Source organism: Pseudoalteromonas sp. P1-9, from assembly GCF_001399975.1.
Taxonomy (GTDB): domain Bacteria; phylum Pseudomonadota; class Gammaproteobacteria; order Enterobacterales; family Alteromonadaceae; genus Pseudoalteromonas.
This window is the reverse complement of sequence record NZ_LKBD01000038.1, coordinates 1-41814: the sequence shown is the minus strand read 5'-3', so window position 1 is coordinate 41814 and position 41814 is coordinate 1. Positions and strand designations below refer to the sequence as shown.

Genomic DNA, 41814 nt, shown 5'->3' with positions numbered 1-41814 from the left:
AGTGGTGGAGGGGGACGGATTCGAACCATCGAAGGCAATGCCGTCAGATTTACAGTCTGATCCCTTTGGCCGCTCGGGAACCCCTCCACAAATTCTTTTAAAGCTAGACTTTCATATAGTGAAAGTAAAATGGTGCCGACTATCCGAGTCGAACGGATGACCTACTGATTACAAGTCAGTTGCTCTACCAGCTGAGCTAAGTCGGCACGTATACTGCTTAAGTACGGGGCGAGATTCTAAGGCAAGGTTTTACGATATGCAACCATTTATTTTAAAAAAAGTTAAAGATATTGCTCAAACGTTGAAGATTTAGTCAAATCGCTGCAGTTTTATGCGGTTATCCTGCTATTTCGCATATGCAACTAACCCGCGCAACACCAAATCTTCAATGAATTCGCCATTTTCAAGATGTTCTGACAGTAGCTTGCCATAACCACCAGTACACAATACGCGAATGTTATCACCAAATAAGCGCCTTGCTTGTGCAACCAAACCCAAACTGGCTGCTAAACAACCATAACTGAGTGCTTCTGGAGTATTAATACCGACGGTGTTTTCAAACGACACCTGTTCGCTGGCAAATACCTTTTCCGCGCGCGATGTGATTGACTCCATCATCAAATCTATCCCTGGAATAATCCAGCCGCCTTGATGTGTTTTACCGTCAATTAATATATCAACCGTCGTTGCTGTACCAGCATCTACGATAATTGCTGATTGGCCCGCATAGAGGTGGGCTGCCGCAAGCACCACAAGCCAGCGATCAATGCCGAGATTGTGAAACTGTTGATAAGCACAACTAATTCCGTTCTGCTGGGCTGACACTTTTGCGGTAATCACTTCAACCCCGCGCTCATTCGCGTTGCTAATTAGATTATCAAGTTGCTGATTACTGCGAACACTGGCGATAAGCACTTGGTTAATGTCCTGCCAATTAAACTCTTGCTGGCCGATAAACGTAATTTCATCATTTTTGTACAGCGCTAATTTTAGTGCGGTATTACCTACATCAACTAACAGCTTCATTGTTACATAACCTTACGCACAGAAATTTCACCGCCATAATACGTTTTTTCATTGCCGTCTTGACGTAAAATTAAGCCACCCTGCTTATCAATACCTACACATATTCCTTGCCAAGTTTTTTGACCCGTGTTTAACGTGACCAGCCGTTCTGCAAAAGCATTAACATTATTCCACTCTTGATACATATCACTTAACCCTGATACTTGATACTGGGCTAACCGTTGCTCTAAACAATAAGTAAGCTGAGCAATTAACACATTTTTATCCACTTGCAAGCCAAGTCGTTTCAGGTCAATCCAAGCTTGATCAATATGTTCACTGGCGTTTTCTGGCATCGCGATATTTAATCCAATACCAATAACTAAATGACATGGCCCTTCTGGTTGACCATCTAACTCAACCAATACCCCTGCTAACTTTTGGTTATTCACTAAAATATCATTTGGCCATTTTAAACTAACTTGCAAGCCATAGAGCTTATGTAAGCAATCAAATACAGCTAAACCAACCGCAACACTGACACCCATAGCAGCTTGTAAACCATCATCAAGTAACCAGTAGTAGCTGTAATAAAGGTTAGCGCCAAAGGGTGATTGCCAAACTCGGCCACGCCTTCCACGCCCCGCGTTTTGCATTTCAGCTACAACAACAGTTCCGGATGTAACCGCTTGCTTACTTGCAATACGTTGCATTAACTCAGTATTCGTAGAGTCGATACTTGCAAACGTTTCGAAGTTACCAATCTGCCCTGATAATTTTTGGTATTCGTTTTCAACTACTGATCTCGCAATCAAACCGATATCTTGTTTAAGACAATACCCTTTGTTATTTACTTTATAGATATCTAGGCCGAGCTCACATAGTGACTTAATATGCTTTGCTACCGCCGCACGACTTATGCCTAGTTGCTCACCAAGATGTTGACCAGAGATAAACTCGCCGCCTTGCAGCGCTTGCAATACGGCAAGTTTAGTGCCTTTTATTTGCGACATGCTTCAACCTCAACTTTGGTTTCACCAGTTTTAGCAACAAGGCGAACTTCATGTTCAAGTACAACACCGAATTGTGAGAACACCTTACTTTGAATATGCGCTACCATTGCCAACAGGTCATCACTTGTTGCAGTGCCAGTGTTAATCAACACTAAAGCCTGTTTATTACTCACCTGCACACCGCCCATCTTAAACCCTTTTAGCCCTGCTTTTTCGATTAACCAACCGGCGGCTAATTTTGTCGTATTTGCGCAAACGGGGTAAGTAGGCATATTTTCATACTGCTTATGTAAGCTGTCGATTAACGTATTTGGCACAATAGGATTTTTAAAAAAGCTACCACTGTTTGCCTCAACTGCAGGATCAGGTAGTTTGCTTGAACGAATTGCAATAACAGCTTGCATTACTTGTAGCGCACTTGGCGCATTCAGGTCTTGCAATGGTCCATAAGCTAATTGAGGTTGCCACGCTTTTGTCAGTGTAAACTCAACCGATGTAATCACAAACTTGCCTAGCAAGGCATGCTTGAAAATTGAATCTCGATATGCAAATTGGCACTGTGCGGCGGTTAATGTTTGATATTCACCCAGCTCAATATTGTAGCCAGATACACTTGTGATTAAATCTTTTACTTCTACACCATACGCACCAATATTTTGTACTGGCGCAGCACCAACTGTGCCCGGAATTAGCGCCAAATTTTCAAAACCATAGATCCCTTGCTCTGTGCACGATGTGACTAATTGATGCCAATTTTCACCAGCGGCAACGTTTAAGATATACGCGTCAGTGCTTTCTGAAATCTCTATTCCTTTATTTGCAATTTGAATTATCGCCCCTTGGTAATCATCGACAAATACCGTATTACTCCCCTCACCGAGCACAATAAATGGCGCTTGCCAGTCTATTGTTTGTAGCTCAGTGGCATCTTCAATGCGTATTAAGCGCTTTGCATATGCCGATAAAGCGAAAGTATGGAGTTGAGATAATGAAATCAAAAGTAATTCTCAAGGTAATAACAATGAAAGTACGCACATATTAACGCATTCTTTTACTCGACGTATAGAAATGCGTATTATTGACGCCAATTGTATACAACCCGTTTTAGGAAAAGCACATGAAGCTAACCACTATTGCTAGCTTAGTAGCAATGACATTATATGGCACCTCTCACGCCGCATATGACGAGCATACATTTGGTAATTTAAACGATGTTCTTTCTACACACATTCATTTAGACCTTGAAATCGACTTTGATAATAAACAACTACAAGGCTTTGCAGAACATACGTTAGATTGGCAACGAAAGAATGCGAACCAGTTAGTGTTAGATACACGCGATTTAGAAATTGATAAAGTGCTATACAAAGACAACGCTGGCAAATGGCGTCAAGCAAGTTGGCAGCTGGCGAAGGATGATGGCGTTAGAGGCTCAAAGCTGACTATTAACTTTGCTAATCAAGCCGAGAAAGTACGCGTTTACTACAACAGCTTGCCACAAGCGTCTGGCTTACAATGGTTAACTCCTGAGCAAACCGCAACTAAAACGCAACCATTTATGTATAGCCAATCGCAAGCGATTCACGCACGCAGCTGGATCCCGGTACAAGATACTCCAGCTATGCGTGTGACATATACTGCCCGTATTCAAACACCAAAAGATGTGCGTGCGGTAATGAGTGCTGATAACACCGACGCATTTATTAAAGACGGTGATTACCAGTTCACCATGCCACAAGCTATTCCTCCTTACTTAATTGCGATTGGCGCAGGTAATTTAGAATATAAGGAAATGTCGCACCAAACTGCGATTTTTGCAGAGCCAACAATTCTTGATGCATCGGTTGCTGAGTTTAATGATACGCAAACCATGATTGAAAAAACCAATGAGATTTACGGTGAGTATGCATGGGGTCGTTACGACTTATTAATGTTGCCGCCTAGCTTTCCATTTGGTGGTATGGAAAATCCGCGCCTTTCATTTATTACCCCAACTGTTGTTGCTGGTGATAAGAGCCTTGTAAATCTGATCGCGCATGAGCTTGCTCACTCATGGTCGGGCAACCTTGTTACAAACGCTACTTGGGAAGATCTATGGCTAAATGAAGGTTTCACTTCATACGTAGAAAACCGCATTATGGAAGAAGTGTTTGGTCGTGACCGCGCAGTAATGGAACAGGCACTTGATACCGCAGCGCTAAAAGGCCAAATGCCGAACTTAGACCAAGGTGATACGCGATTAAACCTAAAGTTAAATGGCCGCGATCCGGATGATGCGTTTAGCAAAGTACCTTACATTAAAGGTATGCTATTTTTGATTTACCTAGAAGAAAAATTTGGCCGCGATCGTTTTGATGAGTTTGTACGTTCATACTTTAACGAATATTCTTTTAAATCGCTTACCACAGCTGAGTTTGAGAAGTATCTCGCTGAAAATCTACTAAACAAATACCCTGGTATTGTATCGGTTGAAAAAGCAAAAGAATGGATCCACCAACCAGGTTTACCTGCTGATGCACCCAATCCAACATCAAATGCCTTTATCAATGTAGATGCTGCTGCAAAAGTATGGCTAGAGAATGGTGATGTACACGCATTGCCGACAAACAACTGGACCGTGCATGAATGGCTTCACTTTATCAATAATCTACCGCGCGATTTATCAATTGATAAAATGACCCAATTAGATAAAGCCTATGATTTAACACATTCAACTAACGACGAGTTAAGCTTTGCTTGGTATATGCTTGCCGTTGGCAATGGCTATCAACCAATCTATGGTCCACTGGAAGAACACCTTGTTGGTATTGGCCGTCGTAAGTTAATTGTCCCGCTATATAAAGCGCTTATTGCCAATGGCAAAAAAGAGTGGGCACTTGCGGTTTACCAAAAAGCAAAGCCTGGTTATCACCCGCTTGCTCAGGGTACTGTAGAAAACTTATTTAAATAAGTTTTTTGGTTTTAAAAGGCAGCGCTTAGCTGCCTTTTTTATTTGCTAAAAATGCTGCTTTTTCTTGCTCACTGGCTTGTGACCACCAAAACTCAAGCATACTTAGCGCACTAGGTTGTTGACTAACTGGTGCGTTAGGTGATTCTTCAGCAACAACTTGAATTTTAGATGACGACTTTGGCGCAGCGCTATTAGATGGCGCGCTTGCAGTTGCAACAGGCAAATGTGTCTTATTTTTCTGTTCCTTAGAGAGTACTACTTGCGCTTTTACAGGTTCTAAACGCAATGCTTGACTGTTCGTTCCCTGCTCTTTGAAGGTTACAAACGGGCTTTTTATATACTGCTTTGCACCATCAATATCATCAGCTCGTGGCATTGAAAGCTGATAAGTTGCTTCGCTGTTTTCAATATTGATCACAAGCCAAAACGGCTCTGACTCAATAACTTCATGCTCATCATAATCAATTTCGTAAAGGTCTTTGTACTTCACTTTGATTTTATGTTGGCCTTGTGACACTGTTACTTCATCAACACTTGAAAAGAGTGAATGCTCTACTTTATTCTCATTGACTTGAAGCGGGATTAACTCTTCTGAAAATTTTACCGTTGCGGCATACGCTAAACTTGGTAATAACAAACTGAGTGCTAATAGATTTTTCATACTCGTTTCAATAAACCCTTGCAGATATATTCCATCAATCTAAACTGGCATAATTCGAACAGAATTACTACTAGGATGTTGGTATGAGTCAAGAAACCCTTTTCACCAAAATTATTAATCGCGAAATTCCAGCCGATATTGTCTATGAAGATGAGCTAAGTCTTGCATTTAAGGACATAAACCCACAAGCACCTTTCCACGTACTTATTATTCCGAAAAAGCCTATCGCTACAATTAACGACATAGGATTAGACGATCGAGAGCTTGTAGGCCACCTGTATTATGTTGCTAAACAGCTAGCAACAGAGCATGGCTTTAGTGATGAAGGCTACCGTGTGGTTATGAACTGTAACGAAAATGCAGGGCAAACAGTTTTTCATATTCACCTGCACATGCTAGCAGGCAAAATGCTAGGCTGGCCACCGTATACAGACAACGCAAAGACCTAGATAAAAGTATTAATTAGTTTAAAAAAACAATACAAAAGTCTAAATATTATGTTAAGCTTCTGCTATTAATTTAAGTAGAAGCTTTATTTTTTGAGTTAAACAATGAATAACACAGCGTTTATCATTTTGAACACTAATCCTACTAATAATTCTGGATTGGAAGTTTTAAAACCATTACTAACCACCCAAGGTCTAAACGTTCTACACGGGTTTGATGGTAAAGATGTACCAAGCAACACGCGCTTATTATTTATCGAATCTAACGGTGATAATGTTTGGCAACGTTTACAAACACATATTTCTGAACTGAACACTGACTGTGACATTATTTTGTTTAACATCAGCGACAATACTGAACTCGCTAATCGCGCCCTATTATCAGGTATTCGTGGCGTATTCTATGAAACAGATAACGCTGATGTATTAATGAAAGGCATTCGCTTACTGCTTGATAATCAATTATGGTTCCGTCGTGATGTAATGTGTAGCGCATTGAACCGCTTATTACAGTTCAATAAAGAAGCAATTAATCAAATCACAGACGCTGAATTAGAGCCAGTGAAATTAACTAAGCGTGAGCGCGCAATCATTAGCTTAATGAGTAAAGGCGCTAAGAATAAAGAAATCGCCGACGAGCTAAATATCAGCCCGCACACAGTAAAAACACACTTATACAGTGCGTTTAGAAAAACCAACTGTCGTAACCGCATCGAGCTACTTTCATGGGCACAATATAATATGCCTAATGAGTTGCGATAATACTCTTTGAAGGTTACATAAAAACGCCAAGCAAATGCTTGGCGTTTTTTTATGCTTATCACTAAAACATATAGTGGTAGTAAACACCTATGTGCTTAGCATCTACTGTGTAATCTTGTATTACGTTAAAGCTACCTACTTTTTCAAGCGTGTACTCTTGCGATACAAAGCGAAGTTCGAATTCACTGTTTGTATTTGCTAACGCATACTTACCCGATAACACCACACCCGTTGCAGACTCGAAAGTCGCATCTTCAGTAAAGTCACTATCAAGCTCTACATTCGAATGCAGCGTAAGACCCAAACCAAGCGACACAGATTCATTTAAACGATAATAAGGGATTGCTTCGAATACAATACGCGAGAATGTCATATCGCCGTTAGAAGCGCTTGCTGAATCGGCATGATAACCAAGATTTACTTGCACATCGACTTGCTGCCAAACATTAGCCGATAATGAAGCACCAACAGTGTACAAACCACCTGCTTTAACACGTTCTGTCGAATCATCTTCGTAGTAAAGCTTACCTACTTCATCACCACCATAGGTAAGACCTGCGTACAAGCCAAACTTAATTGGACTTGGAGAAGGCTGCTCAGCTTCTTCGGCTGCATAAGTAAACTGAGATAATCCGGCCAAGGTAAGGAATAGAATAGTTTTTTTCATCATAATCCATTGAAACATTGAGAAGAGGCGCGGATTATACGGATGCGGAATTAATTTCTCAAGCTCTAAACAGCTAAATTAGAGTAGTAAGCTTTGCTTGCCTGATCGTGTGAAAGTGCTAAAACAGCATACATAGCGGTAACGTAATAGAAAGTTGAATTGTTAAATTTTAGACGTAAAAAAGCCGAGCAATTGCTCGGCTTTTTAATTCTTTAAATCTTACTCTGCAGACTGCGCGTCTTCTTGAACTTCTTCAGTCGCTGGGCGATCTAGTAGTTCAATGTAAGCCATTGGCGCGTTGTCACCTGCACGGAAGCCACACTTAAGAATACGAGTGTAACCACCTGGACGATCCGCGAAACGAGGACCAATCTCAGTGAACAATTTACCAACTACTTCTTTATCACGCGTGCGAGCAAACGCTAAACGACGGTTTGCAACGCTATCAGTCTTAGCCAGTGTGATTAAAGGTTCAATTACACGACGTAACTCTTTCGCTTTTGGCACAGTAGTTTTGATGATTTCGTGCTTCACCAAAGAACTTGCCATGTTGCTGAACATCGCTTTACGATGACTGCTGTTACGGTTTAATTGACGACCACTCTTACGATGGCGCATGACCCTATCCTTCTAACTAAACTTATCGTTGATTATTCAGCTAAGCTTGCTGGCGGCCAGTTTTCTAGGCGCATACCTAGAGATAGACCACGTGATGCAAGCACGTCTTTAATTTCTGTAAGTGACTTCTTACCAAGGTTTGGTGTTTTAAGAAGCTCAACTTCAGTACGCTGAACAAGATCACCGATATATTGAATTTGCTCGGCTTTCAGACAGTTCGCAGAACGTACAGTAAGCTCTAAATCATCAACTGGACGAAGTAGAATCGGATCAAACTCCGGCTTCTCTTCCTTCTCTTCTGGCTCAGCCACATCGCGTAAATCTACGAATGCGTCTAATTGCTCAGCTAGAATAGTAGATGCACGACGGATTGCCTCTTCAGGATCAATCGTACCATTTGTTTCCATATCGATAATAAGCTTATCTAAATCTGTACGTTGCTCAACACGTGCTGATTCAACCGAGTACGCAATACGCTCAACCGGGCTAAATGATGCATCTAGCAACAAACGACCGATTGGGCGCTCATCGTCTTCAGAGGAAATACGGCTCGACGCTGGAACGTAGCCACGGCCACGTTGAACGCGAATACGCATACTGATTTCACTGCTATCAGTTGTCAGGTGACAAATCACGTGATCTGGGTTAGCAATTTCAACACTATCATCGTGTTGAATATCAGCAGCGGTTACAGGGCCAACGCCTGATTTAGTCAGCGTTAGAAATACTTCATCTTTCTCGTGTAAAGAAACTGCTAAACCTTTAAGGTTTAGTAGAATTTCGATGATGTCTTCTTGAACACCTTCCTTCGCACTGTATTCGTGTAGTACGCCGTCGATTTCAACTTCAGTCACTGCACAACCTGGCATTGATGAAAGTAAAATACGACGAAGTGCATTACCTAAAGTGTGACCAAAGCCACGCTCTAGCGGCTCTAAAATAACTTTAGAACGCGATGTACTTACAGCGTCGATATCGACTAATTTTGGCTTTAGGAATTCGGTAACAGAACCCTGCATGTGTATCCTCTCTTATCTTTTAACTTTACTTCGAGTAAAGTTCGACGATTAGCTGTTCATTAATTTCTGCAGACAGATCAGAACGCTCAGGTAAACGCTTAAATGTACCTTCTAGCTTCTTAGTGTCTACTTCAACCCAAGTTGGCTTCTCGCGTTGCTCAGCTAGTTCTACAGCTGCAGTAATACGAGCTTGCTTCTTAGCCTTCTCACGGATTTCAACTACATCTTCAGCTGAAACTGTGAATGAAGGAATGTTTACAACTTGACCATTAACAACGATTGCTTTGTGGCTTACTAGCTGACGAGCTTCAGCACGTGTGCTAGCGAAACCCATGCGGTAAACTACATTGTCTAAACGTTGTTCTAGAAGCTGAAGTAGGTTTTCACCTGTGTTGCCTTTAAGACGAGCAGCTTCTTTATAGTAGTTACGGAATTGCTTTTCTAGTACACCGTAGATACGACGAACTTTTTGCTTTTCACGTAATTGTAAACCGTAGTCAGATAGGCGACCTTTACGAGCGCCGTGTTGACCTGGTGCTGTTTCAAGCTTACATTTAGAGTCGATTGCTCTAACGCCGCTCTTAAGGAACAGGTCAGTACCTTCACGACGACTTAGCTTGAGCTTAGGGCCCAAATATCTTGCCATGTTATTTCTCCTAACCTATTGTTATACGCGACGTTTCTTCGGTGGACGACAACCATTGTGTGGAATTGGCGTCACGTCAGTAATGTTTGTAATACGGTAACCTAGTGCATTTAATGCACGAACTGAAGATTCACGACCTGGACCTGGGCCCTTGATGAATACTTCTAGGTTCTTTAAACCATATTCCTGAGCAGCAGTACCTGCACGCTCAGCAGCAACCTGTGCAGCGAATGGCGTAGATTTACGTGAACCACGGAAACCTGAACCACCTGCAGTTGCCCAAGATAACGCATTACCTTGACGGTCTGTAATAGTAACAATAGTGTTGTTGAAAGAAGCATGAACATGAGCCATACCATCAGCAACTTGCTTTTTAACCTTCTTACGACGGATTGGTGCTTTAGCCATAACTTACCCCACCTTATTTCTTGATAGGCTTGCGAGGACCCTTACGAGTACGCGCGTTAGTCTTAGTACGCTGACCACGTAGTGGAAGCGAACGACGGTGACGTAGGCCACGGAAACAACCAAGGTCCATAAGACGCTTGATATTTAGAGTAACTTCACGACGAAGATCACCTTCAACAGTGTACTTACCAACTTCTTCACGTAATTGGTCAAGAACTTCATCATTTAGTTCACCGATTTTTGTGGTCTCGGCGATACCAGTCGCTGCTAAGATAGCCTTAGAGCGAGTCTTACCTACACCATAGATGCTTGTTAAAGCGATAACAGCATGCTTATGGTCAGGAACGTTAATGCCTGCGATACGGGCCACTAACATATCTCCTATAAATGAATCTGATTATCATCCTGTTGGAAAGCCCGTATAGGATACCCAACCGATATCAGATTTCTACCAATGAAACAGGCCGAGCTTACGCTCAGCCTGCATGACTTAATTAGCCTTGCCTTTGCTTATGCTTAGGGTCGCTGCAAATTACACGTACAACACCTGCACGTTTAATAACTTTACAGCTACGGCAAATTTTCTTAACGGAAGCACGTACTTTCATAACTTAACTCCGTAGTCAAAGCCTTATCGGCCATAGCCTTTAAGGTTTGCTTTTTTCAGCACAGACTCATACTGATGAGACATCAGATGCGTTTGTACTTGTGCCATAAAGTCCATGATAACAACAACGATAATCAAAATTGATGTACCGCCGAAATAGAATGGCGTTTGCCATGCCATTGTCATGAACTCGGGCACTAGACAAATAAAGGTAATGTACAAAGCGCCAGCTAAAGTTAGGCGTGTCATTACTTTATCAATGTATTTAGATGTCTGCTCACCTGGGCGAATGCCTGGGATAAATGCCCCTGATTTTTTCAGGTTGTCTGCTGTTTCACGCGGGTTAAATACCAACGCAGTGTAAAAGAAGCAGAAAAAGATGATTGCAGCTGCTAACACCATCGCATATAGCGGCTGTCCAGGAGACAATGCTAAAGAGATAGTTTGTAATGTATCAGCAACCGGGCCTTCACCTTGACCGAACCAGCTCGCAATTGTACCAGGGAACAGAATAATACTACTAGCAAAGATTGGTGGAATAACCCCTGCCATATTAACTTTCAATGGTAAGTGTGAACTTTGCGCTGCAAATACCTGACGGCCTTGCTGACGTTTAGCGTAGTTAACAACGATGCGACGTTGCCCACGCTCAAAGAACACTACCAAATAAGTTACAGCAAAAACAATTACCGCAATCAATAGTAGTACTAACGGTTGTAAATCACCTTGGCGCGCCATTTCGGCAGTCGAACCAATAGCAGACGGCAAGTTAGCTACAATACCCACAAAAATTAGAACTGAGATACCGTTACCGATACCGCGCTCTGTAATTTGCTCACCCAACCACATTAGGAACATTGTACCAGTTACCAAGCTCACTACAGCAGTGAAATAGAACGCAAGACCAGGGTTAACCACTAGGCCTGACATCATATTTGGTAAACTAGTTGCAATACCAATAGATTGGAATGTAGCTAGCACGAGCGTTGCATAACGAGTGTGTTGGCTGATCTTCTTACGACCTTGCTCACCTTCTTTCTTCAGTTCCATGTAAGTTGGATGCATATGTGTCATCAACTGCATGATAATTGAAGCGGTGATGTAAGGCATAATACCTAACGCCAACACCGATGCACGCTCAAGTGCACCACCACTGAACATGTTGAACATCTCAACAATGGTGCCCTTTTGTTGCTCGAAGAACTGGGCCAATACTGCGGCGTCAATACCAGGGATCGGCACGAACGAGCCTAAACGGTAAATAATGATAGCACCCAATACAAATAGTAATCGGCGCTTCAGCTCCGCTAAGCCGCTTTGTGCACTTTGCATATCTAGACCTGGTTTAGCCATAGTACTTCCTTATTATTCTTCTATCTTGCCTCCGGCAGCTTCAATCGCTTCACGAGCACCTTTAGTCACTTTAAGACCTTTAACGGTAACCGCGCGAGAAACTTCGCCAGATTTAACTACTTTAACGAACTGAATGTTCTTTTTAACAATACCAGCTGCTTGTAGTGTGCTTAGTTCTACCACATCGCCTTCAACTTTAGCGATTTCGAACAGGTTTACTTCTGCAGATACTAGTGATTTGCGTGAAGTGAAACCGAACTTAGGTAGACGACGTTGCATAGGCATTTGACCGCCTTCAAAACCAACGCGTACTTTACCGCCTGAGCGAGATTTTTGACCTTTGTGACCACGACCACCAGTCTTACCAAGACCAGAACCGATACCACGACCAACACGCTTACCAGGCTTCTTTGCACCTACTGCTGGAGAAAGTGTATTCAATTGCATCGAATTAACCCTCAACCTTAACCATGTAAGACACTTGGTTGATCATACCACGTACACAAGGAGTATCTTCTAACTCCACTGTGTGGTTGATACGACGTAAACCAAGACCACGTAAAGTTGCTTTATGCTTCGGTAAACGACCGATAGAGCTCTTTACTTGAGTTACTTTTACTGTATTTGCCATCGTGTCTTACCCCAGGATGTTATCAACGCTTAAACCACGTTTAGCAGCAACTGACTCAGGCGACTTCATGTTGTCTAGAGCTTTAATTGTTGCGCGTACAACGTTGATTGGGTTAGTAGAACCATATGCTTTAGAAAGTACGTTATGTACACCTACAACTTCTAGTACTGCACGCATCGCACCACCGGCGATGATACCTGTACCTTCAGCAGCTGGCTGCATATATACTTTAGAACCAGCGTGACGACCCTTGATTGGGTGCTGTAACGTGTTTCCGTTTAATTCTACGTTTACCATGTTACGACGTGCTTTTTCCATTGCTTTTTGAATAGCAGCAGGAACTTCACGTGCTTTACCGTAACCAAAACCTACTTTACCTGCGCCGTCACCAACAACTGTTAGTGCAGTGAAGCTAAAGATACGACCACCTTTAACTACTTTTGACACGCGGTTTACTGCAACTAGCTTTTCAGCTAATTCAGGTTGCTTTACTTCTACGTTAGCCATTCTCTGCTCCTAGAATTGTAAACCGGCTTCACGCGCTGCATCAGCAAGCGCCTTAACACGGCCGTGATATTTAAAACCACTGCGATCAAAAGATAATTTAGCGATACCTTTCTCAACTGCACGTTCAGCAACTGCTTTACCAACTGCTTGCGCAGCTGCAACATTGCTAGTGCCTTCGATTGAACCACTAATCGCTTTTTCTACAGTAGAAGCAGCAGCTACCACAACACCCTCAGGATTTACAACTTGCGCGTAAATATGACGTGGAGTGCGGTGGATAACTAGGCGGGTTGCGCCTTGTTCAATAAAGTTTCTACGAGTGCGTTTCGCACGACGTAGACGAGCTGTTTTCTTATCCATCGTTCTACCTTACTTCTTCTTGGCTTCTTTGCGACGCACGTGTTCATCAGCATAACGTACACCTTTACCTTTATACGGCTCTGGCTCACGGTATGCGCGAATGTTAGCAGCAACTTGGCCAACTAACTGCTTATCTGCGCCTTTAACCACAATTTCAGTTTGGCTAGGTGTTTCAACAGTGATACCTTCTGGAACTGGGAAGTTCACAGGGTGTGAGAAACCAAGAGTTAAGTCTAATACTTTACCCTTAGCTGCTGCACGGTAACCAACACCAACTAGCTGAAGTTTTTTCTCGTAACCTTCGCCTGCACCAACAACCATGTTGTTGATTAGTGCACGAGCAGTACCCGCTTGTGCCCAGCCGTCAGCAAAACCTTCACGAGGAAGAGTTTTGATTACGTTTTCTTCAAGCGTTACTTCAACAGCTTCGTTGATAGTGCGAGTTAACTCACCGCTTTTACCTTTAACTTTGATGTCCTGACCAGCTAGTGTAACTTCTACACCGGCAGGAACATTAATAGGTGCCTTTGCTACGCGAGACATAGTTCCCCTCCGATTAAGCTACAAAGCCGATGATTTCACCACCGATACCAGCACCACGTGCAGCACGATCAGTCATCAAGCCTTTAGAAGTTGAAACGATAGCAATGCCTAAACCGCCCATTACCTTTGGTAAGTCGCCACGTTTCTTGTAGATACGTAGACCAGGACGGCTAACGCGCTGTAGAGACTCGATTACAGCTTTGCCTTCGAAATATTTTAATTCTACAGAAAGCTCAGGTTTAACGTCGCCAGCTACTGCGTAGTCTGTGATGTAACCTTCTTCTTTAAGTAGTTTTGCAACGGCAATTTTTAGCTTTGAAGAAGGCATAGATACTGAAACCTTCTTAGCCTGTTGGCCGTTACGAACACGTGTAAACATATCCGCGATTGGATCTTGCAAGCTCATTGTCTTACTCCCGTGATTCTATTACCAAGAAGCCTTTTTAAGGCCAGGAACTTCACCGCGCATAGCAGCTTCGCGTAATTTGATACGGCTTAAGCCGAACTTACGAAGGTAACCATGTGGGCGGCCCGTGATGTTACAACGATTACGTTGACGTGCAGGGCTTGAATCACGCGGAAGGCTTTGAAGCTTTAATACCGCGTCCCAACGATCATCTTCAGACGCGTTTACGTCAGAGATGATTGCTTTTAGTGCTGCGCGCTTTTCAGCGTACTGAGCAACTAGTTTAGTGCGCTTTGCTTCGCGCGCTTTCATTGAATTCTTTGCCATAACCCTACCCTTATTTCTTGAATGGGAAGTTAAACGCTGTTAACAACGCACGGCCTTCCTCATCACTTTTCGCAGAAGTAGTGATTGTGATATCCATACCGCGAACGCGGTCTACTTTATCATAATCGATTTCTGGGAAGATGATTTGCTCACGTACGCCCATAGAATAGTTACCGCGACCGTCAAAAGACTTTGCGCTAACACCGCGGAAGTCACGAATACGTGGCATCGCAATAGAGACTAAACGCTCTAGGAAATCCCACATACGCTCACCGCGTAGGGTTACTTTACAACCGATCGGATAGCCTTCACGAATCTTAAAGCCAGCAACTGATTTGCGTGCTTTAGTGATAAGTGGCTTCTGACCAGAGATAGCTTCTAGGTCGCTTACTGCGTTCTCTAGAATCTTTTTGTCCGCTAGGGCTTCGCCCACACCCATGTTAAGGGTGATTTTCTCAATTCGAGGGACTTGCATGACAGAGCTGTAGTTGAACTCTTTTACTAGTTCAGCTACTACTTTGTCTTTATATACTTCATGCAGTTTCGCCATCGTATACTCCGACTATTAGATAGTTTTACCGGTAGATTTGAAGATACGTACTTTCTTACCATCTTCAATCTTGAAACCTACACGATCCGCTTTACCAGTTTCCTGGTTAAAGATCGCTACGTTTGATACGTCTACTGACGCTTCTTTCTCAACAATACCGCCTGGCTGGTTCAACTGAGGAACTGGCTTCTGGTGCTTCTTGATTAAGTTAACGCCTTCAACAAATACTCGACTAGATTCAGTTACAACTGAAAGCACTTTGCCGCGCTTACCTTTGTCTTTACCTGCAAGTACGATTACTTCGTCATCACGACGGATTTTTGCTGCCATGATCGACTCCTTATAGTACTTCTGGGGCTAGTGAAACGATCTTCATGAACTTATCGTTACGAAGTTCACGAGTCACAGGGCCAAAGATACGAGTACCAATTGGCTGTAAGCTATCGTTTAAGATTACTGCCGCATTGCTATCGAAACGGATTAAAGAGCCGTCTGGACGACGAACGCCTTTTTTAGTACGCACAACTACTGCGTTTTTAACATCACCTTTCTTCACTTTACCGCGAGGAATAGCTTCTTTAACAGAAACTTTGATGATATCGCCAATCGCTGCGTAGCGACGGTGCGAACCGCCAAGGACTTTAATACACTGCACTTTGCGAGCGCCGCTGTTATCAGCAACGTCCAGCTGAGTTTGCATTTGGATCATTTTATATGCTCCGGTGTAGTTAAAAATTGCCGCAAATTCATACAAATTCACGACCTAAACGTTTATTTGTTCACCATTAAGCGTGTCATCGACAGCTCAAGGGCGGGCAATTGTACCAGCAAACACTAATAAGTGGTAGGTTATTTTTTAATTAATTTAGTCGTTAAACTAATGATAAAAAAAGCCTTGCAATAACAAGGAGTTCAAAAAACGTACAGCACAATTTGTATTTACTGAGAACGATTAATGGGGGTATGTGAAGGCGATTTCAAGCGCTAGCGGGAATGCATAATAAACATTTTACAAACCCGCTAATCAAAGCATGCTAGAGATAATCGGCCTTTTTTAATATTTTCAGTGAACTGAATGATTAAACTAAAGAACGGCTACTCCTTGTTAAATAAATCTTTTAGCTTGTCTTTGATCTTATCCTTCGCTTTATCTTTTGCCGCTTCGCCAATATCAGGCTTTACTTGCACATCATGCAATGGACCTTTTAAACGAATTGGGATTTTAAAGCCAGTGCTTTTATCTTGCGTGCCTTGCCCTTCAATTGAATCAACTATGCCGGTTACCAGACGATAGTTAATTTTTGTCGCCGGTAGGTCAATATCACCATTGCCAGTAACGCGAATCAATGGGCTTTTTAAGGTCAATTCGTTTTGTTTGCTCACGCCTTCGCTAAACTGAAAGTTACCCGCAAGTTCTGAGAAATCCGTTTTTTCAGCGTTATCAAAGCCCTTTTCAAGCCCTTTTGCATCAAGACCACCGCCTTTAATAAGTTGCTCTGCGCTGCGCACCATAGCGGCAATATTAGCGCCTTTAACAGCACCGTCATTAAAACCAAAGCCAACGCTGCCATGCAGAGATTCAATAAACTGCTTCTGTGATTGCCCTTGGCTATTAAGCGCAATGGTTAACAACCCTTTGCCCATTAATTTATCGAAACCAACCGCATCGGTTAATAAAGGTTCAGCTTGAATGCCATCAAAAGAAAACGATGTGTTTAGTTTATAGGGTGCGCGTTTGGCAACTAATACTACTTGCCCCGTTCCGTCGCCTTCGTACGCTTTAAACTTATCTAAGCCTAGCTGTGCCGTGCCATTATTAAGTTTAAGCGATAACTTAGTTTCACCAAGTTTGATTTCTTTAAACTGAAAGCCCGTCGCAGCGATTTTGATATCCGCATTTACACTATTAAGCGCCGACAAATCAATTTCACTGTCATCCCATACAATTGGTTTCGGCTTGCTTGGTGTGTCGGTATTTTGCTCTGATGATTCTTGCGGTACATCCATTGATTCAGGTAAGTAAGGGTTCACATTTAACATACCTAAATCGACGTTAGCAGTAACCTTAGGCACATTTGTTAACGCCACCTTTGCCGAACCTTTAATTGCCAGGTCATCTAAGCTGGCATCGAGTTTAGATAGATTAAACTCTTGTCCGGCAAAACGCATTTCTGATGCAATTGAAAATTTATTAAATGCATTTTCTTTCGCTGTAAACGCTTGGTTTTGCCACTTAGCAAGCGCTTTAACCGAGTCGCCCGTCAAATTTAATTTACCACTAAAATCAGTCATCTGTTTTGCAACTAGCCCATCAAAGGTAAGTGCAGCCAAGCGAGAATCTAATGCGGTTTTTAACGTGAAATCTTGGCCTAACAATAGTTTTTCTGGAGTGTTAAGTGTGACATCTAATTCAAACTTCTCAGCCATGTAAATAACGGCACCTTCCACTTTCAGGTCCTTTTTAAGCGAAGGTAATTGAATTGCTAAATCTAAGTCTGTTACTTTTTGCGATGTATTATTTTGATGATCGATGAAAGTAAAGCTACCGCCATAAATCGCGACTTCGCCTAATTGAATATCAACGCCCTCAGGTAAGCTTTTTGCTTTACCTTGCTGTTCTGGTGCCTTGTTTTGTTCTGTCGCACCCGACGCATTAACTAGCTGCCAGTTAACTTCGCCATTGGGCATTTTCTCAAGTAGTATTTCTGGGTTTTTAATGACAAATTTTTCAAGTTTAATATCGCCAGATAAAACTGACAGGTAAGGAATGTGAATCGCAAGCTGCTCCATAGCTGCCATATTCGGCTTTGACCCCTGCTCAAAGTTAGCAAATGTCACATCATTAAGTTCCAGTTTTAGCGCAGGGAATACAGACAGGCTTTTATCGCCTTTAATCTCAAGCGTGCGCCCTGTTGTTTGCTCAACCGATTGCGTAACTTGCTTGAAAATAAAATCGACCGGAATAATAAATGGCAAAGCCACAATTAACGCGATTAAACCAAGTAGTAGAAATCCAATAATTTTTACGAGAGTTTTCATTGTGTGTCCCTTAAATCACATCTAACGCTACTATAGCTAACGCGCGTTAAAGTTAAAACCTAACTCTCTAAAAATCGCAAGGTTTCTTGAACCAATATATTAAGCCCTTGAACCATTCTTGGCTGCCATGGCAAGGCAAAGGTAACACGGAAATAATTATCAAATTCGGCATTTGTTAAAAACATTTTGCCGGGTGCAATCGCCACATTGTGTTTTATTAATCGTTTAAAGAGCGCTTCTGAACTTTTGCTATGAGGTAACTTTAACCATAAACAAGGTCCCCCAGAAATTGTTGGTATATCTACGTAACCCTCTAGTGGCTGCAAAATAAACAAGGTTTCAGTGTACTGCTGCCACATTGCTTTTCTTAATCGCGTAAGTAATTTTCGGTATTCTAATGAGCTAATCATCTCGTTTAGCATCATTTGGCTTGCCATATCAGGCTTTTCTACCGTGATATGTTTTGTAAAAAGACATAATTCAATACATTGATGGCAAACCATATAACCAAGCGAGAAACTAAAGCTTATCGTATCTGAGAAATCGCCAATGCTAATTGCGGGTGTTTTATCTTGTGGTGTTAAAAAATGCATAATCGATTTAGGCCGCACTCCTGAAAAATAAAGCTCCCCTCGATCATATTCAATTAACACAACATCACGTGCTTGCGCCCATGCGACCAGTGCCTTTTTGTCTTGGTCATGCAACAAGCGCCCTGTTGGGTCATTAAAATTTGGATTAAACACATATGCACTGAAAGGCTCGGCTTGATACACCTTATCGAGCAAAGCTATTTCATCGGCGTAATTGGCTTGCATTGGAATAGCGACAGTGTCGATTTGCAATTGCGCCATATTAGCGTTTATGAAAAATGAGCATGGCGCTTCAATAGCAACCCGCTTTTGTAATAACCCCAAAGAGGTTATAGCCAGGCTCAGCGCATCGCTGCGCCCATGCGTGATTAAGATATTTTCACTGTCATAAGAAAAGTCATTGCAACTTAAGTGTTGCGCAAGCGTACTTCGTAGCTTTGGTAAACCTGCTTCAAAATTATCCTGCTTTAAACGATAAGGTCGTTGCGTTAATACTTTACGGTGCAACTTGTTGAGAAGTGTTTCATTATCTAACACGGTCGAAGGGCCAGTGCAGGACAGCGGCAAAATAGATTCATCATTAAACGAATACTGTACCGACTGTGCCAGCGGTAAAGCATGCAAGTCACGCTTATAAATTACATCGCAGCCATAGCTATGCGCTTTAAATTTACTCTCGCCATTTACAAAATAGCCCGATTTAGGTTTTGCATGTATAAGTGCCACTTTTTCAAGCTCAGACAAAACCTTTGTAGCCGTGCTAATAGAAACGTCGTGACGCTTGCTCAACACCCTAACCGAAGGCAATTTATCGCCGGGTAGCAATTCGCCATTACTAATGAGCTGTTGATAGTAAGAAAATAACTGACGGTATTTGAACTCAGCCATCTGTACCCTAAAATTATTCTGCAACTGTATCTGTATTGCATTTTTGATCGGCATTAAAGTTTTTACCAGTACAGATACGGAGAAAATATGAATACACTTATTGAAACACCGCGTTTATTAATGCGCGAATTTACGCTTGAAGACGCTGAGAACGTATTCAAATTTAGCAGTAATGAAGATGTTACCCGTTATACCGGAGACGCAGGCTGGGTAAACACCATAAACGATGCCGAAAATATTATTCGCAATATTTGGTTAAAAGAATATAACGAGGTTGGCTATGCGCGCTTTGCCTTGGTCCTGAAAGAAAGCAACCAAGTTATTGGGTTTTGCGGCTTAAAATATGAACCCGAGTTAAATGCACCTGATATCGGCTATCGCATGCTGCCAGATTATTGGGGTAAAGGACTGGGCATGGAAGCAAGTCGTGCCGCACTCAAATATGCATTTAACCAACTTGGCCTTTCTTATATTGTTGGCGAAGTAGATGTTGCTAATACTGCATCACATAAAATACTTACAAACCTTGGTCTGGTAGAACAAAAACGCTATGAAAAGTGGGGTCATCATCTGATTCATCTAAGTATTGATAACTTTCCTGAAATCACAACCGACAAGTTCACGCTAGTTAAACAAACGCAAGAGCATGCCGAAGTTGTTTTCCAGCTTTTTTCAAACTTTAAGGTATGTGAATTTTACGATTTACCAGTAATGAGCGACTTAGCAGAAGCAAAAACACTTATCGAGCAGGATGAGTGTCTAAGAAGACAAGGTAAAGGGCATCGCTGGCTAATAAAGTGCAACACGCACAAACAAATTGTTGGAAGCTGCGGTTACAAATATGATTTTTGCACACGCACAGCAAAAATTAGCATCGAGATCCACCCCGATTACTGGCAACAAGGTTTCGCATCGCGTGCCATTACCAACATGACAAAATGGATGTTTTCCCATATCGCCTCATTAAATCGAATTGAAGCAGAAGTATTACCAGAAAACACAGCGTCAACTAAACTATTTACTAAGCTCGGTTTTAATTTAGATGGTGTGATACGAGAAAAAGGTGTTTGGAAAAATAAAACCCATGACCTTCAAGTTTTTAGTTTACTCAGGCGTGAAATTTAAGAAGTCAATATTGCATCAAAATTAGATCTCAGTATGATCCACAGCCCTCTCTGCGTAACGCTTTGCAGGATATTGTTAATATTATATTGGGGTCACTTACTAATTATGAAAAAATTGCTTACGTCGCCATCGAAAATGCCACTTTCTGAAGTGGAAGCAAACATCTACCAAAACATTTTAAAACTTATTCCTGATGTTAGCCTTAACTTAATGGCCGTAAAAGTAAGTAACCATCCTGAAGACTTTGCTGGTTGGTGTTATGAGTTAATTGATGTAGTAAGCAAACGCATTAATTTTGATCTACTTGAACCAAACCAACTACCGATTTTAAAAAAAATCCAGCAACAACTAGAAGCGGGTATTAGCATAAGCCAAATTAAAACGCTACGTATTGCACCTTGGCCTGTTGTATTTGATTCAATTCAACAAAACAAAGAGCGCATTGTGCTAGATGAGCAACTTGCACTGCTTAAGCATATTGAAAGCATTCGTGAAACCTCGCTGGTTGATATGATTGAAGAAGACAAGCTGGCATTTGCTGGTAAACACACCGCAAAACACGATCCAAGCATTTACCAGTTTGATGTTGAATGGCTAGCATCAACTAAAACCGCTAAAGCACTGCATAATGTAATTGCCACCAGCTGTACTGACTTAAATGAAGCGCTTAATCATATTCCACTTGAAGGCGATATCACGTTAGAAAACTACATGGACTTTGTGCGTGGTTATATTGCTGCGTTTGCAGCCGTTGATAATGAAAAAGCCACACTTGCACCAGCTACACGTTTACTTGCAATGCGTCGACCTGACTTTTTCACCCCAGTAACAGCAGCAAGCCTTGATGTTTTATGCCAAGCGTTTGGCCTTGTAAGATTAAACAACCAAGATTTTGACCGTTACTGGCACGACATTGTCATGGCAATTCATAAACAACCTTGGTTTATTGCTGCAACTCCAGAGGCCGAAGAAGAACAAGCACTTTGGCAGTACAAGGCATTAGTACCGTGTTGGTTTGCTTATTACAGTGACGATGCCAAAGAAAACTCGAATTACTACAAAGCACTTCATAAACCGAAACGCGCAAGCTCAGAGAAATCGGGCGGCCGTAAACGTGGTAAAGAATCAGCAGAAGCTTTGGTTGACCGTGCTCTTGCAGCTGAAGATATGCCACAACATATTAAAAATATGCGCGATTCAATTGTAAAAGAAGTTGCAGCAGGACGTGGCGTTGATGAAACTATCGCATTAATGCGAACCATATTCGGCTAATAGCAAATAGGTGCGCAGTTTTTGTGCACCTATTAATTTTCACGCACCGAGATAGTGCAGCATTTCAATTCTTACACCTTGTCAAATTCATAATTCATTACTAGCACTCTGATATCATTAATTTTTTTAGTTTAGGCACAAACTTTGTTAATAGATGGTTAACTCAGCGCTACAATTTTAGGAATAATTATGAAAAAACAACTACTCACTACTCTCACAGCTACGAGTATCGCCTTTTTCTCAGCAACAAGTTATGCCGAAGTAACTGCCAATGCAGCGGCATCTTCCAACTACTTATGGCGTGGCATCACACAAACCAGTGATAATGCTCAAGTATCAGGGGGTATTGACTACGGTCATGAATCTGGGTTTTATGCGGGTACGTGGGCATCAAATGTGGATTTTGGTGGTGATAAGCCAGGTTATGAACTCGATTTATATGCAGGCTTTGCTGGCGAAATGGGTGAATTTGGTTACGACGTGGGTTATGTGTATTACGCATACCCAGACGCGGTTGACTCAATTGACTTTGGTGAGCTTTATGGTGCTCTAAGCTGGAACTGGCTAGAAGGTAAAGTAAGTTACCTTAGCAATGCGCAATCTGGTGCAACTTCAGAAGAAGATATGATTTACCTAGAGCTAAACGCAACTTTTGAAGTATTAAATGAAACCGAACTGACATTCCGCATTGGTAATTCGATGGGTGATACCGTAGCAGAGTGGTATGGGGAAGACGACAGCTATATTGACTACGGTGTGAGCATTGCCAAGGGCGGTTTTACCTTTGGTATTGCACAAACAGATTTAGATGCAGATGACGATCTAAAAGTATACGTTGGCTTTGCCATGGACTTTGAACTCTAAGTTCTTTTGAACCTAACACTAAAATTACTCCAACTTGCTACAACTAAGGGTGCCTGACGGCACCTTTATTTCGCCTGTTAAATGTATGCTGACTACTAGGGTCTGTTGATCTTTGCTGTTCTATTTTTGTTCTCTTTGAGGGTGCTTTTATCGCGGCGCTCGATGTGTGGCCTAGCAATCTAAGCGAATATCGAGCAACAATGAGAAAAGTGTGCTCAAAAGAACCGTTCGGCAGCGCTTGATTGGGTTTTCTACTGTGTTATCGGCTGATTCACATAGAATGGCTATGCCACGCAGCCTCTGCCTTGTATAAACCCCAATCAAACTGCTGCAAAAACGAACTTGAAAGGTCAACAGAGCCTAATAATCAGCACACAATATCCAAGGCTAAGTGTTATGGCACACTGTGACCTGTTGATGCTTGCCAAACGCGATACCATTGCTCACGACTCAAACGCACTTTGCTCGCCGCAACTGCTGATTGAATACGGGCTAACTTTCCAGTACCTAAAATCACACTCGGTTGACATGGTAACGTTAACAACCACGCGTAAGCTGCTTGGTCGACACTATCTAACCCAGTTTCTTCGGCAACGCTTTGTAATGCAAATCTCACTCGTTGTGCTTGTTCTGTTTCAGCGAATAATCCGCCACCAGCAAGAGGCGACCATAGCATAGGTGATATTTGATGCTGCTGGCATAAGTTAAGCGTACCATCATCGAGTGCCCCCCTATGTAACGGCGACATTTCAATTTGATTGGTTACTAACTTGAAGTCTAAACGCGACTGCAATAACTCAAACTGTGAAACCGTGAAATTAGATACACCGAAGTTAAGCACTTTGCCTTGTGCTTTTAGCTCACAAAAGGCATCAGCAACTTCATCCGCATGCATTAAGTAATCAGGACGGTGGATCAATAACACATCAAGGCGATCAGTTTTGAAATTGCGCAATGATTGTTCTGCCGAGGCAATAATGTTTGCTTTGCTTGAGTCATAGTGTGCAGTTTTGCCAGCAAAGCCATTTTCAGGCCACGCAGGTTTAATGCCGCATTTAGTAATAATCTTAAGTTGGTCTCTTAAATGAGGTGTTAATGCCTCACCAAAGAGTTTCTCACACTGGTATTGACCATAGATATCAGCATGATCTACCGTGTCTATGCCAAGCGCTAGCAATTGCTCAATGAATTGCGCTAAAGAAGACCCGCGCTGTTGCCACTCATCTAAACGCCAAAAGCCGGCCACAAACGACGGTAATTTAAATTCTTGCATAAGATTTCCCCCCTGATTTAGATAAGCTTATTGTAAAGTGTGGCCAAACTTAGCGCATTGCTTCGCATACGTTTTCAGGAAAAAATAATGTTTTTGCATGAAATAAAAACCGCTTTCTAAGCGATTGTGAAATTTGCTAACGTTTCGCCGTTAAGAGTTACACTCAACTTGTCTTGAATATTAAGCTTACCTACACCTTCAGGTGTGCCTGTCAGAACAACGTCGCCTGGCTGTAATGAGAAATACCTAACAATTTCAGCAAGTAGCTGTTCTATTTTGAATATCATCAAATTAGTATCGCCAGATTGGCGAAGCTCATCATTAATCGAAAGTGAAAATTCACTGTGTGTTAAATCATTTTCTGCTAGCGGTATAAAGCGCGACACTAAACAGCTTTTATCGTAGGCCTTTGCGCGCTCCCACGGATGCCCTTTCGCTTTAAGCTTTGTTTGTTCATCTCTAAGTGTTAAATCCAGCCCAACACCTAAACCAGTAATACAAGACTTATAATCAGCAATATTGCCCTTATTGAGCGGTTTACCAATTAACAGCATCAACTCGGCTTCATAATGGTGCTCACCTAAGCTATGGTCTAACGCCACTTCACCTGCTGCATTTACGATACTGCTCGCTGGTTTTAAAAAGAGTAGCGGCTCTGTAGGTACTTCATTACCAAGTTCTGCTGCATGAGCAACATAATTGCGCCCCACACACACTGCTTTGCCAATAGGAAGCCCGATAGCCTCACCGTTATTCCATAAATACGTCATTTAAAATTACCTTTTTATAGTGCTTGCGCCAGTGCCTTAAGTTCAGCCAAATAGCTTGCTTGTCGCTTTTTATGCCAAGTGAGCATATTAGCGGCAAGACTCACCGCCTTTTCTTGCAACTCAATGGCTTTTGCCAATTTATTACTTTGCGCATAAGCCTTGGCTAAGTGGTGATAAGCGTATGCATCTTGCGGATAAAGCGCTAATGCTTGGTTAAATACCTTTATCGCTTGCTCTGGCGACGTTTCCAACAAGTGAAATCCCAGTGCATTAATTGACGATTTTGGTGATACTTCAAAACCAAACTTTTCAGTTGATAGGCGCTTATAATGCGCAACAATCGCATCCACACCTTGCCTAGCTATTTTTGATTCAGGTGCCAAGCCATTATGAATCTCATCAAAGATCTGCTCTATGCCATAGACAGTAGATAACACTGGCAACGACATAAAATAATGTTCTTTATAATTTTGATATTGCCATTGTAATGATGCAGACGCGTTTGCACTAATTTCTTCTTTTAATTGTGAATATCTATGCTGTTGATGATCTTCTTTTATTGTTTCGCCATGGGTAAACAGTAAATAACGTGGTTTATCATTTAGCTTAGCTAACTTCTTACCATAGTCATTTAAAATATTGACACGCTCTGGCGTGAGCTCGGGGCTAATTACTATATGCGCATTAAACAAGCTTGGTTTATTCACTAAGCTTGAAAGCACCACCGAACCATTCACCCTAAAGCCACTAAAAATGCGAAAACCATTAGTGCGATATTGTTTATCAATTTCTGGCACCAATTGCGCTTCAAAAAAATCGAGTAATGGTGTTGTTTTACCTGTTGCATCAAATAGTCGTGCTACTGGGTTACCATATGCAGGCGTAACAATAATAGTTTCTAACCAAGGCCACTCTCCATTATGGCTCATCCAATCATACATACCCGTTAAATAACTTTTGGCATTAGGGTGAAAGTCAAACATCAGCACATAGCGTTTGTTTTGCTTTTGCGAATAGCTTTTTGGCAACTGCACATTAAATTCAAGAGGCTGCTCAAACCGCTGGTCGGGAATTGTCAGCACTAACTGCTCAGCTTTAAGTGACGTACTTAGCAATAAAAAGCCAAGTATCAGATAACATATTAAAAAGCGCATAATTTCCCTTTATGTTCAAAGTAGAAGTTAATCCAAACTACGGGATAAGGTTATTTATGTAAATAAAAAAGCCTTATCAGCAAAGTTGATAAGGCTTGGTAAGTACATATGAAATTATGATTATTACAGCTTTTTAATGTTATCCCCGCTGTCACGGTCGATTAGCTTCACAAATGGGTCAACACCGGCGAACTTTGGTAACTCTTTTACTTTTAGTTCGATAATGTTTTCACCTGATTTGATATTGTGCTTTTGTAAGTAAAGTACGGTGTTATCCGCTGATAAATCCTCAGGGTCTGCACTGAATAAACCAATATCGACTTTATCGCTAAACTCCACTTCCGTTTCTTTACCTTTACTGTCTGCACGATTCAACTTGGCATCAATGGTTAACGTTACTGTGTATAAACCGTTTTCATCTTGCTGATCAGCAACTGCAACTTCTGTTGTTTTTAAGTCGTATAAGCTGATGTGCTCAAACAAGTTACTTACAAACTGCTTTTCACTGTCATTTGCGTCTTGTGAAATGTATGCCATTAAATCAAGCGTTGTTGGGTAAGGCGTACTTTGATACTTAAATTCCGCTAAGAAATCTGCCAGCGCTTTATTTAAACGCTCTTCACCAAGACGGTCTTTTAATGACATCATTACCACAGAACCTTTACGGTAGTGAATGTATTGCTGGTTTTCACTGCGCATAAATGGCATTTCTTCAAGTGCTTCGGTTGTACGGCCACGTAAATAGCGATCAAGCTCGTATTTTAAGAATTTACGGATTTTCTCTGCACCATACTTCTTCTCCATTACCATTAACGCGCTGTATTGCGATAAGGCTTCAGAGATAATCGCACTGCCTTGTACATTTGCCGCGCCTACTTGGTGCCCCCACCATTGGTGAGCCACTTCGTGTGCTGTTACATAGTAAACAGGGTCAATGTTTTCAGGGTCGCGTAAGTCAGTAATAAAACCAATTTCTTCTGAATACGGCACCGTATTGGCAAAGCTCTGTGCAAATGAGCGGTAACCTGGGAACTCAATAATGCGCATTTGTTTATGCTGGTACGGGCCAAACGCTTCGGTGAAGTAATCAATTGAATCCTTTACTGACTCAATCATACGATCCACATTCATATCATGCGTTTTATGATAGTAGACCTCGATGTCAATCCCGTTATAGTTTTCCTTTTTCGCCTCTAAACGCGCAGACATGATTGAGTAGAAATTCACCATTGGCGCATCCATTTGGTAATGGAAAATACGGCGGCCATTCTCTACGCGTTCTTCGGTTAAATAACCCGGCGCAATTGCAAACTGATCTTCCGACGTTGAAATAGTCGCTTCAAAGTCAATAAAGCCTGTACCTTTACCAAAGAAGCTTTCATTGTAGTAACGGTCGTCTTCTAACTTATTGGCACGCTCTAATGGCTCTAAACCATGTTTGCGACGCTTATGGCGGTCAACAATTTGGTAGCCCTCGTAGTAGCCGAAGTGGGGTAACAAATCACCGTTGTTAATAAAGGTACCATTATTAAGCAACGTAAAGTCCTCATTACCCGCTCTAAAGCCTGTATGTTCACGCACTACGCTTAACTTACCGCTACGCGTTTCACCTGGCTGTAATGGCTTATCAAAAGTAAACCAAGCAAGGCTATAGGTTTTATCTAGTTCACCTAACGCGCCACCCGCTAACTCTACTGAGTACTGTTCGGTATAACGCGGTTTATGCACCATAAACTTTTCAATCGCCGTGTCGCCCACATTGGTAAATTCAATATTGGCGATTGCTTCGATTTTGCGTGCTTCAGGGAAAATATCCGCGTTGATATTTACCTTAGTAATCACTGGAATATTATCTTCTTTGTGCTGAACATACGCTTTTTCATAATTAGCTTGTTCAAGCTCAAAATCATCTTGCTCTTGATACACATGCAATACGCGAGTGTTCTGGTAAATGTAACTACCAGTAGCAATAAAGATAATTAAACCTGCTGCAACTGTCGCTTTACCATAAACACCTAAATAATAAGGTACGAGTTTGATGCGTGCTTTTAAAGGCTGTTCAGGGCCACGATGCCAAAGAGCATAGCTTAAAGCACCTAAAACTAAACTTGCACCTAACCAATACAACATAAACCAGTTATGTGCAGTTAAGAAGTGACCATATTGGTTAATATCTGAATAAGGCACACTTGGCGCATCGGCAAATTGCCACATAGGGTGACTAAAGCCAAAGTTAGAAAGTACTAACGTACCTATGATGTACACCATAAACAAAAGCATACCGACATATTTGTTAGGGCTAATTACTTGAAGGAAGAATGCCATAACCACTGTCATCATCAGTGGCATAAGGTTGATATAACCTAAACGGAATGCATACTGTGATAATTCAAAGTTGGTGTAACCTTTAAGTGCTTGGTTAGCGACTGTAACAAACGTACCAAAGCTATAAAGCAGTACAAAAACAAGTGCTATTGCGATGAATTTAGATAACCAAAAGGTAATGTTGTTTACAGGCATACTATCAATGATATCGCCCATACCTGAGTTGCGTTCACGCCAAACAACTTCTGCACTGTAGTAAGCTAAAATCACCAGCATTAATAAACCAGTAGAGCCTGCCACTAATTGCACCATGGTTTGCGTGAGTGGCCAATTAGGCGTGCCAAACATGCCCTGAGGGTCGAATAGAGGCGCCATTAACATAAAGCAGGTGATTAGACCTAAAATCAAAAACGGCGCGCTGAAAATCACTTGTTTAACTTCAAAAAACGTACGTGTTTTAAGATGTGCAAGTGTATTTATACGCGGGCTATTTTTAATGTTAATTCGGTTTGCAAGTGCTGATGTGAAACTGTCATTTACAGCTGACTTTTCAGCTTTTTTTGCTTTTACTTTAGTTAGAGTTAAACCGCGTTTAAAGCCGCCAAACAGCGCCAAAATAGCAATCGCTGCCACCAGCCAAATTGCTCGGTTTTGCAGTAGTACACCGCTTAACTCTATTGCAGAGTTATTCTTCTCATGCATGGTCCAGTAACGAGTTACTTCAGCAAAGGCACTGTAACCAAACGGGTCAATCAATGCTGCTAATTCGCGATACGCAGGTTCACCGGCAAATTGCACTGCCACGTTATAACCAATAAAAAGTGCCACAGCACTTAAATACACACCCATCATTGAGCGAAAGCGAATAGCAATCGCGTAAAAAATACACGCAAGCACTAATAATGTAGGTACTGATAAGTAAAAGAATGCAGTGAAATAATGGCTTAATACCGTAGGCCCTAAACGTTCAACATCAACCCATCCTGCTGCTGCACCCAGTGTGGTACCCAGAAAAATACCCAGCGGCACAAACGCAAATACAGTTAATACCACGGCAAACGAGCCAAAAAAGCGCCCTAGCTGATAACTCACTGGATTAATTGGCTTGGAATATAAAATCTCCGCCATTTTAGAGCTTTCATTACGGGTTGCTGTACTTGCAACAAAGTTCACCACCAAAAAGATGGCAAAAAAACCCAATATTAGAAGTGTTTGCGCGATCGAGAATGGGCCGTTATAAACCACATTACCGCCACCGCCAATTTGCACATTTTCAGATACAGTCGCAAAAAACGTCAGCAGAAAGAAAATACTGCTCGTAACAATAAACGAAGGTTGTCGAGTAAAGTAGCGCCACTCGAAGGCGAGCATTTTTAAAAACATATCGCCTCCTTACGCTGCATTTCGGTGTTGTAGTAGCGTTGAGAAATATACATCTTCTAAGTTAGCTGGCGCTGCATCAAACCCTTCTGGTTGGTTTTCAGCCATTACGTGCACAATGGTTTTACCAGCAAATAATCGCTTAGAAATAAGTGGCATAGAAGATTCAATTTCTTGTGCTTCATTAAGCGATACCGATTTTTTCCAAATTTGGCCATTTAGCTGATCGGTAAGCGCTATTGGGTTGCCTTCGAGTAAAATTTGACCCGATGCTAACACTGCCATATTCGGGCAAAGCTCAGATACATCCTCTACGATGTGAGTTGATAAAATGATAGCTTTTTCTTCACCTAAGCTTACTAATAAGTTGTGAAAACGGTTTCGCTCTTCAGGGTCAAGGCCCGCAGTTGGCTCATCCACAATAATTAAATCAGGATCGCCTAACAGTGCCTGTGCAATACCAAAACGCTGGCGCATACCACCAGAAAAACCGCTTACCGCTTTTTTACGATGCTGAAATAAATTAGTGTGCGCCAATAAACCTTCAACAGCTTCCTTACGTTCACCTTTACTTTCTAAGCCTTTTAAAATCGCCATATGATCAAGTAATTCATACGCGCTAATACGTGGATACACACCAAAATCTTGTGGTAGATAACCTAGGCGTTTACGTAAACTTTGCGGATCATTGAATACATCAATACCATCAAAGGTAATTTGACCAGCATCTGCCGTTTGTAATGTTGCAATCGTGCGCATCAATGATGATTTACCTGCACCATTTGGCCCTAATAAACCAAACATGCCTTTTGGCACTTCAAGATTTACATTATTCAGTGCTTTCACACCGTTGTCATACGTTTTTGATAACCCTGTTATTGATAACATTTGCGTTCTCTTTTTTGTTTATTGCCAATATTTCATCGGTCAGTCTAAGTAAAGTGAACGCAATATAACCACGTAAAAATGATTAAAGGTTAAATTCGGTGATTAACGGGTTATTAACAAAAAAGCCATCATTCAAACTAATCAGCGGCTGTACACTTAATAACGGGCGTATTGTGTAAAAGGGATGAGCTTATGCAACTTACAGCTGCAATGCAGTCCATAGAGGCAATGATTAACAAAAAAAGCCCCTAATCTAAATGATCAGCGGCTTTGCACATAATAGTGGGCGTATTATGTATAAGGGATAAACTTATGCTACTTGCTGCGTGCCATCAGCATGGCGAATTAAATAATCAAATGCGCCTAAACTTGCTGTTGCTCCACTGCCCATAGCAATAATAATTTGTTTGAATGGTGTGGTTGTTGCATCACCCGCAGCGTATACACCAGGCATTGATGTAGCGCCTTTATCATCAATAACAATCTCGCCAAATGGGGTTAATTCGATACTGCCTTTTAAAAACTCAGTGTTTGGAATTAAACCAATTTGAACAAAAATACCCGCAAGTGAAAGGCTATTCTCGTCGCCAGAGACACGATCCGTATAATTTAGGCCAGTTACTCGTGTGCCATCACCGATAACTTCAGTGGTTTGCGCATTTTTAATAATCTCAATATTACCTAAGCTGTTGGCCTTTTTGATCAGCACTTCATCGGCACGTAAAGTGTCGGCAAACTCCAATACGGTGACATGCTCAACAATATTAGCTAAATCGATAGCAGCCTCTATGCCTGAGTTACCGCCACCAATTACTGCCACTTTTTTGCCTTTAAATAACGGGCCGTCACAGTGCGGACAGTAAGCAACGCCTTTACCACGATATTCTTGCTCGCCCGGTACATTCATTTCACGCCAGCGTGCACCCGTTGCCAAAATCACACTTTTACTCGAGAGCATAGCGCCACTTTCCAGTGCGACTTCTACGTTGCCTGACTTACCTAAAGTAACGGCTTTTTGTTGGGTAATAATATCAACATCATAGTCTTTAACATGTTCTTCAAGTTGTGCCACCAACTTAGGCCCTTCAGTTTTTTGCACCGAAATAAAGTTTTCAATACCAACCGTATCTGCCACTTGGCCACCAAAGCGTTCAGCCACAATACCCGTTTTTAAGCCTTTACGCGCTGCGTAAATTGCTGCTGAAGCACCTGCAGGCCCACCACCGACTACAAGTACATCAAACTCATTTTTTTGTGACAGTAGCTCGGCTGTTTTTTCTGCTGCGCTATCATCGAGCTTATTGATAATGTCACTGAGTGTAAGTGCACCTTGGCTAAATAGCTCACCATTTAAATACACGCTTGGTACTGCCAAAATGTTGCGCTCTGATACTTCACCTTGGAACAGTGCGCCATCGATCATTGTTACCGTAACATTCGAATTTAAAGCTGCAATTGTATTAAGCGCTTGTACGACTCCCGGGCATGTTTGGCAACTCAGTGAAATATACACTTCAAAGTTAAGTGCACTTTGCAAACCCTTAATTTGTTCAATTTCCAGCTCACTTGCTTTGGTAGCAACACCACCTGTATGCATCAGTGCCAAAATTAAGCTTGTAAATTCGTGGCCCATTGGCACACCTGCAAAATTAATTTCGGTGCCTCTTTTCGGTGAACGAATTGAAAGCATTGGTTTGCGTGCAATTGAATCGTCTTCACGAATCAAAAAGTGCTCACTTAACGCTAAAAGATCATGTGCTAAGGCTTTTACTTCCTGTGATTTATCACTGTCATCTAAGGCAATGACCAGCTCTACAGGGTCGACAATACTGCTAAAATGGCTCTGTAATTGTGTTTTGATATTGTTATCTAAAATACTGTTCATGATGATCATTCCTTAAATGACATTAATCGGTAAACCAAATTGCTGCCTGCTCGAACAGGCAGCAAGGTAAGAAGTGTTAGATTTTGCCAACTAGATCTAATGAAGGAGCAAGTGTTTCATCACCTGGCTGCCATTTAGCAGGACAAACTTCACCATCATGTGATGCAACATACTGTGCAGCTTGAATTTTACGAACAAGTTCGCCTGCGTCACGGCCAATACCTAAATCGTGAGTTTCAATCACTTTAATCTCACCTTCAGGGTTAATAACAAATGTGCCGCGTAGTGCTAGGCCGTCTTCTTCGATCATTACACCAAAGTTGCGTGTAATACGGCCAGTTGGGTCACCGATCATTGGGAACTGGATTTTCTTAATTGTGTCTGACGTATCGTGCCACGCTTTGTGTGTAAAGTGTGTGTCAGTTGATACTGAGTACACTTCAACACCCATTTCTTGTAACTTGCTGTAGTGATCCGCTAAGTCGCCAAGTTCGGTTGGGCAAACAAAGGTAAAGTCGGCTGGGTAGAAGAATACAACCGCCCATTTACCTAAAACGTCTTTTTCAGAAACTTCAACAAACTCACCATTGTGGTATGCCATTGCGTTGAAAGGTTGGATAGTTGTATTGATTAACGATGTGCTCATAATATTTCTCTCTCTATAATGTAATTAGTCATCGAAAAAATTAATTAATGCTTTCCGATTGGCTTGATATATAGATTAAGAAATTCAGTTAAAAAGATAAAACAGATTAATTTGATTACTGTAATCGATTTTTAAGAACATCATAAAGTGATCGATTTTAATCTGCTAATTAATGACTTTCATTAGCACTATCATCACACTTAATTTTTTGCTCGCCATAAAAGTAGATATTATTTACTAAGGTATAAGAACCCGATAACAGACCAGATACCGGAATGATTATGGGAGACAGTACAAACCCAGACACGCTGTAAAAAGTATTAGTTGCTTTCGCAACATCAACCACTTTTAGTGTTTTCTTATCACTAGAAAGCTCACAGCGCAATTTTGCAACACCGGTTGCTTCTTTATCTGTAACAGGAAACACTACACAAGCAGAAAGCAACGAAAGTAATATTAAAAGTAGTATCGTTCTCATAGTCGACTCCATGATTTATAAGATTTTTTACTATAGCGAATGTAACCTAATGTGACTGTAAGTATCTGTAATAAAAAATTGATGGTTAACTATTTTTCACATTGACCACCAATAACACTTAAAAATATTTGCACCTAAGTGATACCAAGGATATAACAAAAATAAAAAGGGAAAAATTATGCAAGATCATCAATCAGTACCACTCACAGACTTTATAGAATACCCTCAGGAAGAGATGTTACATCGGGCACTAACCTTTTTAGATACCAGTAAACGTCGCCATTCTATTCGTTCGTTTTCAAATAAGCCTGTACCAAAAGAAATAATTGAAACCTGTATAAAAGTTGCTGCAACCGCACCAAGTGGTGCAAATCATCAACCATGGCATTTTGTGGCAATCAACAGCATGGATGTTAAAAAGAAAATAAGAGAAGCTGCCGAAGATTTAGAACGCTCGTTCTATGAGGGTCGTGCGGGTGAAGAATGGCTCGATGCACTAAAACCTCTTGGCACTGACGACCAAAAACCTTATTTAGAACATGCCCCTTGGCTAATTGCCATATTTAGCCAGAAGAAAGGCGGTATTCATGCTGAAGACAAGAACACCAATTACTATGTGCATGAAAGTGTGGGGATTGCCACTGGGTTTCTAATTCAGGCTTTGCACCATAGCGGTTTAGTTACACTCACCCATACCCCAAAACCCATGAGTTTTTTAACCGATATTTGTGGCAGAAATAAAGATAATGAGCGACCCTATATGCTAATTATTGCAGGATACCCAGCCGAAAACGCAACGGTTCCTGAGCATGCGCTAGTGAAAAAAGACATTACTGAGGTTTCAAGCTTTTTATAATGAAAATACAACCAGGAAAATACCAGCACTTTAAAGGTAACTTTTACCAAGTCATTGACACTGTTACTCATAGCGAAACACAAGAAACGCTTGTATTGTATAAACCACTCTATGGCGAGCAGGCGCTGTGGGTAAGACCAATTGAAATGTTTGTAGAAGAAATAGAGCGCGACGGCAAAGTGTTTAAACGTTTTACCTTGGTAGAATAAGAGCCCTAGTGGCATAAAGACAAAATAAAAAACGCTGCAATTGCAGCGTTTTTTTATTTAAAGCTAGTTAGTGAATAAATCAAAAATATTGCCTAAGGTGCTTGTCTTTCCTCGGTAAAACTCAGTGTAAGTACAGTTTTTACATACTACCGCGGTAAACTTCCTATTTTGCATATCAAAGATTTTTGACCAGCCACTGCCTGTTGTGGCTATTTCGTCGGTGTCGTAGCTTTCGCACTGACACTTAGGGCAAGACCAATTCGCCATACACCCTCCTATTTATTATTTCTTTTTACCATCCATAGACCATAAAATGCTTTGGTCTGCACCCATTACGGTTGTAGGCATTTGACCGTTCCACTGCTGTGCACGCATATAATCAACAAGTGTCGCATTTGCTTTAATTGCTTCAGCTTTCTTTTGAATAGCTTGCGCTTCTGCAAGACCTTTAAGCTTTATTGCCTCAGCTTGTGCTTCTGCTTCTACGCGAATCGAATATGCTTGACCATCGGCTTTTGCTTTTGCCGCATCACGTTGCGCCATTGCGGTGTTTACTTCTCGCTGAGCTTCAAGCTTTTGACGCTCTAAACGGTGCATTTCTGCTGCCGCTAGATTTTTCTCAGTCTGTTTAGTTTCAATTGATTGAATGTACTTTTGCGGTAACACTAAATTCTCTAACTGAGCCGAGTCTAGTTTTACTGGGTACTCTTTCATTTCTTCAACTAAAAGCTCTTCAATCTGTGCAATTACCTGCGAGCGATTCTGAATTAGCTCTTCTGCTTTATATCGCGCCAGTGCATCTTTTGTCGCAGAGCGCAGCTTTGGATCGAGAATTCGACTTTCAAACTGACTTAAACCACCGTAACTTTTGAATAGATCAAATGCTTGTTCGCGCATTACCGTCCAGTTGATTGACACTTCAGCTGTTACTGGCATTTGCTCGTGTGTTGATGCATTTAATTTTTCAACATTTTTGCGAGTACGGATCTCCAGTACCTCAACATCATCAACAAATGGTATTTTAGTATGTAGACCTGGGTTTACTTGTTCTTTTGCTTCACCAAAACGTTTGATAATACCAACGTGACCTTCATCAACCGTGTACATCGCTGAATAAATCAGTGATAAACCGACAACACCAACAATCGCACCTACGATTGCTCCTTTTTTCTTTGGTACCGCCATTGTTAAATCTGGTAAATCATTTTTATCATTCAACATACTTGTTACTCCAATGTATTAAGTGACACAAACAGTAACAAATAATTACCTCAATTGGGCAAATAAATGATTTTAGGTCTAACGCCATGCCAAACGGAGTTAGATACTTTTAAAAGGCAAGTAACTCAATTTAACTAAATTTAATCGCTTTTAGCTTCATTTGTAAGACTCGAATAAAATAGCTTAGTAACGCGTTCTTCGGGCAACCAATTGGAATAAGTGAGATTTAAACTCGCAAGTGGTTTAAGCGCCAAAACTTGCTCTAGACTTTTGCCATCCGCCATAGCATTTAGCATAAGTTCTCTCGCTTGCTTTAAAAGAGCTAAGTAAGACTGCAAACCTTGTTTAGAGGTTACCGGACCATGTCCAGGAATAACTTTAGTTGTATCGCTTATTTTGCCTAACGTGCTGGTAACAGCATTAATTACGCCATCTAGCGAACCACCACTTTCCACATCGACAAACGGTAAGCTATTTAAATTAAAGAAGATATCACCCATGTGTACTGCATTGGCTTTGTTATAGAAAATAACCGCATCGCCATCGGTATGTGCATTGTGATAATGCCATAGCTGCGCGTGCTCGTTGTTAAAGTGCAGTGTCATATCTTTACCAAAGCTAATTACGGGTAAGTATTTTGAGCCTTCACCATGTTTGTCTTTTAAGCGTTTGTATACATTGTGATGCGCAATTACATGGCTTCCCGCATTAGCAAAATTCTCATTACCGCCGGTATGATCGCCGTGATGGTGAGTATTAATAACAAACTCTGGCGCTCCATCTTGTAACTTGCTAATCTGCGCCTTAATGCCATCGCTTAATTTAGCAAACTGATCGTCTACAATATAAATACCATCCTGCCCGCTGCTGATGGCAATATTGCCACCTTGCCCGTATAGCACATGTAAATTATCTGACAGCTTTTCAAGCTTAAACTCTACGTTTGAGGCAACAACTGGCAAGCTTAGACAACCCAGTGAAAACAGCAGTGGTAACGTTAATTTATTCATAACAAGGCCTTTTTGTTTTTATGCTACTACGAGTTTTAGCAACTTATGGTTTAAAAAAACAGCAAAAATAATTCTTGACGAAATTGATTACAACTGTAATTCTTATGTTAGTTTTAATTACACGTGTAATTTTATGGATATTAGTAATTCTGAATTTGAAGTGCTGCAAGCACTATGGCGAGTTCATCCAGCCGACGCGCAAACGGTTGTTGATGAACTAAATAAAGAAAAAGAGTGGCACGAAAAAACCGTCAAAACCCTGCTTGGCAGAATGGTAAAAAAAGGCGCAATTAGTTTTGAAAAAAATGGCCGCAGCTATATTTACTCTCCGGTGTTGGAAATTGAAGCATATCAAGTACAAGAAAGTGAAAGCCTGATTGAACGTTTATTCAATGGCCGCATTGCGCCATTGGTTACAGGCTTTGCCAAAAATAAAAACTTAAGTAAGCAAGATATCGATGAGCTAAAGCATTTGATCGATAAATGGGAAAAGAATAATGATTGATTGGCTAATAGAGCAGCTTTGGCCGTTAAGCTTAGCCATTGTCTGCGTATTGCTGTGTAGTAAGTTACTCCACAGTTTTTTAAGCGCTAAGTTTCAATATATCTTGTGGCTGTTAGTTCCACTTGTGCTCATCTTAAATAACTTACCTATTTCTAATAGTTTATCGTTAGAAACTGAGTTGCATCACTATGTAGTGTCAGTAAAAGCGCAATCTAAGTCATTAGATATTTATGGCTTTGTTAGCATGATTTGGCTACTTGGGTTTAGCTTAATGGCTTTTCTCGTCATCTACGAACACATTTCAATTGGTAAAAAGTTTAATAAAAATAAGCAATTTAGCCATAAAATAAACAGCCATTTACCAGTTTACTATAGCGACTCAGTGAATAGCCCGGTGCTTTTTGGCTTACTCAAACAGCGCCTTTTTATCCCCCGTGATTTTCATGCAAGTTACGATACCGAGCAAGCAAAACTCATTTATCAACATGAATGGGTTCACTTCACGCGCCAAGACAACTGGAGCAATGCATTTGCCATCGCATTACTACTTATATTTTGGTTTAACCCTCTTTGCTGGATCGGTTACAGCCAATACAGAAAACAACAAGAAGTTGCCTGTGATGCTGCAGTATTAGCTCACGCAAACAGAACACAGCGAATAGCATATTGTCGCGCTTTAATTGCATGTGTTTCTGACAATCATAACTCACTTTCTAGTTACAGTTACTACATGGAGAAAAGTACGATGAAACAACGTTTAAACACAATTCAAAAAATGCCAAAAGGCAATGTTATTGTAAATGTATTACTTAGCTTAGTACTATTTGCAGGGCTCACTAGTGTAGCCTTTGCTAAATACGGCGAAGGCACTAAAGAATACAGCAAAGAAGAAGCACAACCTATTGTACGCATTGAACCTGTATATCCTAAACAGGCGGCAGATAAGGGGATTGAAGGCTCGATTGTATTAGGTTTTACGGTGACCAATAACGGTGAGACAGACAATGTGACAGTTATCTCAGCAGAGCCACAAGGGGTGTTTGACAGAGAAGCCAAAAAAGCATTGAGAAAGTGGCGTTATAAGCCTACCGGTAACACTAACAAGCAATACCTAGTTCAGTTAGATTTCGCATTGACGGAAGAATACAAATCGAAAGATTTACTTGAGCGCATTAAAGTGACATCACATTAATTCCCAAGAACTATTGCTTTGTAGCAGAAGCGATTGTTAAAAGGGCATCATATGATGCCCTTTTTTACGTTCACCTTTTCTCAAAGTCGATGCGATGCACTATTTCACCTGGTAACAAAGGCGTATTCTTTTGTTCAACATAGTCATTGTAACCTGCCCGATAATAAGGTGATAAAGGATGGCCGCTTTGGCCGCCAGGCAGAGTTAAAATCGCTTTTTGCTCTAATCCTGGTTGCACAAATAAGCGCTGTGATGCGCCAAAACTAGTCCCTTGTACAGCTGGCATAAAACTGTCGCCAAATGCTGGTGTTTTAGGCATATCAAGCAACTTACTTAACAGTGGGATCTGTTCACTAAACGGGTGCTGTATATTAAGTGCGTTTACAGCTCCCCATGTTAATTGAGTTAAAGATCCACTATCGCTTCCAGTGTGCTTATTGAGCAAATCGCTTTTCATATTGATATATGTTGTGCTCAGTAATTCTGGCCACGAGGCAACACTTGGCGGCAACCATTGATCGGTAAAACTATTTATTAATTGCCACGTTGCAGGTTCGAGATCGTTCTTAATTGGTGCTAATGTTAGCCCCTCTGCTCTTAATTGTGTTTCAATTGAGGAAAACAGTTTATTTATCAACGCCGAGCGATATCGTCTGACCAAGGTGTAGCCTACAGAATTTGCACACGCACATTCGCCCCAATTTTCAACTAACTTGATGTCTTGTGCATACTTCTCAGGCGATAAGTTAAGTACCTTAAGTAATAGCGATTGCCACGGTTTCAAAAATATCGCTTGGTTATCAAGTTGAATTTGATAAAAGTCGTGTTCACTAAATTGTTCCCTTTCGAATAAACGCTGCTGTATTTGTTTAGCACGAGCACCTACAGCGTACCCTCCGTTGCCAAAGCGCTTATCTTGTTCAACGCTCACTACTCTGCTATTTCCGCTCCATAAACGATTATTCTCTGGATTTACCATAAAAGGAACGTCTACTGCATCGTATTGCCAATTGGTATCAAATACTTCAGGCTTAATTGCAATTTCAGTTGGCGTTGTGCGTGCAGGAATAGCGCCGGTTGCTTGCCATGCTGCATTACCTTGGCTATCGGTGACTAACATGTTCTGTACAGGTATACCGATCGTTTTTGCAATCGATAATGCCTCTTCAACATTGGTCGCGCGCTCTAAGTTCATTAACTCCATGTCGACTGCGTAATCTTGATGAGCAACCCATTTCAGCGCATATTTCTTGCCGGCGATATGTTTTACCGGACCAAATTCACTTTTTTCAAGCGAATACATATAATCTTTATCTGGCGTGACTATACGCTCATGAATTGTCTTCGTCTCTTGTGTTTCATCCAGTGCAATCCAATCTGCTGTATCGATATATGCATTTGTAAATCCCCAAGCAACATGACCATTTGTCCCAACAACAACAGCTGGAGCTCCAGGTAAGCTAACCCCTGTTATTCGATAGCTCTTATCATTTTCAATGTAGTTAAGCTGGGTGCGATACCAAATAATCGGCACCGCTAACCCTAAATGCATGTCATCAGCTAATAATGCATTGCCAGATTCAGTTAACCTGCCAGTAACAGCCCAGTTATTACTGCCAATATCTTTAGGCTCATGAATTTCATGCGTTACATTAGTAAAAAATGATTTATTAATCGATGGAATTGCATGCTCAACCAATTCAAACTCTGAACCATCAAGCGCAGCTTGATATTGACTTGGTTGGGTTAAGAAGCTAACCATTTCGCTACCAAATTGTTCAGCAATATAAGTAAGAGTTAAATCGCGATTAAACGTTTTTGATTGTAAATCGAGATACATGCTGAAAATAACAAGCAAGCTGTCTTCAGGTAGCCATGGTTTGCGGCTTGCACCTGTTAATAAGTATTCAAAGCTTGAGTAAGGTGTATGGCTTTGCGCTAAATTAACACCTTGCGCATAACGTTTAAGAATTTCCGTATGCTCTGGTGGTAGACTTTTAAGAATTTCTTTACTTCGCTTTCTAAATTGATGAAAGCGCATTTTTTTGTCCAACCCTACCGCTACTTTGCCAAATAACTCCGAAAGTTCACCAGCAGCGTTGCGACGCAGTAAGTCCATTTGAAAGAAACGATCTTGTCCATGCGCGTAGCCTAATGTAAACGCAGCATCTTTTCGTGATTTAGCATTGATCACAGCGTGCCCTAATGCATCGCGTTCCAGAGAAGTGTTACTTGATATATCAGAAACCTGCGTTTTACCCGATAACTCCGGTAAACTCAAAGTGAGTATGCCATATACAGTTGCTGTGGCGATTAATGCACCAATAATGAAGAGTAATGAAAGCCATTTTATTATTTTTGTCATTTGCTTCCCTTTTTTAGCAGGACTTATTTTGTGTAACTAGGCAGTCAATTTTATAATCGCATAGTTATATGTTGTCCAGTTTAACACTCAACAAATAGTTAGCCAGCTTAAATCAGATTAAAAAAACAGCAAAATTACTATACAAAAGACAGAAAATATTACTATACTGTTTAGCGTATACTGATTTTCATCTTTCCATTGTCTGATCTGCAAAAAGCTGGTTTTCTCCTCCAGCTTTTTTCTTGCCCAAAGAATAATAAACGTTAAGCCTGAAAGGCCTATACCTCTAACGATTAATAAAGACGATGTTAAACCACTAGAACAATTAACGTCGATTGGTTTTGATATCGACCCACAAACCCGCCATATGATGAAAGGGCTGATTAATATGAATAAT

At 41.3% G+C, this 41814-nt stretch carries 46 protein-coding genes, 2 tRNA genes and 1 pseudogene; 11 read left to right on the top strand and 38 right to left on the bottom strand.

All coding sequences use genetic code 11. From position 1 onward, the window contains the following. Nucleotides 1–2: 2 nt before the first annotated feature. The 5 genes from AN214_RS18135 to murB all read right to left on the bottom strand — a co-directional run bounded on the left by AN214_RS18135 (nucleotide 3) and on the right by murB (nucleotide 3016). Nucleotides 3–87 (bottom strand) — tRNA-Tyr (locus AN214_RS18135). A gap of 43 nt (nucleotides 88–130) precedes the next feature. Further along, nucleotides 131–206 (bottom strand) — tRNA-Thr (locus AN214_RS18130). A 139-nt stretch (nucleotides 207–345) separates the two neighbouring features. After that, nucleotides 346–1026 (bottom strand): type III pantothenate kinase, encoded by a 681-nt coding sequence (locus tag AN214_RS18125; RefSeq protein WP_054980999.1) that lies wholly within the window; start codon nucleotides 1024–1026, stop codon nucleotides 346–348. A 2-nt stretch (nucleotides 1027–1028) separates the two neighbouring features. Further along, complete coding sequence (birA, locus tag AN214_RS18120; protein WP_054980998.1) at nucleotides 1029–2018, bottom strand: bifunctional biotin--[acetyl-CoA-carboxylase] ligase/biotin operon repressor BirA; 990 nt, start codon at nucleotides 2016–2018, stop codon at nucleotides 1029–1031. Then, on the bottom strand, nucleotides 2006–3016 hold the full coding sequence (gene murB, locus AN214_RS18115; RefSeq protein WP_054980997.1) for a UDP-N-acetylmuramate dehydrogenase: 1011 nt from the start codon (nucleotides 3014–3016) through the stop codon (nucleotides 2006–2008). The genes birA and murB overlap by 13 nt, the downstream gene beginning before the upstream one ends. A gap of 152 nt (nucleotides 3017–3168) precedes the next feature. Between murB and AN214_RS18110 the strand changes: the two genes are divergently transcribed. Beyond that, a complete protein-coding gene (locus AN214_RS18110; RefSeq protein ID WP_408002972.1) occupies nucleotides 3169–4968 on the top strand; it encodes a M1 family metallopeptidase in 1800 nt (599 codons plus the stop codon). 25 nt (nucleotides 4969–4993) lie between these two features. Here AN214_RS18110 and AN214_RS18105 read toward each other — a convergent pair whose 3' ends face one another. Then, nucleotides 4994–5629 (bottom strand): DUF2057 family protein, encoded by a 636-nt coding sequence (locus AN214_RS18105; RefSeq protein WP_054980995.1) that lies wholly within the window; start codon nucleotides 5627–5629, stop codon nucleotides 4994–4996. Nucleotides 5630–5712: 83 nt separating this feature from the next. Between AN214_RS18105 and AN214_RS18100 the strand changes: the two genes are divergently transcribed. Both AN214_RS18100 and AN214_RS18095 read left to right on the top strand, forming a co-directional pair. Further along, nucleotides 5713–6078: a histidine triad nucleotide-binding protein gene (locus AN214_RS18100; protein ID WP_054980994.1), complete on the top strand. Its 366-nt coding sequence runs from the start codon at nucleotides 5713–5715 to the stop codon at nucleotides 6076–6078. Between the two features lie 102 nt (nucleotides 6079–6180). Further along, entirely contained in the window at nucleotides 6181–6837 is a 657-nt protein-coding gene (locus AN214_RS18095; RefSeq protein ID WP_010562284.1) for a response regulator transcription factor, read from the top strand. Between the two features lie 61 nt (nucleotides 6838–6898). Here AN214_RS18095 and AN214_RS18090 read toward each other — a convergent pair whose 3' ends face one another. From AN214_RS18090 to AN214_RS18000, 20 genes are all read right to left on the bottom strand, one after another. Beyond that, nucleotides 6899–7504 (bottom strand): hypothetical protein, encoded by a 606-nt coding sequence (locus AN214_RS18090; protein WP_054980993.1) that lies wholly within the window; start codon nucleotides 7502–7504, stop codon nucleotides 6899–6901. A gap of 219 nt (nucleotides 7505–7723) precedes the next feature. Beyond that, on the bottom strand, nucleotides 7724–8122 hold the full coding sequence (gene rplQ, locus AN214_RS18085; protein ID WP_010562282.1) for a 50S ribosomal protein L17: 399 nt from the start codon (nucleotides 8120–8122) through the stop codon (nucleotides 7724–7726). Between the two features lie 32 nt (nucleotides 8123–8154). Continuing rightward, complete coding sequence (locus AN214_RS18080) at nucleotides 8155–9141, bottom strand: DNA-directed RNA polymerase subunit alpha (protein ID WP_010562281.1); 987 nt, start codon at nucleotides 9139–9141, stop codon at nucleotides 8155–8157. 25 nt (nucleotides 9142–9166) lie between these two features. Beyond that, nucleotides 9167–9787 (bottom strand): 30S ribosomal protein S4, encoded by a 621-nt coding sequence (rpsD, locus tag AN214_RS18075; RefSeq protein WP_010562280.1) that lies wholly within the window; start codon nucleotides 9785–9787, stop codon nucleotides 9167–9169. Between the two features lie 21 nt (nucleotides 9788–9808). Further along, nucleotides 9809–10195, bottom strand: coding sequence for a 30S ribosomal protein S11 (gene rpsK / locus AN214_RS18070; protein WP_010562279.1), 387 nt, complete (start codon nucleotides 10193–10195; stop codon nucleotides 9809–9811). 13 nt (nucleotides 10196–10208) lie between these two features. Beyond that, entirely contained in the window at nucleotides 10209–10565 is a 357-nt protein-coding gene (gene rpsM / locus AN214_RS18065) for a 30S ribosomal protein S13 (RefSeq protein ID WP_054981001.1), read from the bottom strand. 124 nt (nucleotides 10566–10689) lie between these two features. After that, nucleotides 10690–10803, bottom strand: coding sequence for a 50S ribosomal protein L36 (gene rpmJ, locus AN214_RS22300; RefSeq protein ID WP_010562277.1), 114 nt, complete (start codon nucleotides 10801–10803; stop codon nucleotides 10690–10692). Between the two features lie 23 nt (nucleotides 10804–10826). After that, nucleotides 10827–12155 carry a preprotein translocase subunit SecY gene (gene secY / locus AN214_RS18060; RefSeq protein ID WP_010562276.1) on the bottom strand — a complete coding sequence of 443 codons (1329 nt, stop codon included), beginning with the start codon at nucleotides 12153–12155 and terminating at the stop codon, nucleotides 10827–10829. A gap of 12 nt (nucleotides 12156–12167) precedes the next feature. After that, nucleotides 12168–12602, bottom strand: a complete 435-nt coding sequence (gene rplO, locus AN214_RS18055; protein WP_010562275.1) for a 50S ribosomal protein L15 — start codon at nucleotides 12600–12602, stop codon at nucleotides 12168–12170. 4 nt (nucleotides 12603–12606) lie between these two features. After that, nucleotides 12607–12786: a 50S ribosomal protein L30 gene (gene rpmD / locus AN214_RS18050; RefSeq protein WP_010562274.1), complete on the bottom strand. Its 180-nt coding sequence runs from the start codon at nucleotides 12784–12786 to the stop codon at nucleotides 12607–12609. A 6-nt stretch (nucleotides 12787–12792) separates the two neighbouring features. Continuing rightward, on the bottom strand, nucleotides 12793–13293 hold the full coding sequence (gene rpsE, locus AN214_RS18045; RefSeq protein WP_010562273.1) for a 30S ribosomal protein S5: 501 nt from the start codon (nucleotides 13291–13293) through the stop codon (nucleotides 12793–12795). A 9-nt stretch (nucleotides 13294–13302) separates the two neighbouring features. Next, nucleotides 13303–13653 (bottom strand): 50S ribosomal protein L18, encoded by a 351-nt coding sequence (rplR, locus tag AN214_RS18040; RefSeq protein ID WP_010562272.1) that lies wholly within the window; start codon nucleotides 13651–13653, stop codon nucleotides 13303–13305. Between the two features lie 9 nt (nucleotides 13654–13662). Then, complete coding sequence (rplF, locus tag AN214_RS18035; RefSeq protein ID WP_054980992.1) at nucleotides 13663–14196, bottom strand: 50S ribosomal protein L6; 534 nt, start codon at nucleotides 14194–14196, stop codon at nucleotides 13663–13665. Between the two features lie 13 nt (nucleotides 14197–14209). Next, entirely contained in the window at nucleotides 14210–14602 is a 393-nt protein-coding gene (gene rpsH / locus AN214_RS18030; protein WP_054980991.1) for a 30S ribosomal protein S8, read from the bottom strand. A 21-nt stretch (nucleotides 14603–14623) separates the two neighbouring features. Then, nucleotides 14624–14929, bottom strand: coding sequence for a 30S ribosomal protein S14 (gene rpsN, locus AN214_RS18025; protein WP_010562269.1), 306 nt, complete (start codon nucleotides 14927–14929; stop codon nucleotides 14624–14626). A gap of 10 nt (nucleotides 14930–14939) precedes the next feature. Next, on the bottom strand, nucleotides 14940–15479 hold the full coding sequence (gene rplE / locus AN214_RS18020; RefSeq protein WP_010562268.1) for a 50S ribosomal protein L5: 540 nt from the start codon (nucleotides 15477–15479) through the stop codon (nucleotides 14940–14942). 15 nt (nucleotides 15480–15494) lie between these two features. Further along, nucleotides 15495–15809, bottom strand: a complete 315-nt coding sequence (rplX, locus tag AN214_RS18015) for a 50S ribosomal protein L24 (protein WP_010562267.1) — start codon at nucleotides 15807–15809, stop codon at nucleotides 15495–15497. Between the two features lie 10 nt (nucleotides 15810–15819). Beyond that, entirely contained in the window at nucleotides 15820–16188 is a 369-nt protein-coding gene (gene rplN, locus AN214_RS18010) for a 50S ribosomal protein L14 (RefSeq protein WP_010562266.1), read from the bottom strand. 386 nt (nucleotides 16189–16574) lie between these two features. Beyond that, nucleotides 16575–18518, bottom strand: coding sequence for an AsmA family protein (locus tag AN214_RS18005; RefSeq protein ID WP_054980990.1), 1944 nt, complete (start codon nucleotides 18516–18518; stop codon nucleotides 16575–16577). A gap of 59 nt (nucleotides 18519–18577) precedes the next feature. Continuing rightward, nucleotides 18578–19999: a PLP-dependent aminotransferase family protein gene (locus tag AN214_RS18000; protein WP_054980989.1), complete on the bottom strand. Its 1422-nt coding sequence runs from the start codon at nucleotides 19997–19999 to the stop codon at nucleotides 18578–18580. 87 nt (nucleotides 20000–20086) lie between these two features. On the opposite strand from AN214_RS18000, the gene AN214_RS22295 reads away from it, so the two are divergent. From AN214_RS22295 to AN214_RS17985, 3 genes are all read left to right on the top strand, one after another. Continuing rightward, the gene (locus tag AN214_RS22295) at nucleotides 20087–21124 is read left to right on the top strand and encodes a GNAT family N-acetyltransferase (protein ID WP_082428622.1); all 1038 of its coding nucleotides are present in this window, start codon (nucleotides 20087–20089) and stop codon (nucleotides 21122–21124) included. A gap of 105 nt (nucleotides 21125–21229) precedes the next feature. Further along, on the top strand, nucleotides 21230–22396 hold the full coding sequence (locus tag AN214_RS17990) for a hypothetical protein (protein ID WP_054980988.1): 1167 nt from the start codon (nucleotides 21230–21232) through the stop codon (nucleotides 22394–22396). Between the two features lie 189 nt (nucleotides 22397–22585). Next, nucleotides 22586–23260: a TorF family putative porin gene (locus AN214_RS17985; RefSeq protein WP_054980987.1), complete on the top strand. Its 675-nt coding sequence runs from the start codon at nucleotides 22586–22588 to the stop codon at nucleotides 23258–23260. A 394-nt stretch (nucleotides 23261–23654) separates the two neighbouring features. On the opposite strand, the gene AN214_RS17980 is transcribed toward AN214_RS17985, so the two are convergent. From AN214_RS17980 to AN214_RS17945, 8 genes are all read right to left on the bottom strand, one after another. Continuing rightward, on the bottom strand, nucleotides 23655–24533 hold the full coding sequence (locus AN214_RS17980) for an aldo/keto reductase family oxidoreductase (protein ID WP_054980986.1): 879 nt from the start codon (nucleotides 24531–24533) through the stop codon (nucleotides 23655–23657). A 116-nt stretch (nucleotides 24534–24649) separates the two neighbouring features. Next, the gene (locus AN214_RS17975; RefSeq protein ID WP_054980985.1) at nucleotides 24650–25303 is read right to left on the bottom strand and encodes a fumarylacetoacetate hydrolase family protein; all 654 of its coding nucleotides are present in this window, start codon (nucleotides 25301–25303) and stop codon (nucleotides 24650–24652) included. Between the two features lie 14 nt (nucleotides 25304–25317). Continuing rightward, entirely contained in the window at nucleotides 25318–26457 is a 1140-nt protein-coding gene (locus AN214_RS17970; protein WP_054980984.1) for an alpha/beta hydrolase-fold protein, read from the bottom strand. Nucleotides 26458–26580: 123 nt separating this feature from the next. Beyond that, complete coding sequence (locus tag AN214_RS17965; protein WP_054980983.1) at nucleotides 26581–30165, bottom strand: M1 family aminopeptidase; 3585 nt, start codon at nucleotides 30163–30165, stop codon at nucleotides 26581–26583. A gap of 9 nt (nucleotides 30166–30174) precedes the next feature. Continuing rightward, nucleotides 30175–31050 carry an ABC transporter ATP-binding protein gene (locus AN214_RS17960; protein WP_054980982.1) on the bottom strand — a complete coding sequence of 292 codons (876 nt, stop codon included), beginning with the start codon at nucleotides 31048–31050 and terminating at the stop codon, nucleotides 30175–30177. A gap of 310 nt (nucleotides 31051–31360) precedes the next feature. Further along, nucleotides 31361–32926, bottom strand: coding sequence for an alkyl hydroperoxide reductase subunit F (ahpF, locus tag AN214_RS17955; RefSeq protein WP_054981000.1), 1566 nt, complete (start codon nucleotides 32924–32926; stop codon nucleotides 31361–31363). Nucleotides 32927–33011: 85 nt separating this feature from the next. Then, complete coding sequence (ahpC, locus tag AN214_RS17950; protein ID WP_038638889.1) at nucleotides 33012–33581, bottom strand: alkyl hydroperoxide reductase subunit C; 570 nt, start codon at nucleotides 33579–33581, stop codon at nucleotides 33012–33014. Nucleotides 33582–33750: 169 nt separating this feature from the next. Further along, a complete protein-coding gene (locus AN214_RS17945; RefSeq protein ID WP_054980981.1) occupies nucleotides 33751–34059 on the bottom strand; it encodes a hypothetical protein in 309 nt (102 codons plus the stop codon). 178 nt (nucleotides 34060–34237) lie between these two features. Between AN214_RS17945 and AN214_RS17940 the strand changes: the two genes are divergently transcribed. Next, a complete protein-coding gene (locus AN214_RS17940) occupies nucleotides 34238–34915 on the top strand; it encodes a nitroreductase family protein (RefSeq protein WP_054980980.1) in 678 nt (225 codons plus the stop codon). Further along, nucleotides 34915–35124, top strand: a complete 210-nt coding sequence (locus AN214_RS17935) for a DUF1653 domain-containing protein (RefSeq protein WP_010562249.1) — start codon at nucleotides 34915–34917, stop codon at nucleotides 35122–35124. Before AN214_RS17940 ends, AN214_RS17935 begins: the two co-directional genes overlap by 1 nt. A 63-nt stretch (nucleotides 35125–35187) precedes the next feature. Here the strand turns inward: AN214_RS17935 and AN214_RS17930 are convergent, their stop codons facing one another. The 3 genes from AN214_RS17930 to AN214_RS17920 all read right to left on the bottom strand — a co-directional run bounded on the left by AN214_RS17930 (nucleotide 35188) and on the right by AN214_RS17920 (nucleotide 37355). Then, nucleotides 35188–35391 carry a zinc ribbon domain-containing protein gene (locus tag AN214_RS17930; protein ID WP_010562248.1) on the bottom strand — a complete coding sequence of 68 codons (204 nt, stop codon included), beginning with the start codon at nucleotides 35389–35391 and terminating at the stop codon, nucleotides 35188–35190. Between the two features lie 15 nt (nucleotides 35392–35406). Next, nucleotides 35407–36345: an SPFH domain-containing protein gene (locus AN214_RS17925; RefSeq protein ID WP_054980979.1), complete on the bottom strand. Its 939-nt coding sequence runs from the start codon at nucleotides 36343–36345 to the stop codon at nucleotides 35407–35409. Nucleotides 36346–36485: 140 nt separating this feature from the next. After that, on the bottom strand, nucleotides 36486–37355 hold the full coding sequence (locus tag AN214_RS17920; RefSeq protein WP_054980978.1) for an MBL fold metallo-hydrolase: 870 nt from the start codon (nucleotides 37353–37355) through the stop codon (nucleotides 36486–36488). Between the two features lie 133 nt (nucleotides 37356–37488). Here AN214_RS17920 and AN214_RS17915 point away from each other — a divergent pair, with 133 nt between their 5' ends. Beyond that, entirely contained in the window at nucleotides 37489–37860 is a 372-nt protein-coding gene (locus AN214_RS17915) for a BlaI/MecI/CopY family transcriptional regulator (RefSeq protein WP_054980977.1), read from the top strand. Continuing rightward, nucleotides 37853–39052: a TonB family protein gene (locus AN214_RS17910; protein WP_054980976.1), complete on the top strand. Its 1200-nt coding sequence runs from the start codon at nucleotides 37853–37855 to the stop codon at nucleotides 39050–39052. Before AN214_RS17915 ends, AN214_RS17910 begins: the two co-directional genes overlap by 8 nt. Before the next feature lie 70 nt (nucleotides 39053–39122). Here AN214_RS17910 and AN214_RS17905 read toward each other — a convergent pair whose 3' ends face one another. Beyond that, nucleotides 39123–41417, bottom strand: a complete 2295-nt coding sequence (locus tag AN214_RS17905) for a penicillin acylase family protein (RefSeq protein WP_054980975.1) — start codon at nucleotides 41415–41417, stop codon at nucleotides 39123–39125. 298 nt (nucleotides 41418–41715) lie between these two features. Here AN214_RS17905 and AN214_RS23065 point away from each other — a divergent pair. Beyond that, nucleotides 41716–41814: pseudogene (locus AN214_RS23065) on the top strand (chemotaxis protein); the annotation flags it as partial.

Coding starts and splice junctions, on each gene's coding strand:
- AN214_RS18125 (WP_054980999.1), bottom strand. CDS start 1,026: ATGAAGCTGTTAGTTGATGTAGGTAATACCGCACTAAAATTAGCGCTG.
- birA (WP_054980998.1), bottom strand. CDS start 2,018: ATGTCGCAAATAAAAGGCACTAAACTTGCCGTATTGCAAGCGCTGCAA.
- AN214_RS18110 (WP_408002972.1), top strand. CDS start 3,169: ATGACATTATATGGCACCTCTCACGCCGCATATGACGAGCATACATTT.
- AN214_RS18105 (WP_054980995.1), bottom strand. CDS start 5,629: ATGAAAAATCTATTAGCACTCAGTTTGTTATTACCAAGTTTAGCGTAT.
- AN214_RS18100 (WP_054980994.1), top strand. CDS start 5,713: ATGAGTCAAGAAACCCTTTTCACCAAAATTATTAATCGCGAAATTCCA.
- AN214_RS18095 (WP_010562284.1), top strand. CDS start 6,181: ATGAATAACACAGCGTTTATCATTTTGAACACTAATCCTACTAATAAT.
- AN214_RS18090 (WP_054980993.1), bottom strand. CDS start 7,504: ATGAAAAAAACTATTCTATTCCTTACCTTGGCCGGATTATCTCAGTTT.
- rplQ (WP_010562282.1), bottom strand. CDS start 8,122: ATGCGCCATCGTAAGAGTGGTCGTCAATTAAACCGTAACAGCAGTCAT.
- AN214_RS18080 (WP_010562281.1), bottom strand. CDS start 9,141: ATGCAGGGTTCTGTTACCGAATTCCTAAAGCCAAAATTAGTCGATATC.
- rpsD (WP_010562280.1), bottom strand. CDS start 9,787: ATGGCAAGATATTTGGGCCCTAAGCTCAAGCTAAGTCGTCGTGAAGGT.
- rpsK (WP_010562279.1), bottom strand. CDS start 10,195: ATGGCTAAAGCACCAATCCGTCGTAAGAAGGTTAAAAAGCAAGTTGCT.
- rpmJ (WP_010562277.1), bottom strand. CDS start 10,803: ATGAAAGTACGTGCTTCCGTTAAGAAAATTTGCCGTAGCTGTAAAGTT.
- secY (WP_010562276.1), bottom strand. CDS start 12,155: ATGGCTAAACCAGGTCTAGATATGCAAAGTGCACAAAGCGGCTTAGCG.
- rplO (WP_010562275.1), bottom strand. CDS start 12,602: ATGCAATTGAATACACTTTCTCCAGCAGTAGGTGCAAAGAAGCCTGGT.
- rpmD (WP_010562274.1), bottom strand. CDS start 12,786: ATGGCAAATACAGTAAAAGTAACTCAAGTAAAGAGCTCTATCGGTCGT.
- rpsE (WP_010562273.1), bottom strand. CDS start 13,293: ATGGCTAACGTAGAAGTAAAGCAACCTGAATTAGCTGAAAAGCTAGTT.
- rplR (WP_010562272.1), bottom strand. CDS start 13,653: ATGGATAAGAAAACAGCTCGTCTACGTCGTGCGAAACGCACTCGTAGA.
- rplF (WP_054980992.1), bottom strand. CDS start 14,196: ATGTCTCGCGTAGCAAAGGCACCTATTAATGTTCCTGCCGGTGTAGAA.
- rpsH (WP_054980991.1), bottom strand. CDS start 14,602: ATGAGCTTGCAAGATCCAATCGCGGATATGTTTACACGTGTTCGTAAC.
- rpsN (WP_010562269.1), bottom strand. CDS start 14,929: ATGGCAAAGAATTCAATGAAAGCGCGCGAAGCAAAGCGCACTAAACTA.
- rplE (WP_010562268.1), bottom strand. CDS start 15,479: ATGGCGAAACTGCATGAAGTATATAAAGACAAAGTAGTAGCTGAACTA.
- rplX (WP_010562267.1), bottom strand. CDS start 15,809: ATGGCAGCAAAAATCCGTCGTGATGACGAAGTAATCGTACTTGCAGGT.
- rplN (WP_010562266.1), bottom strand. CDS start 16,188: ATGATCCAAATGCAAACTCAGCTGGACGTTGCTGATAACAGCGGCGCT.
- AN214_RS18005 (WP_054980990.1), bottom strand. CDS start 18,518: ATGAAAACTCTCGTAAAAATTATTGGATTTCTACTACTTGGTTTAATC.
- AN214_RS18000 (WP_054980989.1), bottom strand. CDS start 19,999: ATGGCTGAGTTCAAATACCGTCAGTTATTTTCTTACTATCAACAGCTC.
- AN214_RS22295 (WP_082428622.1), top strand. CDS start 20,087: ATGAATACACTTATTGAAACACCGCGTTTATTAATGCGCGAATTTACG.
- AN214_RS17990 (WP_054980988.1), top strand. CDS start 21,230: ATGAAAAAATTGCTTACGTCGCCATCGAAAATGCCACTTTCTGAAGTG.
- AN214_RS17985 (WP_054980987.1), top strand. CDS start 22,586: ATGAAAAAACAACTACTCACTACTCTCACAGCTACGAGTATCGCCTTT.
- AN214_RS17980 (WP_054980986.1), bottom strand. CDS start 24,533: ATGCAAGAATTTAAATTACCGTCGTTTGTGGCCGGCTTTTGGCGTTTA.
- AN214_RS17975 (WP_054980985.1), bottom strand. CDS start 25,303: ATGACGTATTTATGGAATAACGGTGAGGCTATCGGGCTTCCTATTGGC.
- AN214_RS17970 (WP_054980984.1), bottom strand. CDS start 26,457: ATGCGCTTTTTAATATGTTATCTGATACTTGGCTTTTTATTGCTAAGT.
- AN214_RS17965 (WP_054980983.1), bottom strand. CDS start 30,165: ATGTTTTTAAAAATGCTCGCCTTCGAGTGGCGCTACTTTACTCGACAA.
- AN214_RS17960 (WP_054980982.1), bottom strand. CDS start 31,050: ATGTTATCAATAACAGGGTTATCAAAAACGTATGACAACGGTGTGAAA.
- ahpC (WP_038638889.1), bottom strand. CDS start 33,581: ATGAGCACATCGTTAATCAATACAACTATCCAACCTTTCAACGCAATG.
- AN214_RS17945 (WP_054980981.1), bottom strand. CDS start 34,059: ATGAGAACGATACTACTTTTAATATTACTTTCGTTGCTTTCTGCTTGT.
- AN214_RS17940 (WP_054980980.1), top strand. CDS start 34,238: ATGCAAGATCATCAATCAGTACCACTCACAGACTTTATAGAATACCCT.
- AN214_RS17935 (WP_010562249.1), top strand. CDS start 34,915: ATGAAAATACAACCAGGAAAATACCAGCACTTTAAAGGTAACTTTTAC.
- AN214_RS17930 (WP_010562248.1), bottom strand. CDS start 35,391: ATGGCGAATTGGTCTTGCCCTAAGTGTCAGTGCGAAAGCTACGACACC.
- AN214_RS17925 (WP_054980979.1), bottom strand. CDS start 36,345: ATGTTGAATGATAAAAATGATTTACCAGATTTAACAATGGCGGTACCA.
- AN214_RS17920 (WP_054980978.1), bottom strand. CDS start 37,355: ATGAATAAATTAACGTTACCACTGCTGTTTTCACTGGGTTGTCTAAGC.
- AN214_RS17915 (WP_054980977.1), top strand. CDS start 37,489: ATGGATATTAGTAATTCTGAATTTGAAGTGCTGCAAGCACTATGGCGA.
- AN214_RS17910 (WP_054980976.1), top strand. CDS start 37,853: ATGATTGATTGGCTAATAGAGCAGCTTTGGCCGTTAAGCTTAGCCATT.
- AN214_RS17905 (WP_054980975.1), bottom strand. CDS start 41,417: ATGACAAAAATAATAAAATGGCTTTCATTACTCTTCATTATTGGTGCA.